Source organism: Corallococcus sp. CA041A, assembly GCF_003612075.1.
Lineage (GTDB): Bacteria > Myxococcota > Myxococcia > Myxococcales > Myxococcaceae > Corallococcus > Corallococcus exiguus.
Map to the genome: position 1 here is coordinate 1 of NZ_RAWF01000050.1, position 41,750 is coordinate 41,750.

Consider the following 41,750-nt stretch of genomic DNA (forward strand, 5'->3'; position numbering starts at 1 on the left):
GGGCTGGGGGAATCCCCGTGGCCTCGGGAGTCGGCGGCGCCTTCGTGTGCGCCAGCCGTCCGAGGATGTCCGCCTGCAGCAGGTCATGGAGCCGCACGCCGCACGGCTCGCAGGAGGCCAGGTGCGCGCGGAAGTCCTCGTGGTGTTCGAGGGGCAGCTCCCCGTCCACGAAGGCGGGGAGGTGGGGGCAGTGGACGTTCATCAGCTCCCCAGCTTCCGACGGGCCTCGGCCATGTCGCGAAGCTGGTCACGCAGCTTCAGCCGCGCGTGGTAGAGCCACGTGCCCACCGTGCCCACGGGCGCCCCGAGCCGGCGGCCGATCTCCGCGTGGCGCAGCCCCTCCGAGTGCAGCTCGAAGGTGCGGCGCAGGTTGAAGGGCAGCGCCGAGACGGCCTTGCGCAGCTCCGGCTCGGTGATGAACTCCCACAGCTCCTGGTCCCGGGACTCCGGCTCCTCGAAGAGCTTGTGCACGTTGCCCAGGTTGATGGCGGTGGTGGCTTCCGTGCGCGAGCGGCGGCACTGGTCGAGGAAGCGGTTGTGCAGCACCCGCACCAGCCACGCGCGGCGCGCCGGCTCCGCCCAGCCGCGCAAGGTGTCCCACTTCAGCAGGGCCCGCAGCAGGACGTCCTGGAGCAGGTCGTCGCAAACAGTGGCATTCCCCCCGCAGATGTTCCGGGCGACCGCCATCAGGATGGGCTGATGACGGACCGCGAAATCGGCGTACTCCATGTCTGAAGTGTCGAGTTCTTCTCTCACGTGAAGCCCCCAGTGCCGGTACTTAAAAGAAAACGTGATAGGTTTGATTCCTTTAAAACCTTGTTAAAGCCTTACGGATGGGGGGCGTTGGCTGACAACGCTTGTGTCCCGGAGGGGTTTTTCTGGATCGCACCGCGCGTATGGGCGTGGGGGATGAAAGCCATTCCGTTTGTCTGGGGTGCATTTGACTGCGTGGCGTAGGGTCCGGAGCCATGGCGCGACCCGCGAAGACACCGAAGCCCGTGGAGCTGGGAGACATCGACCTGCCAGAGGGGGTGCTGCTCATCCTGGATCCAGGCCTGGGGCGCTTCTGGCGGCATGACTCGGAGCCGGCGTCGCCTCGGAAGAAGGCCCCGGCGGAGCACGACCTGCGCATCACCGGGCCGGACGCGGAAGCAGCGGGCCAGGCCTACGACCGTGAATTCGACCCGCGCTTCCTCTTCGACAGGAAGGACCCGGCGGACGCCGCGGCGCACTTCGAGGGGTTCGCCCGGGAGCAAGGCTTTGATGCGCGCGCGGAGGTGTTGTCAGCGCGGATTCCCCACACGGAGCGGGCCCGGCTGGCGTTGGAGCATGGAAAGGGATTGGGGGTTGTGAAGTACAACGGCCTGTGGGCTGTGGTCGTGGGAGGCCTGCCCTCAAGTCGTGGGTTGAAAGTGATTGGAATGCCCATGCCGCCGGGAGAGTTCGGCGGGCGTTGGCGGTCCATCGACATCGTCGTGGACGGGGAGGCGGAGGCGGCCCGGTCGGAGCAGGTGTCCGGGGTGATGGTGGACCACGGTCAATTGCTGTTCGCCGGGTTGGGCCCGATGGGACGGTTCCGCATGTGGGAGCCGGAGGACGGGCTGGCGGACTATGTGTTTCACGGCAGGGACGCGCCGAAGCTCGCGAAGGAGCTGGGCGCGAGCGACCTGGGCGACGGGCTGTATGGGTGGAAGGACCTGCCCATGGACCGGGTGGGGGAGAAGGCCACGCCGCTGCAGGAGCGCCTCGAGAAGGACGGGCTCGCGGTGGGGGTGGACTACCGGCCGCACTGCAACCTGGAGAAGTTGAACGCCGGGCTGCGTGAGAGCGAGGAGGACACGGCCTCGCTGGTGTTGGACGGCGCGCGCGTGGTGGGATGTGGGAACCGCTGGGGAGACGGCATCTTCACGGTGAGCCGGCACCTGGACGCGAAGGGGCGGACGGTGCGCGTCCGGGTGGAGCTGGGCACGGAGGAGCGGCAGAAGCTGCTGCGAGGCATCCGGCTGCGTCAGCGCAAGGCGCTGGTCACGCGCTTCATCACGGAGAACGGGGAACCCATCCGCTTCGCGGAGCGCTCGAAGCCCGCGGCGGAGGAGGACAGCGGCTGGCTCTTCACCTCGGGCCTGGAGACCGAGGAGTACATGGAGGAGAGCGGCAACGCGGTCATCGTCCCGCTGCGCTCGTTGCTGGGCCGGGACAAGGAATTGGACGCCATCCTGGACGCGCCGGTCGGCGCGGTGTTCCGGCGCGAGGGGAACGGGTTCGTTCCGGAGGAGTGAGCCGCCATCGAAAGATCCGCTGATTCCGTCTGAATCCCCGCTCTGCCATTCCGAGCGGGGCGGGCGCATCTTGCGGTCATGACCCACGAACATTCCGCACATGCGCCGGTCCATGGCTTTGGAGCCGACCGCGCGGCCCATTACGACGCCCAGGCGGCGGTGAGCCTCGCTGGCTACCAGGCGGCATATGAGCTGGGCGTCAGCGCCCTGGCTGCCCGATTGGACGGCCAGGAAACGGCGTCACTGCTCCACGTGGGCCTGGGCACGGGCGCGGAGCTGGTGCCCTATCTCCGCTTCAACGTGCCGGGCTGGCACTTCACGGGCGTGGAGCCCTCCGGCCCGATGCTGGAAGTCGCACGCAAGCGCCTGGAGGCGGAGGGGCTGCTGTCGCGCACGCACCTGCACGAAGGCGAGCTGCGGACGCTGCCGCAAGGTCCCCCGTTCGACGGCGCGCAGTTGATGGGCGTGCTGCACCACGTGGAGGGAGAAGAGGCCCGCGTCGAATTGCTGCGAGAGGTGACACGGAGGCTCAAGCCGGGAGCGCCGCTGGTGTTGGGCTGCCGCATCGGCCAGGACCCCGAGCTGACGAACGTCGAGTTCCGGCGGCTGCGGACGTACGGAGTGCCGCTGGAGAAGCTGGAGGCCCGGCGTCAGGCCATGGCGAAGATGCAGCCCATCGAGTCCGATGCGGCGCTGTTCGCGATGTTCGCGCAGGCGGGACTGGTGGCGCCGAAGCCGCTCTTCGTCTCGCTCCAGTACAAGGTCTTCCTGGCGCGCTTCGAGCCCTGAGCGCGGCTTGGACCCCCGAGAGGCCGATGCTATGTCCCAGGTTGTATGCGAATCGCTCTACCTGGGACGTGGGCGTTGCTCGGGACGCTGCTCGCCGGCGCGGCCGTGGCGGAGGAGCACGAGCACGCCGTCATCCGGACGCTCGTCCTCCCTGAGCAGCCCGAGGCCGCGCCCCAGCGCATCTACGTGAAGGGGCAGGTCGTGACGGTCCTCCGCTTCGAGCAGGACCTCTCGCCGCTCCGGGCACGGTTGGTGGGCGGAGAGGGGCGGTTCGAACCGGTGGGCGTCGTGGGCCGGAAGGTGGTGCTGGAGCCCCGGCGCGACCTGGCACCGGAGGAAGGCTTCTCCCTGCTCGTCACGTTGTCGGATGCGCGAGAGGTCCCCTTCCTCCTCCGTCCTCCGGGACGGCGCGAGCATGGAAGCGCGGACCAGCAGCTCAACGTCTACAAGGACCGGGATGGCTACGAGGCCATGGCTTCGGCGCTGGTGGACTCGGAGAAGGAGAACAAGACCCTTCGCGCGGAGAACGAGCGGCTCCACAAGGAGGAGGTTTCCGAGGACCACGCGTTGGCGGCCCTGCTGACCACGGGCGCGGTGGCACAGACGCCTTTCGGCGTCGCGGATCATTTCTCCGGCACGGATGGCGACACGACACTGGATGGCACGGTCTACCGGGGCACGGGCAAGGCTGCGGTCGTGTTCAAGGTGAAGAACCTGTCTGCTCGCCGCCCGTGGAGCATGAGCTCCGTACGGCTCGTGGGCAGGTCGGACACTCGCGAGCGGCCGCTGGCGGTCCGGTCATCCTCAGCGGTGATTGAACCTGGGACCTCGGGTGTCATCGGGCTCGTGGTGGACGGGAGCGCGTTCGTGGACAGTGGGACGCTGACGTCCCTGTTCCTGGAATTGTACCGGCACGATGGGCTGCGGCAGGCGGTTGTTGAGTTGAGCCCGAGCTTGCTCGGGAAGTAGGAACAGCCGCATGACCTCGCGTCGATACGTGCTCGTGGCCTGGATGGGCCTGTTGGCCCTGCATCCGGGTTGTGCGACGACTCTGGGCGACGTCCGCCTTCGTGCGGATGGAACGCCCATGTCGGAGAAGTGCCCTGAGAAGTCGCTGGAGGTGATGCGGTACCTGCAGCTCTACGTGGGTGAAGCCGCATGGGTCCAACTGGATGCGAACCAGAGCCGGGCAGAGCACATCACGCTGCACGACGGGCCCATCGAGAGCGTGTTGGACGAGGACATCGGAACGCTGGAGGCGCCCATGCGCCTCTACGGACGTGTCTGGACGGGCGGAGAACAGCCGGTCATCCGGTACTACGAAGCCCAGTTCCTGAAGGGAAAGGACCGCGTGCCCATCTGCGCGGTGGCGAGGCTCGGCTTCGGGCAACTGCGCAAGCGACCCGAGTCCAAGCCAGGAACCGCGATCCTCAACTCCCCGCGCGCGGGCGTATACATCGTGGACGAGTTCCGCTGAGGCGTAGGCCGACAGGGATTCGAGGTCGCATCAGAATTCCGAGGCCTCCGCCCGCCGCCAACCGCGCGGAATCCCTGAGCGGCCCTCCTGGTCCATGCCTTGCTGCGGGCAGGAGGCTGAACGACTCCAAGGAGCCACGATGCGCTGGATGCGGATGCTGGGCGGTTGTCTGACGGTGATGGCCCTCGCGGCCTGTGGGTCGGACGGCGAGGGAGGGCAGGGGAGGCTGAAGCTGCGGGAAGGACAGTCGCTGGACCTGGCGCAGGAGTGCGGAGTGGACCTGCCCCAGTGTCCCCAGGGCCTGTCCTGCCTCGTGCTCAAGCTGGACGGCGTGTCCAAGGCGCGCTGCGTGGATGATTCAAAGGTCTGCACCGAGTTCGTGTCCTGCACGGGCGGCACCCAGTGCGCCATCCTGGACTCATATCCCGGCCAGGTCGCCTGCTCGGGCAAGTGCACCTCGGACTGTGATTCGTCCGTGTCCCATTCGCCGTAACGGGACCGCGAATCACGGCGACAAGAGTCGGGGCCTGATTGCGTATGCCCCGAACTCTGTCGCATCTGTCGCGAGCTCACGGACCTCAGGCAGTTCATGGGCGGACTGCTCGTACTCCTCGAAGCTCTGGTCCAGTCGGTCGAGCGTGAGTTCCACGAGTGCGGTGATGTCGCCATCGTGGGACGCATCCAGTGCCGCGTAGTACCGCGTTCGGTCATCGACGAGCAGGGCGATGGCTGGATAGTGCTCCAGCATCAGCAACAGGTTGGCGAGCAGCCTCCCTGTCCTCCCGTTCCCATCCACGAAGGGGTGGATCGCCTCGAACCACGCATGCGCGATGGCGCAGACGACCACCGGATGCTCGTTCTTGGCCCCCGCCAGCCACTCACCGAACGCTCGCATCTCCTCGGGCACCTGGACCGCTTCTGGAGGCGGATGCTTCGTGCCTCCGATCCGTACGTTGATGCTCCGGTAGGCACCGGCGTTCTCGGGATCGATTGCGCGCAGGACAATGCCGTGTATCCCGCGCACGTCCTGCTCACCCAGCACGGTCTCCCTGCTGGCCAACCTCTCAACGAAGTCGAGCGCGTGCGCGAGGTTGACCGCTTCGAAGTGATCCTTCAGCGACTTGCCCGCGATGGTGATGCCGTCATCCACCACCGCGCGAGTCTCCGGCAGGGTCAGCCGGTTCCCCTCAATCGCATTCGAGTTGTACGTGTGGTGGATCCGGAACCAGTGCCGCAGGCTCTGCACCGCGGCAGGCGGCATCGTGGCAGCGCGCAACCGGCGCATGCGCTCGGTCGCCTGCTGAAGCCTGGGTTCGATGCTTTCGCTCCACCGGTACGGATGCACGCCAACCACCTCCTCTCCCCACTGTAACGCCGTCGCCCCCTTTCACCTCGCAGGGGTGCACGGAGCCGGTTCGTGCACATTGCAACCCGGCCAGGAGGCCAGCTCCCGCAACCCCTCGGAACGCCTGGGCCTGACGGAGGTCCGCTCCGGTACGGCGGATGCTCATGCTCCTGGGGCCATGAGCTTCGAATACGCCGCAGGGACCGCGCTCGCGGTCCTCCTCTCCGTCTACCTCGTCTACGCCCTGCTCCGGCCCGAGCGCTTCTAGGAGCCCGCCATGACCCTCATAGGCTGGCTCCAGACCCTGCTGTTCTTCGCGCTCGTCCTCGCGCTCACGAAGCCCGTGGGCCTCTACCTCTTCCGCGTCTTCGAGGCCGACACCCAACCCCTGCCTCGCGTGCTCGGTCCCATCGAGCGCGCCCTGCTGCGCCTGTGCGGCGTGAAGCGCGACCAGGAGCAGACGTGGGTCCAGTACACCGCCGCCCTGCTCGCCTTCAGCGCCGTGGGCCTCGTCGTCCTCTACGCGCTCCAGCGGCTCCAGCACGTGCTCCCGCTCAACCCCCAGGGCCTGCCCGCCGTGGGCCCGGCGCTCGCCTTCAACACCGCCGCCAGCTTCGTGGCCAACACCAACTGGCAGTCGTACGCCGGTGAATCCACGATGAGCTACGCCACCCAGATGCTGGGGCTGACGTGGCAGAACTTCGTCTCCGCCGCCACGGGCCTGGGCGTCGCGCTCGCCCTCGCGCGAGGCCTCACCCGCCGCCCCGGCCCCGAAGGCCGCAAGACCCTGGGCAACTTCTGGGTGGACCTGGTGCGCGGCACGCTCTACGTGCTCCTGCCCCTGAGCTTCCTCGTGGCCCTGTTCTTCGTGTCACAGGGCGTGCTCCAGAACCTCGCGCCATACCCCGAGCACACCACCGTGGAGGGCGTGAGGCAGACGCTCGCCTTCGGGCCCGTGGCCTCGCAGGAGGCCATCAAGATGCTGGGCACCAACGGCGGTGGCTTCTTCAACGCCAACAGCGCCCACCCCTTCGAAAACCCCACGCCGCTCACCAACCTCATCCAATTGCTGCTCATCTTCGTGTTGCCCGCGGGCCTCACGTACACCTACGGCAAGATGACCGGCGACACGAAGCAGGGCTGGGTCCTCTTCGCGGCCATGTCCGTCCTCTTCCTCGTGGGCGCCGCCGCCAGCTACGCCGCCGAATCCCAACCCAACCCCGCGCTCGCCTCCGCGAACGTCGTCCAGGCCGGGAACCTGGAGGGCAAGGAGACGCGCTTCGGCGTCGCGGCCTCCACGCTGTTCGCCACCGTCACCACCGACGCGTCATGCGGCGCGGTCAATTCCATGCATGACAGCTTCACGCCGCTGGGCGGGCTGGTGCCCATGGTCAACATGCAACTGGGCGAGGTCATCTTTGGCGGTGTCGGCGCGGGCCTCTACGGCATCCTCGTGATGGCGGTGCTCGCGGTCTTCATCGCGGGCCTGATGGTGGGCCGGACGCCGGAGTTCCTCGGCAAGAAGATCGAAGCGCGAGAGATGACGCTCGCGATGCTGTACGTGCTCGTCTTCCCGCTGGTCATCCTGGGCCTGTCCGCCGTGGGCGCGGTGCTCCCGCAGGGCACGTCGTCCCTCAACAACGCGGGGCCGCACGGCCTGTCCGAAATCCTCTACGCGTTCACCAGTGGCGTGGCGAACAACGGCAGCGCCTTCGCCGGCCTCAACGCCAACACGCCGTTCTGGAACATCAGCCTGGGCGTGTCGATGCTCGCGGGCCGCTTCCTGATGATGGTGCCGGTGCTGGCACTGGCGGGCTCGCTCGTGGCCAAGAAGGCCGTGGCCCCGGGGCCCGGCACCTTCCCCACGGACGGCGTCCTCTTCACCGGCCTGCTCGTGAGCGTCGTCGTCGTCGTGGGCGCGCTGACGTTCTTCCCCGCGCTGTCCCTGGGCCCCATCGTCGAGCACTTCCTCGGCGCGGCCGGAAAGGTGTTCTGACCATGGCCCCCGCAAGCAAGCAGGCCTCGCTGTTGGACCCCGCGCTGCTCAAGCCCGCGGTGTGGGAGAGCCTCAAGAAGCTCCACCCGCGCGACGTGGCCCGGAACCCGGTGATGTTCGTGGTGTGGGCCGGAAGCCTGCTCACCACGGTGTTCGTCCTCAAGGACCTGACGGTCTCTGGGGAACCCACCGCGCCCATGTGGTTCACCGTGTCCGTGATGCTGTGGCTGTGGTTCACGGTCCTCTTCGCCAACTTCGCCGAAGCCGTGGCGGAGGGCCGAGGCAAGGCCCAGGCGAGCGCCCTGCGCCGCATGCGTCAGGACACCCAGGCCCGCCGCCTCACCCACGATGGCCGGGAGGAACGCGTCGGAGCCCCCGCCCTGCGCAAGGGCGACCGCGTGGTGTGCGAAGCCGGAGACGTCATCCCCGGCGATGGCGAGGTGCTGGAGGGCATCGCCAGCGTGGACGAGTCCGCGGTCACCGGCGAGTCCGCCCCCGTCATCCGCGAGTCCGGAGGCGACCGTTCCGCCGTCACCGGAGGCACGAAGGTGCTGTCCGACCGCATCGTCATCCGCATCAGCGTGGATCCGGGAGAGTCGTTCCTCGACCGGATGATCGGCCTGGTGGAAGGCGCGGCCCGCAAGAAGACGCCCAATGAAATCGCGCTGCACATCCTGCTGGTGGGCCTCACGCTGGTGTTCCTGATGGCGTGCGTGACGCTGGTGCCGCTGGCGCTCTACTCGGGCGTGCCGCTGTCCGGCACGGCGGTGGTGGCGCTGCTGGTGTGCCTCATCCCCACGACCATCGGCGGCCTCCTGAGCGCCATCGGCATCGCCGGCATGGACCGGCTCCTGCGCAAGAACGTGCTCGCGCTCAGCGGGCGAGCGGTGGAGGCGGCGGGGGACGTGGACACGCTGCTGCTCGACAAGACGGGCACCATCACCCTGGGCAACCGCATGGCCACGGAGCTGCTGCCCATGCCGGGCGTGCGCGCGGAGGAACTGGCGGAGGCCGCGCAGCTCGCGAGCCTCGCGGACGAAACGCCAGAGGGGCGCTCCGTCGTCACGCTGGTCAAGGACACGTACAAGATGCGTCCGCGCGAGCTGCGAGCGCATCAGGCCACCTTCGTCCCCTTCACCGCGCAGACGCGCATGAGCGGCTGCGACCTGGTGGACCCGCACCCGCGCAGCATCCGCAAGGGCGCGGTGGACGCCATCGTCCGCTACACGCAGGCGCAGGGTGGCACCGTGCCGGAGGAGCTGACCCAGGTCTCGGGTCGCATCGGTGACGCAGGAGGCACGCCGCTCGCGGTGGCGGACGGCGCTCGGGTGCTGGGCATCATCCATCTGAAGGACGTGGTGAAGGGCGGCATCAAGGAGCGCTTCGACCGCTTCCGCGCCATGGGCATCCGCACGGTGATGATCACCGGCGACAACCCGCGCACCGCGGCGGCCATCGCGAGAGAGGCCGGCGTGGACGACTTCCTGGCGGAGGCCACCCCGGAGGCGAAGCTCGCGCTCATTCGAGCGGAGCAGGGCAAGGGCAAGCTCGTGGCGATGACGGGTGACGGCACCAACGACGCGCCCGCGCTGGCCCAGGCGGACGTGGGCGTGGCGATGAACACCGGCACCCAGGCCGCCAAGGAGGCCGGCAACATGGTGGACCTGGACTCCAACCCCACCAAGCTCCTGGAGGTGGTGGAGGTAGGCAAGCAGTTGCTGATGACGCGAGGCACGCTGACCACGTTCTCCATCGCCAACGACGTCGCGAAGTACTTCGCCATCCTCCCGGCGCTGTTCATGGGCGTCTTCCCGCAGATTGCCCCGCTCAACGTGATGGGGCTGACGTCGCCGTTCAGCGCCATCCTGTCCGCCGTCATCTTCAACGCGCTCATCATCGTGGCGCTCATCCCGCTGGCGCTGAAGGGCGTGCGCTACCGCCCGCTGGGCGCGGCGGCCCTCCTGCGCCGCAGCCTGCTCCTCTACGGCGTGGGCGGCGTCATCGTCCCGTTCGTGGGCATCAAGGTCATCGACGTGGTGCTCACCACCGTGGGCCTGGCCTGAGCACACAAGAAAGGAACATCCATGGTCTCCGCGCTCCTCACCGCCCTGCGCGTCAGCGCCGTCACGCTGGCCCTCACGGGCGTGCTGTACCCCCTGACCGTCACTGGCGTGGCGCAGGTGCTGTTCCCGAGTGAAGCCAACGGGTCGTTGGTGAAGGACGACCACGGCCGGGTGGTGGGCAGCGCGCTCATCGCCCAGGGCTTCACGCAACCGGGCTACTTCCAGCCGCGTCCCTCCGCCGCCGGCACGGGCTGGGACGCGACGGCCTCCAGCGGAAGCAACCTGGGCCCCACGTCCCAGAAGCTCCGCGACCGAGCAGTGGCGGAGGCGGACCGGCTGCGCCGAGAGAACCCCGAGGCCGAAGGCCCGGTGCCCGGCGAGCTGGTGACAGCGTCCGCGTCCGGGTTGGATCCGCAGGTGTCGCCGGAGGCGGCGCTGTGGCAGGTTCCCCGCGTGGCGCGAGCGCGAGGCGTGGACCCGGCGCGCGTGCGGGCGTTGGTGATGTCCCGGGTGGAAGGACGAACGTTCGGCGTGCTGGGAGAACCCCGGGTGAACGTGCTCACGTTGAACCTCGCGATGGACCGTCAGTTCGGCGGACCCGCGCCCACGGCCTCCCGGTGAGGAGAAGGCAGTCATGACGACGCGGCGTCCTCGCGCGGAGGACTTCCTGGAGCTGGTGGAGCGCGGCCGGCGCGGCCGGCTGAAGCTCTACATCGGCTTCGCGGCGGGCGTGGGCAAGACGTTCCGCATGCTGGAGGAAGCGCACGCGCTGAAGGCGCGCGGCGTGGACGTGGTGCTGGGCTTTGTCGAGACCCACGGTCGTCCCGAGACGGAGGCGTTGGTCGAGGGCCTGGAGGTCGTGCCGCGCCAGCGCATCACGTACCGGGACGTCACTGTGGAGGAGCTGGACCTGGACGCCATCCTCGCGCGCAAGCCGCAGGTGGCCATCGTGGACGAGCTGGCCCACACCAACGCGCCCGTGTGCCGTCACCGCAAGCGCTACCAGGACGTGCAGGAGCTGCTGGCCGCGGGCATCAACGTGATTGGTGCCTTCAACGTGCAGCACCTGGAGAGCCTCAACGACCTGGTGGAGCGCAACACCGGAGTCACCGTGCGGGAGACGCTGCCGGACAGCTTCCTCAAGACGGCGGACCAGGTGGTGAACCTGGACCTCGCGGTGGAGGACCTGCACGAACGGCTCAAGGCGGGGAAGATCTACGCGCCGGACAAGGTGCCGCACGCGCTGGAGCGCTTCTTCACCGGAGACAACCTCTCCACGCTGCGCGAGCTGGCCCTGCGCGAAGTGGCGGAGAGCCTGGACCGGGCCACCACGGGCAGGCAGGCCCTGGCAGGCGAGGACCCGTCCCAGAAGGGCGGCGCGTGGGGCCGGGTGCTGGTGGCCCTCTCCAGCCATCCGCCGCGCGCGGCGACGCTGTTGCGACGGGGTTCACGCATGGCGGGCCGGCTCAACACGGACTGGTTCGTGGTGTACGTGGAGACGCCGCGCGAGGCGCCGAACCTCATCGACGCGGAGGCGCAGCGGCACCTGCTGACGAACATCGAGAAGGCGAAGGAGCTGGGCGCGGAGGTGGTGCGCCTGCGCTCCAGTGACCCGGTGGCGGCGTTGCTGGACTTCGCCCGCTCGCACGGCGTGGGGCACATCATCATCGGCCGTTCGAACCAGGCGAAGTGGCGCCAGCGGTTGGGGATGACCGCGGACGCGCGCCTCTTGCGGGAAGGGGAGGGCTTCGACATCCACGTCGTGTCCTTCGAATCCCACGAGGAGAAGCGCCCATGACGCTGCGCTCGCGGCTGCTGCTGGCCCAGGTGCCACTGGTGCTGGCGTTGCTCTTCCTGGGCGCCACGGCCGTCATCACCCTGGCGCGAGTGGGCCGCTCCGGTCAGGAGGTGCTGGAGGACAACTACCGCAGCGTGCTCGCCACCCAGCGCATCACGGAGCAGCTGGAGCGCATGGACAGCGCGGCGCTGTTCATCATCGCGGGCGAGCGCGAGCGGGGCATGACCCAGCAGGCCTCGCAGCGCCCACCGCTGGAGCTGGAGCTGGGCATCCAGCAGGGCAACATCACCGAACCCGGCGAAGCGGAGGCCACGCAGCGGCTGCGCACCGCGTGGACGAAGTACCGCGAGGAGTTCGACGTCTTCCTCCAGGCACGTGGCCCGGAGGCCGCGCGCACGAGCTACTTCGAATCGCTCTCACCGGCCTTCCAGGAGGCGAAGGCCGCGGCGGCGTCCGTCCTCGCGCTGAACCAGGACGCGATGGTGCGCAAGAACGACCGGCTGCGCCAGCAGAGCGAGCAGGTGAACACGTTGATGGCGCTGGCGGTGGTGGCGGCGCTGGGCTTCGGCCTGTTCTTCACCACGTCGCTGGTGCAGCGAGCGCTCCGTCCGGTGTCCGTGCTGTCGCAAGCGGTGCGCCGCCTGGGGCAGGGCGACGTGGAGGCGCGAGCGGTGGTGGAGGGGCGCGACGAAATCGCCGGGCTCGCGCGGGACTTCAACACCATGGCGGAGCGGCTGGCGCAGTACCGCAAGAGCAGCCTGGGCGAACTGCTCCAGGCGCAGGCGGTGTCGCAGGCGGCCATCGACAGTCTGCCCGACCCCGTGCTGGTGCTGGGCGCGGAAGGCGGGCTGCTCAACGTGAACGCCGCGGCGGAGGACGTGCTGCGCCTGCGGCTGGACGAGGGCGGGGACGCGCTGGGCCGGGTGGAACCCGAGGTGCGCGCCGTGCTGGAGCGGGTGCGAGCGCACGTCGTGGGAGGAAGGGGCGCGTACCAGCCCCGGGGCTACGAGGAGGCGGTGCGAGTGGAGTCGTCTCCAGAGGGCGTCCGGTGGCTCCTGCCGAGAGGCAGCCCGGTGCACGGAGAGACCGGGGAAGTGGTGGGCGCCACGCTCATCCTCCAGGACGTGACGCGGCTGCGGCGCTTCGACGAATTGAAGAACGACCTGGTGGCCACGGTGGCGCACGAGTTCCGCACGCCGCTCACGTCGCTGCGCATGGCCATCCACCTGGTGGCCGAAGGTGTCGTGGGGCAGGTGACCGAGAAGCAGGCGGACCTGCTCTTCGCGGCGCGCGAGGACTGCGAGCGGTTGCAGGGCATCGTGGACGACCTGCTGGACCTGTCGCGCATCCAGTCCGGGCAGCTCCAACTGGACGTGCGGGAGGTGCGCACGGAGGAGTTGGTGGAGCAGGCGCTGGCCGCACAGCGCACGCTGGCGGAGGACCGGGGCGTGCGCCTGTCGCAATCCCTGTCACCGGACGTGGAGACGGTGCGGGTGGATCCAGACCGGCTGCACCTGGTGCTGGGAAACCTGGTGGGCAACGGCGTGAAGCACACGCCGCACGACGGCGAGGTGTCCGTGCACGTGTCGCGCGAAGGCACCCTCGTGCGCTTCGAGGTTGAGGACACCGGCGAGGGCATCCCCGCCCAGGAGCAGGCGCGCATCTTCGAGAAGTTCTACCGCGCCCCGGGCGCACCGGCGGGAGGCGCGGGCCTGGGGCTGTCCATCGCACGCGACATCGTCCAGGCCCACGGCGGCGAGCTGGGCGTGGTGAGCACCCCGGGCCAGGGCAGCACCTTCTGGTTCACGCTGCCACAGCCTGAACAGGGCTGAAGCCCGCGGTCACATCGGCGCGGACGTCTCCAGCTGGCGCATCGCTTCCTTCCGCGCGTCGGACGCGGAGCGGACGATTTCAGCGCTCGACTGGCCGAACGCGTCCGCGTCCATCTTGCGCAGTCGGGGCACCACCTCGCGCTCCTCCTCCGCCATGTGTTGCGCGGCCACTGCCTCCAGTTGCCGCACCGTGGCCTCGCGGCGGCGCGGGTCGTGGCGGACGCGCAACAGTTCGGAGATCAGCTGGGTCATCTCCCCGTGCTCCTCCACCGCGAAGTCGATGCGCGGCCCTTCGACGACGGTCCGCGCGACGGGATACACCCAGCGCTCCTCGAGGGTGCTGTGCAGGGTGAGCGTTTCGGCCAGGCGCAGGCTCAGCTCCGGCTTCTCTTCGTCCGGCGCATGGTGCCAGGCCTCGAAGAGGGCCTCTGCGTCGCGGTGCTGCTGGATGAGCACGTCGATGAGGTTCATGACGGGCCAGGGTTCGCATGAGCGCGCAAGGGCGCAATCCACTCTCCAGGATGAGCGCCCCTGTACGCCCCGGCCGCCAGTGCCGGACTGCATGCACTGGCGCACAGGCCGCCTGCGTCACGTCTCCGATTCGTACTTTTTGCGCTTGCGCCACAGCGTGGACGCGTCGATGCCGAGCAGCCGGGCTGCTTCATCCAGCGTCGGCACGGACGCCATCACCCGCAGGATGTGTTCGCGCTCCACCGCTTCCAGCGTGTGCGGCCCGCCCAGCGTCACCCCAGGCCCCACCGCGGACGCGATGCGCTCCGGGAACGCCTGCGGCTCCACGACGCCTGACGCGCCCACGATGAGCGCCCGCTCCAGCGCGTTGCGCAGCTCACGCACGTTGCCCGGCCAGGGGTAGGCCCGCAGCATCGCCTCCGTGGCGGGCGACAGCTCCGGGGCCGGACGCTGCGCGGCCTTCGCGAAGAAGGCGATGAAGCGGCGGGCCAGCGGGAGCAGGTCCTCCGGCCGCTCACGCAGGGACGGGAGCTTCACCTCCAGGACGTTCAACCGGTACATCAGGTCCTCGCGGAAGCGTCCCTCCGCCACGTCCTTCTCCAGGTCGCGGTGCGTGGCCGCCACCACGCGCACGTCCGCCTTGCGCGTGCGTCCCTCGCCCAGCCGTTCGAACTGCTTCTCCTGCAGGAAGCGCAACAGCTGCGCCTGGAGCGAGGGGCTCATCTCCGCCACTTCATCCAGGAAGAGCGTGCCCCCTTCCGCCTGCTCCACGCGCCCCGGCTGGTCCTTCACCGCGCCCGTGAAGGCGCCGCGCGCGTGGCCGAACAGCTCGCTCGCCAGCAGTTGTTCGGACAGGGTGGGGCAGTTGATGGTGACGAAGGGCCGCTTGCGCCGGGCGCTCATCGAATGCAGCGCCCGCGCGAGCACCCCCTTGCCCGTGCCGCTCTCCCCGCGCAGCAGCACGGATGCGTCGGACGTGGCCGCGCGCTGGATGAAGCCAATGGCCGCGTGCATGGCCGGCGACGCCGTCTCCAGCGTGGCCTCCGGCACCGCCTGCGCCAGCTGTCCCTCCAGGTCCCCCAGCTGAGAAGTCAGCTCACGCTGCGCCTTCGCGCGCTCCAGGACGTGGCGGATCTGCGCGGGGGTGAACGGCTTGGGCAGGTAGTCGCGCGCGCCGCGCTTCACCGCCTCCACGGCCGTGTCGAACGTCGCGTAGGCGGTGATGAGGATGACGTCCAGCGCGGGGGATTCGGCGAGCAGGCGGGGCAGCAGCTCCAGTCCGGACGCGTTGCCCAGCCGCAGGTCCACGAACGCCAGGTCCGCCGGGCCTTGAGCGAGCGCCGCGAGCGCGGCCTCTGGCGTGGCGGCCTCGCGCACCTCGCAGCCCAGGCCTTCCAGGCACACCCGCAGGGTGTGGCGGATGTTTCGCTCGTCGTCCACCACGAGCACCCGCATGGGGCGCTCCGTCGCCTCGGTACTGGCACGCACTTCCATGGGCACAGTCTAAGAGCACGCCGTGTGCCGGGCCCGTCTGTCGGATGCCGGGCGGCGCAAGCCCTGGGGGCGCACTGCATCCGGCACGATGTGCCCCGGGTGGCGGTTGCAAGGTGCAACGCGGAACGGGCTGGTGTCTGCTGCGGCGTGGCCGTGCGGCTGGCACGCGCCATGGATGGAAGGGAGCCCATGAGCAACGAAGGGACGCCTCCGGACGAGGGGGGCGAGGAGAAGAACATCTTCGCGAAGGAGCTGGTCCCACCGCCCAGCATCTGGCTGCGCAAGGGCACCTGGCTGGCCCTCGTCTTCATATCGATGGTGGGCGTCTTCATCTGGCTCCAGGGCGGGGAGGACCGCGCGCTGGACGCCATGTCCCCCTCGCAGCGCGAGGCCCTCTTCTCGGACACCCGCGACGAGTTCCGCCTGCTCTGCCTGGCGGATGGCGGCGCCTCGCGCTGGCCCAAGAAGTGCGCGAATCACGCGGCGTTCCTCGTCCGCTTCTCCGAGTGCGACGACACCTGCCGCCGCGAGGTGGAGCCCTTCCTCCCACATCCCACCCGCTGAGCGCCGCCGAGCAGCCGGGCCAGGGCCTGTGTGGACGCACCCAGGCCACCGTCACCGGCAGTGAAGCCCATGCCGGACGGCTGGAATGATCGCGCCAGGGTGCCTTCCGGGCCCCCTTTGTGGACGTGAGGCGTCCTCCACCGAGTGTCCCACCTGACAGGATGAAGTGTCCCGTATGACCCTGCGGGGCAATGCAGACCCGTTTGCAGGATATTTCAAGGGACGCGGGCTTGAGTCGGGGGGAGAGGTGTTGTCTATCCTACGAGTCCTGACGGAGCCCCGGTCCTCGGGGGAGCCCATTGGGGCCGCGGAAGGATGAGCGACAATGAGCTGGCGCAGCAGGCCCGGCGCGGGAGTACGGCCGCGCTTCATCGGGATGGGTGACATGGGCCCGCGAGGGGGTGCGTGATGGCGATGAGGCTCAAGCAGAAGATGATGGTGCTGCCGACGGTGGCGGCGGTGTTCCTGGTGGCCATCGTGGCGGTGACGGTGGTGCTGGGCGCGCGCACGCGGAGTGCCTCGGAGCGCATTGGTTCCAGCCTGGCGCCGTCGGTGAGCCAGGCGCAGACGTCCCGCGCCGGGTTCGCCGCGTTGCACCAGGACGTGGGCGACGCGGTGGCGCTGCACGCGGTGAAGCAGGAGACGCTGGACGCGCAGGTGACGGAGCTCCAGAAGGGGCTCACTGCGCTGCGAGCGTTTCCGGACGTGGATGGCCCGAAGGTGGAGGCGCTGCAGGGGGCCTTCACGCGCTACTGGCAGGAGGCGTCGCAGGTGGTGGCGCTGGCGGCGCGCAATGACGCGGCCGCGGAAGCCGCGCTCGCGAAGCTGGAGCCCGCGTACCGGACGATGCACACCGGCCTGGAGTCCGTGACGGCGCAGCAGGAGGCGTCGCAGCGAGAGACCTTCATGGAGGTGTCGTCGCTGCACGGCATGACGCTGACGTGGGTGCTGGTGTTGGCTGTGACGTGCATCGTGGCGCTCGCGGTGGCCACGGTGTGGCTGCTGCGCGAGGTGACGACGCCCCTGGCGCGGCTGACGGCGACGGCGACACGCATCGTGCGGGAAGGCGACCTGTCGCTGGCCATCGACACGAGCGCGCAGGATGAAGTGGGTGAGCTGGCGCGCAGCATCCAGACGCTGATGACGCGGCTGGTTTCGGTGCCCAACACGCTGCGCGCGGTGGTGACGGAGCTGACGGCGGCGGCGTCGCGGCTGAACGCGGCGAGCCACGAGCAGCTCAACTTCCTGACCAGTCAGTCGCGCAGCCTGACGGAGGCCAGCTCCACCATCGCGGAGATCGCCCAGACGTCCGGCATGGCGGCCAGCCGCGCGGAGATGGTGTTGAAGGTGGCGGCGCAGGCGGACGCGTACAGCGCCTCCGGGCAGGTGTCCATCGAGCGCAGCGCGGAAGGGTTGCAGCAGATCCGCGCGCGGGTGGGCGCGCTGGTGGGGAGCATTGGCGTGCTGTCCGAGCAGGCGGTGCACGCGGGTGAAATCATCGGCAGCGTGAAGGACCTGGCGGACCAGTCGAACGTGCTCGCGTTGAACGCGGCCATCGAGGCGGCGCGGGCCGGCGAGGAAGGCCGTGGCTTCGCGGTGGTGGCCAAGGAGATGCGGGCGCTGAGCAGCCAGTCGCTGCAGAGCACACAGCGCATCGGGAAGATCCTCCTGGAGATCAACCAGGCCATCCGCGAGACGGTGGGCATCGCGGAGGAGGACAGCCAGAAGATGGAGGAGGGCATCGAGCAGGTGCTCTCGTCCGCCACGACGCTGAAGGACATCACCCAGGTGGTGCAGGAGAGCAGCCAGGCGGCGCGGCAGATCGTCGCCTCGGTGACGCAGCAGAACGCGGGCATCACGCAGATGACCGAAGTGGTGACGCAGCTGTCGGAGATGATGAGCGACGTGGTGATGGCCACGAGCAACGCCGAGCAGGCGGTGGGGCAGATCAACACCTCCCTGGGCAAGCTCCAGGAGCTGTCCACCACCTTCCGCGTCTAGCCGTCCAAGACAGCGTCAAGCAGGGCCCACGGGCCGCTCCGGAAACACCGGGGCGGCCTGTTGTGCGTCAGACGCCCTTGAGGATGATCCGCTTGTCGCCGAAGACGGCGGAGACTTCGATTTCTCCGCCCATGGCCTCCACGGCGCGCCGGAGTGTGGAGAGCCGGTGATCGTCCCGGGCTTCGGTCTGGGAGAGCTGACCCTGGGAGATGCCCATCCGTTCAGCGAGCTGCGTCTGCGTCATCCCCGCGAACTCGCGCACCTCCCGCAGACTCATCTCCAGGAGTTCCTTCCGGACGCGCTCATCCTGTTCCTTGAGTTGCGCTGGCGTGAACTTCTCCCGGCGCATCCCCTTCCAGCTGTGGAGCTTCATGACTCCGTCTCCTCGCGCTCGTTCTTCGAATCGTCATGAAGTCCGGCGGCCCTCTCCCAGAGGTAGCGCAGCCAGATCTTCTCCGCCTGGGGGATCATTCTCTCGTAGAAGCGCTTGTCTCCGGTCTTGTCGCCCCCCAGGAGCAGGACCACGTTGCGCGCAGGATCGAAGGCGTAGAAGACCCGGAGGGGATGCCCTCCGGACTGGATGCGGAGCTCCCGGAGCGGTTGGGAAGTGCCCTTGATCTGGCTGCTGTATGGGAACCCAAGTGTGACCCCCTTCGCGGCCAGAAGCTCCACCCCGTGGTCCACGGACCGCGCCGTCTCTTCGTCGAGAGCAAGGAACCAGTCCCGGAACTCATCGGTTCCGAAGACTTCAATCCCATGAGACGGAATATCATTCCTGGATGATATTCCGTCAAGATGATGGGGGGACGGCTTTGTGCGCTTGGAATGGGGCAGGGTCGCGTGCTCCCGTCGAGAGAAGACGGGAGACGCTAGGCCCTACCTCTGACGTCACTCGCCCTGCATCAGGCCCGTGATGCTGCCGTCCGGATGGACCGTGACACGGCGGGCGGCGGGCTCACGCGGCAGGCCCGGCATGGTGAGCAGCTCTCCAGTCAGCGCCACCAGGAAGCCTGCTCCCGCGGACAGGCGCACCTCGCGCACCGTCAACGTGAAGCCCCGGGGCCGGCCTGTCTTCGCCGGGTCGTCCGACAGGGACAGGTGCGTCTTCGCCATGCACACCGGCAGCCCCGCGCCTCCCAGCGCCCGCGCAGTCTCCAGGTCCTTGCGCGCCCCTGGCGTGAAGGCCACGTCGTCGGCTCCGTACACCGTGCGCGCGATGGCGCGAATCTTCTCCTCCGGCGTCTGCTCCAACTCGTAGAGGAAGCGCGGCTTCGGCGGCGCCGCGTCCGTCGCGTCCAGCATCGCCAGCACCGTGTCCGCCAGCTCCAGCGAACCCTCGCCGCCCTTGCCGAACCCGTCGCATACGGCAATGCCCACGCCCCTCGCCTTCGCGAACGCGCGCACTTCGTCCAGCTCGGCTTCCGTGTCCTGCGGGAACCGGTTCACGCACAACACCGCCGGCAGGCCGAACGCCGCCACCGACTCCAGGTGCTTCTCCAGGTGCCCGAAGCCCTTCAAGAGCGCCTCGCGGTCCGGCTCCGCCACCTGCGCGGCCGCCGCGCCGCCGTGGTGCTTCAGCGCCCGCAGCGTCACCACCAGCATCACGCCCCGAGGCCACACGCCCGCGCTCCGGCACTTGATGTCCAGGAACTTCTCCGCGCCCAGGTCGAAGCCGAAGCCCGCCTCCGTCACCACCTCGTCCGCGTACGCGAGCGCCAGCCGCGTGCCCACCACCGACGAACACCCGTGCGCGATGTTGCCGAACGGCCCCGCGTGCACGATGGCCGGCCCGCCCTCGCGCGTCTGGGCCAGGTTCGGCATCAGCGCGTCCTTCAGCAGCGCCACCATGGACGCCGCCGCGTTCACGTCGTTCGCGCGCACCGGCGAGCCGTCCGGCGCCTGCCCCACCACGATGCGCCCCAGCCGCGCCTCCAGGTCCTTCAGGTTCTCCGCCAGCGCCAGGATGGCCATCACCTCGCTGGCGGCCGTGATGTCGAAGGACGTCTCGCGCGGCACGCCGTGCGCCTTGCCGCCCAGCCCCACGATGACGTTGCGCAGGAACCGGTCGTTCATGTCCATCGCGCGGCGCCAGCGCACCCGCGTGCCCTCCATCACCACCGGGTGGCCGTAGTACACGGCGTTGTCCACCAGCGCGGACAGCAGGTTGTGCGCGCTGGTGATGGCGTGCAGGTCGCCGGTGAAGTGCAGGTTGATGTCCGCCGCCGGCTCCAGGCTCGCCTGCCCACCGCCGGTGCCGCCGCCCTTCACGCCGAAGACAGGCCCCAGGGACGGCTCGCGCAGCGCCGCCACCGCCTTGCGGCCCCGCTTGCGCAGGCCCATGGCCAGCGCCACCGACATGGTCGTCTTGCCCTCGCCCGGGGGCGTGGGATTGATGGCCGACACCAGCACCATTCGGCCCTGGCGCGAGCCGCGGCCCAGGGCGTCCAGCGACACCTTGGCGCGGTCTCGGCCCCAGGGGAGGACGTCTTCCGGCGCGAGACCCAGCTCGGCGCCGACTTCAGTGATGGGACGGAGCGTCATGGCGGGGGACTCTCCGCGTCCCGCCGGAGGAGGTCAACGCTCGCGACACGGGGGCAGGCAGGCGCGCCTCGCAGGACGGTTCCCCGGGAGGCAGGCGGGGTGGGAGGATGCAGGAGCAGGGCGGAGCCCGGGGGCGCGATGGAATACGCGGCCGGGAGTTCCGTCAGGGAGAGCATCATGAACCGCATTCTCGGCATCGCATCGGTGGGGATGGCTTCGCTGGCACTCGGAGTGGCCCTGTGGGGGCCCGGGAAGTCGGAGGCCCCTGTCGTCCAGGAGGCGCCCCGCGTGCAGGACTCGACGGCGGACGTCCGGGCGCTCCAGAACCGCGTGAAGGCGCTGGAGGAGACGGTGCAGTTGCTGTCCCGGCGGATGCTGGCCTTCGAGCAGGGCGGCGGCACGGCCTCGGCCGGCACGGGCGGTCCTCCGCCCGCGGGCCTGGAGGCGGAGGTCGCGAAGCTGCGCGAGCAGATGCGCGGCGTGATGGTGGGCGAGGCGCTGACCAACGACAGCGCGAAGCAGTCGCTGAAGGAGCTGATGCGCACGGTGCAGGACGAGCAGCGCACCGAGCAGCGCCAGCAGTGGCAGCAGCAGGTGGACCAGATGCGCGTGCAGGCGGAGACCGAGCGCTCCGACCGCATCAAGACCTTCATCAGCAACGCGCGGCTCAACTACAGCCAGGAGCAGGCGCTGACGAAGGCGATGCAGGCCGAGGACACGAAGCGCCAGGAGCTGGCGTCGGCGATGTCGGGAGGCCGGCCGGGCCGTGACATGCGTCAGCAGATGCGCGACCTGCGCACGCAGACCGACGCGGAGATGCAGAAGGTGCTCAGCGCGGAGCAGATGACGCAGTACCAGCAGATGCGCCGCGACGACATGAATCCGCGCGGCGCTGGCGGCCCCCGGGGCGGTCCCATCGGCGGTGGCTGGGAGGGGAACGGCGCCGGCGGGCGGTAGTCGCTCAGGCCCGCAGGACGTCTTCCAGGTCGAAGGCGTCCGCCAGGGCCACCGACGGGGTGCACAGCAGCACGGGGACCCGAGAGGACGCCGCGCGAGCGGCCTGGACCCGGTCCCAGACGGCATTCGCGGGCAGGTCCACGTCCCGTTCCTCCAGGAAGAGGAACGGGACGTCCGCGTCAAAGGACTCCGCGGGCTGGACACGGAAGCCGCGCAGGAAGCCGTTCATCGCCCGCGACGCCCGGTCGGCAATCTCTCCCAGCCACGCCGCTTCCCCTTCACCCAGGGAAGTTGTGGGCCCGGGAGGAAACGTGGAGAGCACGGCCTCGTCGCGAGGCGAGCCAGGCTCCACGAAGGGGATCGATATCCCCGCGAGCAGGGACAGTTCCTCCTGGACGACGCGCCACCGGCCATCCGGGAAGCGCCGCAGCGTCACGGTGTAGTCGTCGTCATCCATGCCCAGCACCAGCGTCACGGGGCCGTCCACCGCGTCCAGCACCTGCGTCTGTTGAAGCCGGCCGTGAGCCAGTTCGCGCAGTAGCGTGAAGAAGGCCACCAGGCCGCGCGTGGCCGAGCCCTCCGGATCCACAATCACGGTCAGCCGCCGGGGGCGCGGCACGACGTCGCGAAGCGAGCGCAGTCCCTCGGCCTGGATGCGCGTGAGCCGGTTGGACATGGCCGCGAGCCTACGCCAGACACCGGAAACACGAACGCCGCGAAGCTCCCGAAGGAACCTCGCGGCGCGAGTGATGCCTGGAACCGAGCGGCGCCTACTTCCCGCCGAAGATGCCCTTGAGGCGCTTCTTCGCCTCTTCCTCGGCGCGCTGCCTGGCCTTCTCCTGCTCGATGCGGGCCTGCTCCTCCAGCTTCTTCTTCTCCTCGTTGGCGCGCGCCTCCAGCTCCTGACGCTTCGCCTCCGCTTCGGCCTTCGCCTTGTCCTGGCCTCCCGTGAGGATGTCCTCCACGGCCTTGCCCTTCTCACCCAGCAGGCCGCCCAGCGCGGCCCCTCCGGCCAGCTTCAGGATGGTCGTCGCCGCCGGCTTCACGTCGATGCCCGTCACCTCCGGGCTCCACGCCTTGCCTGAAATCTTCAGCCCCACCGGGATGGCTTCCGTCGGCGTCACCTTTCCCACCGTCAGCGTCTTGATGGTCGCGGGCGTCAGCGACACGCCGCCCGTCAGGTCCAGCGTGCCGTCCAGCCCGATGCCGCCGTCGAAGCTCATCGCCGCTTCCGGCCGCGTCCAGGTGATGGGCTTGCTCAGCTGCGCCACGCCGTTCTTGATGGTCACGCTGAAGGGCAGGTCCCCGCCCAGCGACGTCACATCGCCGCTCTTGAGCGCCTTCGCGAAGGGCAGCGCCTTGGCCAGCGGCCCCGTGACGGACGACACCAGGTCCTTGCCCAGGAACGTGCCCTCCAGCAGGTTGCCGTTGATGCCGCCCAGCAGCGTCTGCTGCAGCTTGTCCGGCGTGTAGCCCACGCCCTGCACGTCCACGTTGCCGTTGAACTTGCCCGTCAGCACCTGCTTCGGCGTGCGCGCCGCCAGCGCCTGCGCGACCTCCAGGCCCTGCACCTGCACCTTCGCGGTGAAGGGCCGGGCCTCCGGCGCGGGCCCCAGGCGGATGGTCGTCCCGTCCGCCACCACCTTGCCGCCGTAGATGCCCGTCGAGAACTTCTCCACGGTGATGAGGTCGTCCACCATCTTCACCACGCCCGTCACGTTGGACAGGTCCATCGCCGTGTAGCGCAGCGACGCGATGGCGAACTGGATGTCACCCCGGTAGCCGTTGAAGCGACTGGCCTCTCCCGGCGGCGGCTCCGGCGGAGGCTTTCCGCCCGTGCGCGCCAGCACCTGCTCCTCGCTCATCAACAACTTCTCCGCATCCAGCCGCGCGGCCTTCACGTCCGCCTTGAACGTCGTCGTCGCCTTCTTGCCCGTGCCCGCGAGCGCCACCGTGGCGGTGCCCGTCACCGTGTCCTCCAGCGCGCCCAGGCTCATGCTGGTGACGTTCACCGTCATCCCGCTGCCCGTCTTCGCCGGCGCGTACGTGCCCGCCGCCGCGACCTCCAGCCGCTGCCCCGGCGCCTTGTTCACCAGCAGGCCCGGCCGCATGTCCACGCCGTTGAGGTCCGCCTTCGCGTCGAAGCGCAGCGCGCCGCCGCTCGCCGCCGCGCCCGTCACCTTCGCGTTCAGCTTCATCGCGCCGCCGGCGTCCTTCGTCAGCTGATCCGGCACCCGCAGCCGCACCGGCGTCAGGTCCACCGCGATGTTGATGGCCTGCGCCTCCTGCGTGCCGCTGCCGCGCACGTCCAGGCCAATGGGGCCGGCGATCATGCCGTTGAGCTGCTTGCGCAGCGGCGGGTAGTACTCGGCGAGCACGGCCGGGTCCAGGTTGCGGCCCACCAGCTCAAGGCCCTCCACCGCGGGCTTGTCCGTGAGCAGCCCCTTCACCTTGCCCTTGCCCGTGATGGCCGCGGGGCCCAGGTTCAGGTTCAGCTTGTCCAGCGCCAGGTCACCGGTGGCCATGTCGCCCGTCACGTCCGTGTCGAGCACCACGTCCAGCGCCTTGCCGCCCTCCGAGCCCGCGAACTTCAAGCCCAGCGCCTTGATGACGCCCACCAGCTTCGTGGGGCCCTTGCCGCCGGGCACCGCGCCGCCCAGGTCCGCCTTCCAGTCCGCGTCCAGCGTGCCCGCCTGCAGCCCCACGTCCGGGGGCAGGAACGGCCCCAGCGGCGACAGGTCGATGTGCTCCGCCTTCAGCGTCACCTGCTCTGGCGTGGGGATGAGCGTCGCCGGCAGCGGGGCCGCGGCGAGCGTCATCTTCAAGTTCTGCTTGTCCGCGAGCACCGCGGCCGCCAGGTCCACCTTCAGCGGCTGGCCCACGCGCAGGTCCTTCACCTCGATGTCCAGGTCCTTCACCGCCAGCTCGCGCGCCTGCGCGCCGCCCGCGCGGTCCACGAAGCGGATGGTGCCGTCGGTGAGCGCCGCGCGCTCCACGTGCACGCCCGACAGGTCCGTGGGCTGCGTCTCCTCCTCGGGCGTCTCCTCCTTCGGCTGCTGCGCGGCCAGCTTCTCCTGGAGGCGCTGCACGTTGGTGGTGCCGTCCGCCAGGCGGAGGACGTTCACGGTGAGCCCGGACACCTCCGCGTCCTGCACGCGGATGTCCTTGCCCTTCGAGGTGAGCAGCGGCATCGCCGCCACGCTCACCGTCACGTCCTTCACCTCCGCGAGCGGCAGGTCCTCGCCCTCGGCGGCGCCCACGCTGACGTTCTGGATGTGAGCGCCCACGTAGGGAAAGAGTTTCGTGGAGACGTCGCCAATCTCGATGGGGCGCCCCAGCTTCTGCGAGTACGTCGCGGCCTGGTCGCGCGCCGTCTTCAGCAGGATGGCGTCCAGACGCCACAGCACCACCGCCACGATGGCGATCAGGAGGACGAGGATGCCTCCCAGCACATACGGCCAACGCTTCTTCTTCACAGCCGCCACGGTTCCTCCTCCGTCGGGAGAGCGGTCGAACGCTTAGCGCAGCGCCAAGAGCGCCGCACCTCCCATGCACGAAAGGAGGTTGCCAGCGTGACGATCAACAGCCGGGGGAAAGTCATACTCCTGTCGACCCTTGCATCTAGGCACGACGCTCCCTCCGAGGAAGGGGCCTCATGCTTTGAGGACGCAAGAGTTCGGAGCTTTCAAGGAATCATGGGGTAGGTCGGGCGGCGCCTAAAGGTCGATGACCTCCGGCTCCATCCCGGACGCGGGCGGCGTGTCGCCCTGGCCCTCCAGCAGGAAGCCCCAGGGCGCGTACACGTTCCCGCCGGTGAACGCGTCCACGTAGAGCACCACTGGCGTGTCCAGGCCGTCGTACGTGACCTCGAAGATGGACAGCTGGCCCTTCCCCTGGCCCTGTCCATCCACCTGGGTGAACTCGCAGCAGTCCCCCATGCGGCGCCACGCCACCGGCTGGCCCTCCGGCCCGCGCAAGAGCTTGAAGTACGCCATCACGCCCTTGTCGCCCCAGCCCACCCGCACCGGGTTCTCCGGCCGGGTGCCGTAGGTCAGCGGATCCGGCCGCTTCGGCAGCAGGGGCGCGGTGCGGTGCATCACCTCCTGCATGGACGTGCCCGGGGAAGCGCACGCCGTCAGGAGCAACACCGCGGCGGGGATGCATCGGAACAGGGACATCGGGACCTCCAGCTCGGCCTGGGAAACGCCCCAAGCTGGCGTCCGCCCCGGTTGCCGCGCATCCCCATCCCCCGCACGGACCGTCCTCCGGGAAACGCACCCCCGAGCCCAGCGCACACGCGCAAGGTCCGGGGGGGAAGGACGGCCAGGCTGCGCTTCTTCAGCTCAGCGACTTCAGGTCCAGGCCCAGCTCGTGGCGGTAGCGCTCGAAGCATCGCGCGCCCGCCGTCAGTCGCAAGAGCGCCCCTTCCGCCAGGGGCCTCGCGCACGCGGGGTTCGCCTCCACCAGCGGACGCAGCACTTCCTTGTTCCAGGTCTCGGAGTGCTTCACATCCAGCGTGGAGTGCAGCGCGTAATAGCGCCGCACGCGCATGTCGAACCCCAGCCGCTTGAGGCCCTCGTTGACGCACGCGGTGCGGCCCGGCGCCGTCTCCTCCACGATGCCCAGCGCGCCCACCGCGTGGTACGTGTAGCGGCGGTTGAACGCGAACGCGCAGAGCAGGTTCGCCAGCGCGTGCGCTTCCCACACGGTGTCATCGTCCGTGGGCTTCAACCCCAGCTTCCGCGCCATCTCCGCGAGCATCGGTCCGTGCATCGCATCCTCGCGCCCTCGGCCCATCTCATCCCAGTAGTTGCGCGCCAGCTCCAGCTTCGCCCGCGTGGGCAGCTGCAACTGCGTCAGCGCCACCAGGTCGTCGAAGCCCGCCTCTCCCGCGACCTCCTGCGTGAGGAACCAGTCCATCTGTTCACGCGTCGCCTGCGTGGCGAGCCACGGGAACAGCGGATCATGCTGTCCGGGTCCGGACTCCTTCAGATCCTCGAACCACGCGATGAACCCGTCCGCGTCCTCCGGTGCCTCGGCGGCCCATGCCGCCACGCGCTGTCGCTCCGCCTCTACGTACTCACCTTCGAGCAACCGCAACTGCGTCTCCTCCTGCACGGCTGCCCGCCAGCTCTCGGTGGGAAACCCTGGAGCCAGTCGCGCGTGGTTGAAGCGCAAGAGGGTCCGGTGAAGCCGTTCGGACAGGCGTGCGTCCTCCGTCCCCGCTTCCCCAGCCACCTCGCCAAGCCCGCTCATGGTGCGCACCCTCTCTACACATACCGGAAGGCGGGAGTGCCTTCCGGTCACATGTATGGGGATGACCTTGCACACCGGCCACATCGCTCCCGCCACCTTCGCCGTCAGTCAGGTGCGTTGCGAGAAGGACCACGTCCGCTCGCGCGACTGCGCGTATCAGGTCGCATGGAACATCAATCCGCATATGAAGCCCGGCGCCGTCGCATTGCGGCGCGCGTGCACGCAGCACCGCGAGTTCCTGCGTGCCCTGCGTGAAGCAGGCGCGGGCTTCTTCGAACTGCCCTTCGTCCACGGCGCGTTCGACTCCGTGTTCGCCAAGGACAACGCGGTGCTCGTCTCCCAGGAAGGCGAGCTGCGGGCCCTCCTGGCCACCATGCGCCACGGTCAGCGCCGTGGTGAACAACTCGCACGGGCCCGGTGGCTGTCCGCGCGCGGCTTCGACGTCATCGAGCCGCCGCGCGTGCACATCGAAGGGGGTGATGTGGCCATGCTGCCCGTGGGCCGGGGTGCCCTCCTGGGCTGGGGCATGCGCTCCACGCAGCGCGCCGCGGGCGTGCTGGAGGCGTTCCTCTCCGCGCCCGTCACGCCGCTGGAGCTGTGCGACCCGTACCTCTACCACCTGGACACCGCGCTCACCGTCCTGTCCGACGGCACCGCGCTGGTGTGTCCGGAGGCCTTCACGCCGGAGTCGCTGCGCATGCTGGAGCGCGCGGAGGGCATCCAGCAGGTGATTCCCATCGCGCGGGAGGACGCGCTCGCGTTCGGGCTCAATCTGGTGGAGGTGGGCAACACCGTCATCGTCGGCGCGCGCGTGCCTCGCGTGGAGGCGGTGCTGCGCGGCCTGGGGCGCCGGCCCGTCAGCGTGCGGTTGGATCAGTTCCACCTGGCCGGCGGCAGCGCGGCGTGCCTCGTGGCGCGCGTGCACACCCTGCCGCCCCTGTCCGCCCGGCGCTTTCGCGAGGAGCAGGAGCAGGACCTGGCCCAGCAGCTCTCCGCGTGACCTGCGCCAAAACGAAGACCTCCCCGGGCGACGAAGCGCGCGGGGAGGTCCGGGGTGAAGCGGGGAGGAAGCCTCAGGACTGTTCGCTGGTGACTTCCGGCGCGCTCAGCCCTTCGGCCTGCTGGAAGCGGCGCGGGTGACCGTCGCCACGGGTGCCGCCGGAGAGCTTGTCCACCCAGGGGTACTTCACAGCCTCTTCGGCCGTGTAGCCCAGGTTGAAGACGGTGGCGCTCTTGGGCTTGTCGGAGGCCTTCTCGTACAGCGTGCCGAACACGCGGTCCCAGAAGTAGTTCGTGATGCCGTAGTTGCCCTGCTCGTTGTGGAAGTGGTGGGACATGTGCAGGCGCTTGATGTCCTTCAGCCACTTCTGCTGCGGGGCGTAGTTGAGGTGCTGAATGCAGTGGCAGAACTCGTAGAAGCACGTGGTCACCATGCCCCAGCCCAGCGCCGCCGCCGCGCCGGACCGGCCGCCGATGAGGTAGCCGATGGGCGTGAGCACCAGCGCGATGGTGGGCAGCGTGGTGTGCAGCGCGCCGAAGAGCACGCGCAGGTCGTGCGGGTCCTGGTGGTGGTCGAAGTGGATGCGCTTCCAGGTCACCGCCGTCGCCGCGGACTTGTAGAGAAAGCGGCCGTGCAGGATGTACCGGTGGATGAGGTACCAGCCGAACGGGTACGCCACCGTGGCCAGCAACACCGCCGCGCCCATGCGCACCGGCGCGTCGAACCACTTCACCGACAGCACGATGCAGGTGATGCCGATGAGGATGTAGGCGACGACGGCGTAGTAGGTGAAGAACGAGTAGACCAGGTCGCGCAGCGACATCCGGTCCAGGTTGTGCTTCCGGTTCAGGAAAGAGACCGCCACGGGGATTCCCTCACTATCCGCTCCGCCGCGGGTCCCGGGCTGCCGGGTGCGCGTGGCGCGAAGGCTTGCACGCATCCCGGCCCTTGGGGTGATGCGGTGGTTCCTGAGCTATCAGTCAAGAGGCCCCTTGGCCCAGGAACGATGAGGGCTCTCTTAGCGCCTTCCTGGAGGCGTTGAGAAGCTCCACTGTTGCCGCGCCCGCACATTGTCCGTCTGCCCGCCCTCCGTCCGACCCGAAGGCAGGCTTCCATGTGGGAAGTCCACACCCCACCTTTCCGCCCACAGGCGCGAGCGATCGCGCGAGGGGGCAGACAGATGGCGCGCAAGGCACAGGGACAACAGGGCAGTGGGACCCAGGCGGGGGAACGCCCCGCGCGGCGGAAGACGGCCACCCGGAAGACGGCGGGCGGCGCCCCCAGCGAGGGCCGCCTGGAGCTGCGCCGCGACGTCGCGGAGTACCGGGCCGCCGCGGAGGCTCAGGCCGAAATCGTGCGCGAGCGCATCAACGCCGCGCTGGAGGTCAGCCGCCGCACGCGCGAGGAGATTGAGGAGCGCATCGCCAGCGAGCTGCACGCGCCCCGCGTCGCCGCGAAGAAGGCCGCCGCACCGGCTCGCAAGCGCACCCGCGCCTCCACGCGCGCGTCGGCGAAGTAGGGCGCGGCCCCACAGGCCCCCAAGGCCCGGTCTTCAGGAGCGGAGCGCCGGAGCCCGCGCGGGCTGCGCCGCTCCCTCCGGGCCGGAGGACTCCAGGTCCAGCGCGGAGAGCTTCTCCGCCAGCGCCTGGACCCGGTCGCCGCCGCCGTCCAGGGGGGACGCGGCGCGCGCACCGATGAAGCACACGCGGGCCCGCTCCAGCAGGGCCACCTGTGCGTGCAGCTGCGCGAAGAGGCGCTCCTGTCTGCGCGACAGCGCGTCCAGGTGGTTGAGCTCCTCACCCAGCGACGCGGCGGCGCGCTCCAACTGGCGCCGGGCCACGCCGTCCTGCGCGTCCTGGGCGCGCTTCTTCAACTCCTGCACCTGCGAGTCCACGCTCCCCTGGGACGCGGAGGACAGCTGCGTCTCCAATTCGGTGTGGGACTCGGCCAGGGTGAAGACGTCCCGGGCCAGCTTTCCGAGCACGGCCTGGAGCTTCTCCAGCCCCGGGCCCCGGGCCAGCTTGTGCGCCTCGTCCTGGCACTGACGGTAGAGCGTGAGCGCCCGGGCCACCAGTCCGCGCACCTCACCGGAGAGCGTGGCCTCCAGGCGCATGCCCCGGGTGGCCACCGCGTCCAGGTCCATGGCCAGGTTCGCCGGCAGCGTGCCGATGCTCCAGAACAGCGCCACCACGGCGTAGTCCACCATCAGTGGGAAGTAGCCCCACGCCGGGAGGAAGCGCGCGTCGAGCACCTGGTGCACGTACAGGCCCAGCGCGGTGGTGACGGCCGCGGCCCCGGCGCACAGCGCGACCTGGAGCGGCGTGCCCAGGCTGTCGCGCCCGTTGCCTCGCCACGCCAGCAGCCCCGCGGCGATGGCTCCCGCCACCGCGTGTGTCCAGGGCGACCCGAGCCCCAGCACATAGGGCACGGCGGGCAGCAGCACCATCCCCGCGCGCACCAGGAGGTTCTCCGCCGCCTTCGGCTTCACCGCGGTGATGGCCGCCGCCATCAGCGCGAAGTAGCCCGGCTCCACCGGCACGCGCAGCACCTGCCGCGCCACGCCGGCCACCAGCGCCATGGCCCCGGCGCCCACGAGCGCGTAGAGGCAGCGCGACTCGAAGTCCTCCCGCCGGATGAGTTGGATGGAGAGGGACATGGCGCACCGGGCTCCGTACGACGGGGGGACTAGTAGCTGTTGCTCTGCCCGAAGTTCTTCATCGTCTTCTTCTTGAGGTCGAGCGCCTCGCGGCGGACGTCGGAGTCACTCTGGGCACTGCCATAGGCTGCCTGGGTCTTGTCCACGTCCGCAAGCTCTCCTGCGAGCGCGGACGCCGAAGCGCCGAACAGTTTACGCGCGTTGGTCAGGAAGCTGAGCGCGCTCTCCCGGTTGCCGCTCTGCATCTGCTCCGCGGCCGCCTGGAGCTGCTGGGTACCCAACGCACGGATGGCATGGACGCGCACATCGCGGTCCAGGTTCGCGTGCACCACCTGGACGTCGTTCGTCACCTTCGCGCCCAGGGCCACCGTCACCTGCGACGGCAGGTCCGCCGCCACGTCCACGTACGACACGGAGGCGTCCAGCACGTTCATGTCCGCCGCGTTCGTGGGCGCGTCCAGCGTCAGCTTCACCACCACGCGCGCGGACTGGCCGCCCGTCAAATCGTAGAGGGGGATGCGCACGACGTTGCCGTCGCGGGTGGACGGCAGGCCCATCACCTCCACGCCGCTCACGCCGGGCGGCAGGGTCAGCGTCATGCTCACGTTGCGCGCGACGGTGCTGGCGGCCTGCTCCAGCTCACGGGTGAAGATGGCGGCCAGCTCCGAGGAGTCGCTGACGAAGCCGGAGAAGCCGCCGCCGCGCTCGGCCATGCCGCGCATCAGCGTGTCGTTGAAGCCGCTGCCCACGCCCAGCGCGCTCACGGTGATGCCCGTATCGCGCAGCTTGCCCACCTCGGAGAAAAGGCCCGCGTTGGACGTCACGCCCTCGGTGGGCTCGCCGTCGCTCAGCAGGATGGTGCGCGTCACCCGGTACTGCCTGGCGTACGCACGCACCGCTTCCGCGCCCGCCACCAGTCCGCCGCTCATGTGCGTGCCGCCATTCACCTGGATGGCGTCGATGGTGCTCAACAGCTCGCGGCGCGTGGTGTTGTTGATCTCCACGCTGGGCACCACCTTCACGTCGGAGCCGTAGTGCACCAGCGCCAACCGGTCCCCGTCGCGCAGCTGCCGCACCAGCTCCTGCGCGGCGCGCTTCGCGTCCGTCAGCTTGGCGCCATCCATGGAGCCGGAGCGGTCCACCACCAGCGACAGGTTCACCGGCACGCGCTGAACCTTCTCCGGCATGCGCGCCGACAGCTCGAACACGGCGAAGGCCTCACCCGGGCCCGTCTTCACGTACGCGCCGGACAGCTTGCCCGTGAGCTCCACCGGACCGGCCTTGCCGGACGCGGGCTGGCCCAGGACGACGGGCAGCACGCCCTGGATGGGCGCCTCATCCGGCTGAATCACGGTGTGGGTCTGGTCCACGGGGCTGGTGGCCACGGTCGGGGAGCGGAGCGGGGTCCGGCGCAGGTGTCCGTTGGGGAGCCGCTCTTCGACGACCGGCGGGTGCGAGGAGGTCTTCGCGAAGAACGAGCGCGCGTCGAGCGCGAGCGCGCCCACGAACAGCAGGCCAGCGAGAGTCAGCAACAGTTTGGTGCGGTTCATGCGCGGCGGACCTTCCCCCAAGGGGTGCGAGCGGACGAGCACACGCTCGCAGACCCGTCACGCGGGCGCATCGGTCAGTGGGAGGACCCTCCTCCCGATGACCGATGGGGCCCCGTGTCGGCGTTCCCCGGCGTCAGGCCGCGTCAGGCGGCCCGTGGCGCACCAGCTCCTCAACGGCGCCTCGCACGCGCGCCTCGTCGAAGGGCTTCTCCAGGAGCGGGTTGGGGATGTGCTCCAGGAAATCGCGCGCGCCCGCGGTGAAGGCGCCGCCGGACACGAAGACGAAGCGGCGCTCCAGGCCCGGGTGGTCGCGCCGCACGGCTTCGTACACGTCGCGGCCGGCGAGGTCCGGCATCATCACGTCGCACAGCACCGCGTCGAAGCCCGGCGCCTGCGACATGCGCTCCAGCGCCTGGCGGCCGCTCGTGGCCACCTCCACGTCATGGCCGCGCAACAGCCGCTGCAGCACGCGGCCCACCGCGGGCTCGTCGTCCACCACCAGCACGCGGCCTCGCGGCACCACGGGCGCGGCGGGCAGCGGGGCTTCCGGCGGACGGACGACCGGTTCGGGCCGGGGCGCGGGCAGCACCACGCGGAACGTGCTGCCCTTGCCCACGGTGGAGTCCACCTGGATGTCGCCGCCCAGCCCCGTGATGATGCCGTGGCAGATGGACAGCCCCAGGCCGGTGCCCACGCCCACGGGCTTGGTGGTGAAGAACGGGTCGAAGATGCGCCCCATCACCTCCGGCGGGATGCCGATGCCCGTGTCGCGCACCTCCACCACCACCTGCCCGCCGGACACGCGCGTGGCGAGCACCACCTCGTGTTCATGCGCGGAGCCCTCCGGAATCGCCTGCGCCGCGTTCACCACCAGGTTGAGGAACACCTGGCAGAGGCGGCCCTCGTTGCCCATCACCTCCGGCACGGTGCCGTACTCCCGGCGCAGCCGCGCGCGGTGCCGGATTTCATTGGCGGCCATCATCACCACCGAGTCCAGCACCGCGTGCACGTCCACCGGAGTCATGCGCTCTTCATCCGGCCGCGAGAACGTCTTCAGCTGGCGGACAATCTGGCGCACGCGCTCGGCGCCCTCGCACGCCTCGCCCAGCACCTCCTGCCACTCCGCCACGTCCGGCGGGCGCACGCCGCGCACGCCGGGTCCGGGGGACAGGTGGTGGCGGAACTCGTCCGACAGGAAGCCCAGGTTGGAGACCACGAAGGCCAGCGGGTTGTTGATTTCGTGCGCGATGCCCGCCGCGAGCGTGCCCACCGACGCCAGCCGGTCCGCCAGCGTCAGCCGCGCCTTCAACTGGCGCTGCTCCGTCACGTCGCGCGCGATGGACACCACCGCGGGCTGACCGTCGAAGCGCAGGGGCAGCGAGGCCAGCTCCACCACGCGCGTGCGCCCGTCGCGCAGCACCAGGCGCCGCTCGCTGGTGAGCGGCGCGCTGTCCACGGACGCCACGCCGGTGCCCGGCACGTCCGCCAGGAACTCCGACAGCCGGCGGCCCACCAGCTCCTCCGCGCGCGCGAAGCCCAGCGTGGTGACGAGCACCGCGTTGGCGTAGACGATGTGGCCGTCGCGCTCGATGGCCGCCGGGTCGGGGAAGCCCTCCATCAGCGCGCGCAGGCTGGCCTCGGAGCGCTTCAGCGCCTCCTCCACCTCCCGCCGCTCCGTGATGTCGCGCGCCAGGCCCTCCACCGCCACCACGCGGCCCGCGGTGTCCGTCACCGGCGCCACCACGTGCTCCAGCCACAGGAGGCTGCCGTCAGGGCGCAGGAAGCGCAGCTCCACCGTCCCGCCGTCCAGGGACTGGGGCGACTCCAGCACGCGCTCCAGCGCGGCCCGGTCATCCGGGTGCACCTGCCGGTACCACAGCTCCGGATCCGTGTAGTGCGCCTCCGGCCCCAGGCCCAGCTTGGCGTGCGCCACGCGGCTGACGTACGCGAAGCCGCGCGGCGCTTCCCTCCGGTACAGGTACAGCACGTCGGACGCGTTCTCCGCGAGTTGGCGGAAGCGGTGCTCGTGCTCGCGCAGCGCCCGTTCGGACGCGCGGCGCTCCAGCGACACGGAGATGGCGCCGCTGGCCGCGGACAGCAGGTCCACCTCCAGGCGGTCCCACTCGCGCGCCTCGAAGCAGTTGTCGAAGCCCACGAAGCCCACCAACCGGCCCTGCACGCGCAGGGGCAGCACCAGCAGCGTGAGGATGCCCTGCGGCTCCAGGAGGTCCCGCTCGACGGAGGGGAAGGTGGCCACGCGGCCGGTGACGACCTCGCCGCGCTCCAGCACGGTCGCCCAGCGCCCCAGGATGGGCCGCATGGGCAGGTCCTGGAGCATCGGGTTGTCGATCTCCGCCGTGACACCGGGCGCGCACCACTCGGCGCGCTGACTGCACATGAGGGTGCCCTGCGCGTTGGTGTACGTCTCGAAGACGTAGACGCGGCTGGCGCCGGAGGCCTGTCCCAGCGGTGCGAGCGCCGGGCTGTACAGGTCGCCGCCCTCCGGCACCGACAGCAGGCGCTGCTGCATGTCCACCAGGGCGGTGAGGTAGCGCTCGCGCCGGGCGAGCGCGTCGCTCGTGCGCTTGCGCTCGGTGATGTCGTTGAGCGTGCCCGCCATGCCCAGCAGCGTGCCGTCCTCGTCGACCGTCACCCGCGCGAAGACGTCCACCCAGCGGAAGCCGCCGTCGCGCGTGAGGTAGCGCACCTCGTGCTGGACGAACTCGCGCTCGCGCGTGAGCAGGGTCTTGCACACCTCCAGCGTGCGCTCCCGGTCGTCCGGGTGCACGAAGTCCAGCGCGGAGCGGCCCAGGCTCTCCTCCACGGGAAAGCCTGTCACCTCGGTCCACGCGGGATTGAGGAAGACCCACGTGCGCGCCGTGTCCGTCTGGAACACGACCTCCTGGAGCGTGTCGATGACCTGACGGAAGCGGCGCTCGGTGGGGGTGGTGCCGTCAGGCCGGGTGAACGGCATCTGCATGCGGAGGACTCACGGTGGAAGAACTTGGCCGTGCGGGCGGAACATCCGCGACGCGCACGTAGACAGTCGAACGATTGAGGATCGCCGTCATGCAGGCAAGGGGGCCCGCGGGAAGAGCGTGAGGATGGGAAGCATTCCCTGTCCTTGAGGATGGAGTGGGCTGCGGGTCCTGTCTTCCTTTCTTCCCGGGAGGCGGAGATGACACCATGATGCGTGCGGAAAGCCTTGGCATGTCCGGCATCACCACTCCAGCCTCGGAGGCCCGCGTGACGGATGGGGATGGCTTGCCCCTGTCAACGCGCGTCATGGACGCCGAAGGCGTTGTGCTCGTTGAATGCACGGGCCGTGTGACTGTTTTCAACTCACAAGCCGCGGCGCACTTCGGCATTCCGGTCCCCCTCCACATCGAGCACGCCCGCCTGCCTGGGTGTGAATGGGTGCGGGACGACGGCACACCGCTGCCGCCGGGCGACTCACCGCTGGCGCGAGCGCTGGCGGGCGAGCCGGTGGACGCGTCCTTGTGGCACGTGCTCCGTCCGGATGGGACGCGCGCCGTGCTGCGCTGCAACGCGGTGCCGGTGCGGGGCGGGGACGGGCAGGTGGCCGCGGCGCTCCTGCGCACGCATGCCGTGGAGGCGGTGCCCGAGTCCCTGTTGGATGTGTCGCGCCTGCTGGCGGAGGCCGGGGCGCTCCTGGGTACGTCGGTGGCCGCGGAGGCGCAGCTGGAGCCGCTGCTCAAGCTGCTGGTGCCCGCGCTGGGAGAGGGGGCCCTGCTCGTCCTCCGGACGCCGGGCGCCGTGGGCGATGAAGTCCTGCGCGTGGCGGCGTCACTGCACGCGGACTCAGGAAGGCACGCGCTGTTGCGAGACCTGCTCACGCGCTATCCGCAGGAGTCTTCCGTGCCGGGCGGGCTGCCCCAGGTGTTCACGTCCGGGGCGGTGGGGCGTCTGCCCATCCTGTCCGAGGAGCACGTGGTGGCCATCGCGCGGGACGCGGAGCACGCGCGGCTCCTGCGCGAGGTGGGGCCGCACGGCTGCCTGAGCGTGCCGCTGGGCGCGCGCGGCAACGTGCTGGGCGCGTTGATGGTGCTGCGCTCCAACGTGCTGCGGTCCTTTGGCGCGGAGGAGGAGCACTTCCTCACGGAGCTGGCCCACCGCACCGCGCTCCATCTGGAGAACGCGCGGCTGTACCGCGAGGCACGCGAAGCGGTGCGCCAGCGCGACGAGTTCCTGGGCATCGCGAGCCACGAGCTGAAGACGCCGCTCACGCCGCTGAGTCTCAAGGTGCAGCTGCTGCAGAAGCAGGTGGTGGTGCTGGCGCGCGAGGGCAAGGACGTGCCCACCGACCGCGTCGCGGACGCGCTGGACGTGGTGCAGCGCCAGGTGCGCCGGCTGTCGGGCCTGGTGGACAACCTGCTGGACGTGTCGCGCATCACCGCGGGCCGGCTGCGGCTGGAACTGGAGGAAATGGACCTGGCGAGCGTGGCCGCCGAAATCCTCTACCGCTTCTCCGCCGCGGCGGCGCAGGCCGGCACGGAGCTGGGCCTGGAGGCGCCGGTGCCGGTGGTGGGCCGGTGGGACCGGCTGCGCCTGGAGCAGGTGGTGACGAACCTGGTGTCCAATGCGCTCAAGTACGGCGCGGGCCAGCCCGTCATCGTGAGCGTGGAGGCGCAAGGCACGCTGGCGCGGCTCGCCGTGAAGGACCACGGCATCGGCATCGCGCCGGACGACCTGGCGCGCATCTTCGAGCGCTTCGAGCGCGCGGTGAGCGACCGGCACTACGGCGGTCTGGGCCTGGGGCTCTACATCACGCGCCAGATTGTCGAAGCGTTCGGCGGCAAGGTGAGCGCCGTGAGCACGCCGGGGGAGGGGGCCACGTTCCTCCTGGAGCTGCCCCGGGGCGACATCCCGGAGGAGTGGCTCGTCGCGCACGCGGCGCCGGGGCCCACCCAGGGCGGGTAGGCGCCGGGTAGGCCCGCGTCACTTTCAGCTCAGGCGACCTCCAGCACCGTCCACTCGCGCACCTCGCCCGCGAGCGTCACCTCCACGGTGTCGCCAGCCTTCTTTCCCAGCAGGGCGCGGCCCACGGGGGAGCTGGGGGTGATGACGGAGAGGAAGCCGTCGCCGCCGGGGCCGGTGAGCTCGGTGCCCGCGCCAGCGGGGAGCACGAAGAAGGTGCGCTCGGCGAAGCCGTCCTCGTCCTCGGTGCTGCAGTCCACCAGGGCGCCCAGGCCCACGGGCCCCTGGCGCGAGAAGCGGGGCAGCTCCTTCTGGCCGAAGGCGGTGAGGGCCTGGATCTCTTCTTGGAGGCGGCGGGCGCGCTGGGCCTGGCCGGTGGCGAGGCTGCCGTACTCGATGGCGGCGCGGCCGTCCTCCTTCTTCTCGGACTCCGTGGCGAGGCTGCGGGCGGCCTCGCGGGCATCGGCCTCCGCGCGGTGGGCCAGCCGGTCGCTCTGTTGGAGTCGCTCGGACAGTTGCTGGAGCAGGGTGAGCTTGTCGAGTCGCATGGGTATCGATACAGGACTGTAGCGCCCGGTGCGGCGGCCTCCAGTTTTCAGCCCGGAGGGGCCCCGGGCTTTGGTTGAATGGGGCGCATGACGCCTCAGGAACGCTCTCAGAAGGCCCACGAACTCGTCGCCCAGGGCGCGGTGCTGCTGGATGTGCGCACCCCGGAGGAGTTCCAGCAGGGACACCCGGACGCCGCCCGCAACATCCCCGTGCAGGTGCTGGCCCAGCGCCTCTCCGAGGTCGGCCCGGTGGGCACGCCCGTGGTGGTGTACTGCGCGGCGGGAGGCCGCAGCGCGGTGGCCGCGGAGCTCCTGCGCAAGGGTGGCTTCCCGGACGTGTTCGACCTGGGCTCCGTGAAGAACTGGTAGGCGCGCCCGGGCGCCATGCGGACCCGCACCGCCGGCTTCCTCCTTGTCGCCCTGTCCGGCGCCTCCTTTGGCGCGTTGGGCCTGTTCGCGCGCCTGGCCTACGCGGCGGGCACGGACATGCCCACGCTGCTCTTCCTGCGCTTCACGCTGGCAGGGCTGGTGCTCGCGGGCGTGATGGTCGCGAAGGGCGGAAGGTGGCCCCGGGGCCGCCTCCTGTGGGGCCTGGTGGCGCTGGGCGCGGTGGGCTACTTCACGGAAGGCAGCGTCTACTTCATCGCGCTCCAGCACGCGTCCGCCGGGCTGGTGGCGCTGCTGCTCTACCTCTTCCCCGCGCTGGTGGCCCTCATCCAGGTGGCCCTGGGACGCGAGCACCTGAGCCGCCGCCGCTGGTTGGCGGTGGGGCTGGCCCTGTGCGGGACGGCGCTCACGGTGGACCCCGGCCCGGACGCGAAGCCGTTGGGCATCGGGCTGGGCGTGCTGTCGGCGGTCATCTACGCGCTCTACGTCCTGTCCAGCGCGCGGATCGCGGGGCCGGCGGGGCCGCTCGCGGCGAGCACCGTCGTCCCGCTGTCGGCGGGGGCTGCCTTCGGGGCGCTGATGCTGGTGAAGGGCCCGTCCTTTCCCCAGACGCCGGGAGGCTGGGCCGCGGTGGCGGGGCTGGCGCTGCTGTCCACGGTGGTGGCCATGCTGACGTTCTTCGCGGGCCTCAAGCGCATTGGCCCGGTGAACACGTCGCTCCTGTCCACGCTGGAGCCGGTGATGGCGGTGGTGCTGGGCGCCATCTTCCTGGGCGAGCGCCTGTCCGTGCGGCAGGGACTGGGAGGCCTGCTCATCCTGGTGGCGGTGGTGGTGCTGGCCCGGAGCGACTCCAGCCGCCCGGCGGAACCCGGGACGGCCGGAGCCTGAGTCGCGCGAGCGGCTACAGGCACTCGAGGAACTGCTGCACGTCGTTCACGAAGCGCTGCGGGCGCTCGGCGTGCGGCGCGTGGCCGGTCTCCGGGTAGAGCAGGTACTTGGCGCCGCGGATGGCGCGGGCCAGGGCGCGCTGCTCCGCCACGGAGAAGAAGCCGTCGTGGTCCCCGCCGATGATCAGCGTGGGCACGCGGATGCGGCCCAGGCGCGAGGAGTGGTCCTCCGCGATGAGCCCATCCAGCGCGTCCTGCCACACGCGCGCGGGCAGCTTGGAGCTCTCCGAGACGAGCGTGTTCAGGTACGACGCCGGAATGGGCGCGTAGAAGGTGCTGGCCTGGAACTCATGGATGAAGGCGGGATCCACGGGGTCGGTCAGCGTGTCCACGATCTCCTTGAGGCCCAGGGCCACTTCATTGCCCGCCACGGTGGGCGCGGAGCCCACGAGCACCAGCCCCTTCACGCGGTTGGGGAAGTCCAGCGCCACCTGCTGCGCGATGAAGCTGCCCATGGAGTGGCCCACGAGCACGGCGCGCGAGACGCGCATCGCGTCCAGGAACGCCACCACGTCCTTCGCGAAGGCCTGCTGCGTGTAGCAACACGCCGGGCGGGACGAGTCGCCATGACCGCGCTGGTCCAGCGCGTAGATGTGGAAGTCGCGCGAGAAGCGCGGCAGGTCCAGGTCCCAGGTGTGATGCGAGTCCGTATAGCCGTGCAGCAGGACGACGACGGGTCCGTCCTGGCGGCCCTGCTCCACGTAGCGGAGCGTGACGCCGGTGGACAGCCGCACGGAGCCCTCACGGGGATTGGAGCCACCGTGACGGTCGGAGTCCTCCAGGGCGGCCGGAGCACTCACGAGGTCGGGTGCGGAATCCGACGCGACATCGGGTCCACAGCCAGCGAACAGCAGCACTGCGAGGAGGGGGCGAAGGGCGCGCAACATGCGTCAGGGCCTCACGGGATGGGATGCGGCGGGTAGGTCCGCCGCGAGGATTCACGCCATCCTAAAGTGACCTCTGACATCCCTTGTGTGAATCCATCCTGGCAGGTCGGAAGTGACCTGCCAGGGAGGGTCGCAAGAGCCCCTTGTCCCGAGCTACGGACAGTCGCCCCGGAAGCCGTCGCAGTCCACGAAGCCGTTGACTCCGCCGCGATAGATGCAGGCGACCTCTCCATGACAGGCGAGCGTGCTGCCGTCACCGCAGACGATCTCCACATCGCAAGGGCCCGGTTCCCACCCCGTGGCCCAGGCCACCACGGGAACCAGCACGCCCAGGGCCACGACCACGCACGACACCCATGCCATCCACTTCATGGAGACACTCCTCGCCCACGGGGCGCTGGATAGGTTTCCATGAAAGTCTGGGCTGGCGGTTCCAGCCGCGTCAAACCCTGCTCAGGGCCGCCGTGCGAAGATGAACTCGCCCACACCGCCCAGGCGCTGCTCGCGCCGGAGGATGTGGAAGCCCGTGGTCTCCACCAGGCGGAAGGTGTCGCGGTTGAGGCGGCAGCCGCCGGTCAGCTTGCGCCACGCGGGCGTCAGCAGGTCCTGCGCGGTGGCCACGGCCAGATTCGGCGCCCGCACGTGCTCCAGCAGGCGCAGCTCGCCGCCCGGCTTGAGCACCCGCATCACCTCCGAGAGCGCCGTGCCCGGCGCGTCCACGCAGCAGAACACCAGGCTGGACACCACCGCGTCGAACGAGCCGTCCGTGAACGGCAGCGCCTGCGCATCCGCCTGGAGCAGCGCCACGCCGCTGCGCCGTGCCCGCGCGCGCACCAGCGCTCCCAGGTCCACGTCCACCGCGGTCACCGACGTCACGGAGTCCGGGTAGCCCGGCAGCGCCAGGCCCGTGCCCGCGCCCACCTCCAGCACCTTGCCGGACAGCCCTTCCACCAGCTGCCGCCGGGCGGCGTTCAAGCCCACCCAGCCCAGCGGCGCCATCAACGCGTCGTACGCCAGTGCCTTCACGCGGTACCCCCCCCTGCTGCGAGACGATGCGAAACGTGGACGCGCTACCGCGCTGTCTCCACCCGGCCCTGCGGCGCGGGCGGCTTCTGCGAGGATGCGCTCGGCGCCTGCTTGCGCAACAGGCCCCACAGTCCGTACGCCACCAGCAGCAGGCTGCCGTACTGCGCCGGCGTCAGGCCGAAGTAGCGTGCGTCCACGTACGACAGGTCCGTGGCCCGCAGGAAGTCCAGGCTGAAGCGGGACGCCGCGTACAGGAGCGCCAGCAGCGGCAACAGCCGCCCCTTCATCTTCGGCATGTCGCGCAGCGCGTACAGCAGGCCGGTGATCGCGAAGAGCACGATGGCGTCGTAGAAGCCCAGGTCGTGCCGGTTGCCGTTGGGGAACTGCACCGCCAGGAAGAAGTCCGTCAGCTTTCCCGGGTGGTCGTGCACCGCGAAGCACCCCAACCGCGCCACCGCCCAGCCCGGCGCCACGCCCAGCGCGAAGCTGTCCGCGTAGTCGTTGAAGCGCAGCTTCTTCACCCGGAAGAACACCACCGCCGCCAGGATGCCGCCCAGCAGGCCGCCGAAGGACGACAGGCCATCCCAGAACCGGAAGATCTGGAACGGGCTCTTGGACATCTCCTCCGGGTGGTAGAAGAACAGGTGCACCCAGTGGCCGAAGAGCATTCCGGCCGCCACCCCCCACATCGCGAAGTCCGCCAGCGGGTTCGGGTCCAGCCCCTCGCGCTCCGCCTGCTTCGTCAGCAGCCGGGCAGCCAGGAGGATGCCCGCCGCCACGAAGACGTTGAAGGGGTTCAGTTCCAGGGGCCCCAGCTTGAACGAGGGGGCGTGCCAATAGGGAATCAAGGGGGCTCCAGAAAGGCCAGGGATCCGCGCGGACGTACTCCGGGCGGATGGAAGCCGAACAATCGGCGCATCCCGGGCTTCCCTCCACCTCTTTTTCCAC

The 41,750-nt window shown here is 70.0% G+C and carries 40 protein-coding genes; 19 read left to right on the forward strand and 21 right to left on the reverse strand.

Features of this window, described 5'->3' with window-relative positions; all coding sequences use genetic code 11:
* Positions 1 to 202: anti-sigma factor (locus tag D7V77_RS11495; RefSeq protein ID WP_147452044.1), on the reverse strand; the 202-nt coding region annotated here is incomplete at its 3' end.
* Positions 202 to 729, reverse strand: coding sequence for an RNA polymerase sigma factor (locus tag D7V77_RS11500; RefSeq protein WP_217275954.1), 528 nt, complete (start codon positions 727 to 729; stop codon positions 202 to 204). The genes D7V77_RS11495 and D7V77_RS11500, both read right to left, overlap by 1 nt.
* 239 nt (positions 730 to 968) lie before the next feature.
* Here D7V77_RS11500 and D7V77_RS11505 point away from each other — a divergent pair, with 239 nt between their 5' ends.
* From D7V77_RS11505 to D7V77_RS11525, 5 genes are all read left to right on the forward strand, one after another.
* Positions 969 to 2,279 (forward strand): DUF2185 domain-containing protein, encoded by a 1,311-nt coding sequence (locus D7V77_RS11505; protein WP_120576316.1) that lies wholly within the window; start codon positions 969 to 971, stop codon positions 2,277 to 2,279.
* Between the two features lie 78 nt (positions 2,280 to 2,357).
* Complete coding sequence (locus D7V77_RS11510) at positions 2,358 to 3,068, forward strand: methyltransferase (RefSeq protein WP_120576317.1); 711 nt, start codon at positions 2,358 to 2,360, stop codon at positions 3,066 to 3,068.
* A gap of 45 nt (positions 3,069 to 3,113) precedes the next feature.
* Positions 3,114 to 4,037 carry a DUF2381 family protein gene (locus D7V77_RS11515; protein WP_120576318.1) on the forward strand — a complete coding sequence of 308 codons (924 nt, stop codon included), beginning with the start codon at positions 3,114 to 3,116 and terminating at the stop codon, positions 4,035 to 4,037.
* A 10-nt stretch (positions 4,038 to 4,047) separates the two neighbouring features.
* The gene (locus D7V77_RS11520; protein ID WP_120576319.1) at positions 4,048 to 4,545 is read left to right on the forward strand and encodes a hypothetical protein; all 498 of its coding nucleotides are present in this window, start codon (positions 4,048 to 4,050) and stop codon (positions 4,543 to 4,545) included.
* Between the two features lie 139 nt (positions 4,546 to 4,684).
* Positions 4,685 to 5,038, forward strand: a complete 354-nt coding sequence (locus D7V77_RS11525) for a hypothetical protein (RefSeq protein WP_120576320.1) — start codon at positions 4,685 to 4,687, stop codon at positions 5,036 to 5,038.
* Positions 5,039 to 5,050: 12 nt separating this feature from the next.
* Here D7V77_RS11525 and D7V77_RS11530 read toward each other — a convergent pair whose 3' ends face one another.
* Positions 5,051 to 5,890 carry a Fic family protein gene (locus tag D7V77_RS11530; RefSeq protein ID WP_120576321.1) on the reverse strand — a complete coding sequence of 280 codons (840 nt, stop codon included), beginning with the start codon at positions 5,888 to 5,890 and terminating at the stop codon, positions 5,051 to 5,053.
* A 178-nt stretch (positions 5,891 to 6,068) separates the two neighbouring features.
* Here D7V77_RS11530 and kdpF point away from each other — a divergent pair, with 178 nt between their 5' ends.
* From kdpF to D7V77_RS11560, 6 genes are read left to right on the forward strand one after another with little or no spacing between them, the layout of a single operon-like run.
* Complete coding sequence (gene kdpF, locus D7V77_RS11535; RefSeq protein WP_120576322.1) at positions 6,069 to 6,158, forward strand: K(+)-transporting ATPase subunit F; 90 nt, start codon at positions 6,069 to 6,071, stop codon at positions 6,156 to 6,158.
* 9 nt (positions 6,159 to 6,167) lie between these two features.
* Positions 6,168 to 7,886, forward strand: coding sequence for a potassium-transporting ATPase subunit KdpA (gene kdpA, locus D7V77_RS11540; RefSeq protein ID WP_120576323.1), 1,719 nt, complete (start codon positions 6,168 to 6,170; stop codon positions 7,884 to 7,886).
* A gap of 2 nt (positions 7,887 to 7,888) precedes the next feature.
* Entirely contained in the window at positions 7,889 to 9,949 is a 2,061-nt protein-coding gene (gene kdpB / locus D7V77_RS11545) for a potassium-transporting ATPase subunit KdpB (protein ID WP_120576324.1), read from the forward strand.
* A 21-nt stretch (positions 9,950 to 9,970) separates the two neighbouring features.
* Positions 9,971 to 10,570, forward strand: coding sequence for a potassium-transporting ATPase subunit KdpC (gene kdpC, locus D7V77_RS11550; RefSeq protein WP_120576325.1), 600 nt, complete (start codon positions 9,971 to 9,973; stop codon positions 10,568 to 10,570).
* A 13-nt stretch (positions 10,571 to 10,583) separates the two neighbouring features.
* Positions 10,584 to 11,747 (forward strand): sensor protein KdpD, encoded by a 1,164-nt coding sequence (locus D7V77_RS11555; RefSeq protein WP_120576326.1) that lies wholly within the window; start codon positions 10,584 to 10,586, stop codon positions 11,745 to 11,747.
* Positions 11,744 to 13,579 carry an ATP-binding protein gene (locus D7V77_RS11560; protein WP_120576327.1) on the forward strand — a complete coding sequence of 612 codons (1,836 nt, stop codon included), beginning with the start codon at positions 11,744 to 11,746 and terminating at the stop codon, positions 13,577 to 13,579. Before D7V77_RS11555 ends, D7V77_RS11560 begins: the two co-directional genes overlap by 4 nt.
* A 9-nt stretch (positions 13,580 to 13,588) precedes the next feature.
* Here D7V77_RS11560 and D7V77_RS11565 read toward each other — a convergent pair whose 3' ends face one another.
* Complete coding sequence (locus tag D7V77_RS11565) at positions 13,589 to 14,050, reverse strand: hemerythrin domain-containing protein (RefSeq protein ID WP_120576328.1); 462 nt, start codon at positions 14,048 to 14,050, stop codon at positions 13,589 to 13,591.
* A gap of 117 nt (positions 14,051 to 14,167) precedes the next feature.
* Positions 14,168 to 15,505, reverse strand: a complete 1,338-nt coding sequence (locus D7V77_RS11570) for a sigma-54 dependent transcriptional regulator (protein ID WP_120576329.1) — start codon at positions 15,503 to 15,505, stop codon at positions 14,168 to 14,170.
* A gap of 228 nt (positions 15,506 to 15,733) precedes the next feature.
* On the opposite strand from D7V77_RS11570, the gene D7V77_RS11575 reads away from it, so the two are divergent.
* Both D7V77_RS11575 and D7V77_RS11580 read left to right on the forward strand, forming a co-directional pair.
* Complete coding sequence (locus D7V77_RS11575) at positions 15,734 to 16,108, forward strand: hypothetical protein (RefSeq protein WP_120576330.1); 375 nt, start codon at positions 15,734 to 15,736, stop codon at positions 16,106 to 16,108.
* Positions 16,109 to 16,516: 408 nt separating this feature from the next.
* Positions 16,517 to 18,109 (forward strand): methyl-accepting chemotaxis protein, encoded by a 1,593-nt coding sequence (locus tag D7V77_RS11580; protein WP_120576331.1) that lies wholly within the window; start codon positions 16,517 to 16,519, stop codon positions 18,107 to 18,109.
* A gap of 67 nt (positions 18,110 to 18,176) precedes the next feature.
* Here D7V77_RS11580 and D7V77_RS11585 read toward each other — a convergent pair whose 3' ends face one another.
* The 3 genes from D7V77_RS11585 to D7V77_RS11595 are packed head-to-tail and all read right to left on the reverse strand — an operon-like array spanning position 18,177 to position 20,650.
* The gene (locus D7V77_RS11585; protein ID WP_233591760.1) at positions 18,177 to 18,482 is read right to left on the reverse strand and encodes a helix-turn-helix domain-containing protein; all 306 of its coding nucleotides are present in this window, start codon (positions 18,480 to 18,482) and stop codon (positions 18,177 to 18,179) included.
* On the reverse strand, positions 18,479 to 18,943 hold the full coding sequence (locus D7V77_RS11590) for a type II toxin-antitoxin system RelE/ParE family toxin (RefSeq protein ID WP_217279137.1): 465 nt from the start codon (positions 18,941 to 18,943) through the stop codon (positions 18,479 to 18,481). The genes D7V77_RS11585 and D7V77_RS11590 overlap by 4 nt, the downstream gene beginning before the upstream one ends.
* 54 nt (positions 18,944 to 18,997) lie before the next feature.
* Positions 18,998 to 20,650 carry a formate--tetrahydrofolate ligase gene (locus D7V77_RS11595; RefSeq protein ID WP_120576333.1) on the reverse strand — a complete coding sequence of 551 codons (1,653 nt, stop codon included), beginning with the start codon at positions 20,648 to 20,650 and terminating at the stop codon, positions 18,998 to 19,000.
* A 177-nt stretch (positions 20,651 to 20,827) separates the two neighbouring features.
* On the opposite strand from D7V77_RS11595, the gene D7V77_RS11600 reads away from it, so the two are divergent.
* Positions 20,828 to 21,607, forward strand: coding sequence for a hypothetical protein (locus D7V77_RS11600; protein ID WP_126934234.1), 780 nt, complete (start codon positions 20,828 to 20,830; stop codon positions 21,605 to 21,607).
* 4 nt (positions 21,608 to 21,611) lie between these two features.
* Here D7V77_RS11600 and D7V77_RS11605 read toward each other — a convergent pair whose 3' ends face one another.
* From D7V77_RS11605 to D7V77_RS11620, 4 genes are all read right to left on the reverse strand, one after another.
* Positions 21,612 to 22,283 (reverse strand): hypothetical protein, encoded by a 672-nt coding sequence (locus tag D7V77_RS11605; RefSeq protein ID WP_120576335.1) that lies wholly within the window; start codon positions 22,281 to 22,283, stop codon positions 21,612 to 21,614.
* Between the two features lie 94 nt (positions 22,284 to 22,377).
* Positions 22,378 to 25,092, reverse strand: coding sequence for an AsmA family protein (locus D7V77_RS11610; protein ID WP_120576336.1), 2,715 nt, complete (start codon positions 25,090 to 25,092; stop codon positions 22,378 to 22,380).
* A gap of 231 nt (positions 25,093 to 25,323) precedes the next feature.
* On the reverse strand, positions 25,324 to 25,785 hold the full coding sequence (locus D7V77_RS11615; protein ID WP_120576337.1) for a fibril protein: 462 nt from the start codon (positions 25,783 to 25,785) through the stop codon (positions 25,324 to 25,326).
* 160 nt (positions 25,786 to 25,945) lie between these two features.
* Positions 25,946 to 26,863: an iron-containing redox enzyme family protein gene (locus D7V77_RS11620; protein WP_120576349.1), complete on the reverse strand. Its 918-nt coding sequence runs from the start codon at positions 26,861 to 26,863 to the stop codon at positions 25,946 to 25,948.
* A gap of 61 nt (positions 26,864 to 26,924) precedes the next feature.
* On the opposite strand from D7V77_RS11620, the gene D7V77_RS11625 reads away from it, so the two are divergent.
* Positions 26,925 to 27,863, forward strand: coding sequence for a dimethylarginine dimethylaminohydrolase family protein (locus D7V77_RS11625; RefSeq protein ID WP_120576338.1), 939 nt, complete (start codon positions 26,925 to 26,927; stop codon positions 27,861 to 27,863).
* A 73-nt stretch (positions 27,864 to 27,936) separates the two neighbouring features.
* Here D7V77_RS11625 and D7V77_RS11630 read toward each other — a convergent pair whose 3' ends face one another.
* Positions 27,937 to 28,686, reverse strand: coding sequence for a sterol desaturase family protein (locus tag D7V77_RS11630; protein WP_120576350.1), 750 nt, complete (start codon positions 28,684 to 28,686; stop codon positions 27,937 to 27,939).
* Positions 28,687 to 29,043: 357 nt separating this feature from the next.
* On the opposite strand from D7V77_RS11630, the gene D7V77_RS11635 reads away from it, so the two are divergent.
* Positions 29,044 to 29,382, forward strand: coding sequence for a hypothetical protein (locus tag D7V77_RS11635; RefSeq protein ID WP_233596824.1), 339 nt, complete (start codon positions 29,044 to 29,046; stop codon positions 29,380 to 29,382).
* Between the two features lie 33 nt (positions 29,383 to 29,415).
* Here the strand turns inward: D7V77_RS11635 and D7V77_RS11640 are convergent, their stop codons facing one another.
* The 3 genes from D7V77_RS11640 to D7V77_RS11650 all read right to left on the reverse strand — a co-directional run bounded on the left by D7V77_RS11640 (position 29,416) and on the right by D7V77_RS11650 (position 35,049).
* Positions 29,416 to 30,519, reverse strand: coding sequence for a hypothetical protein (locus tag D7V77_RS11640; RefSeq protein WP_120576339.1), 1,104 nt, complete (start codon positions 30,517 to 30,519; stop codon positions 29,416 to 29,418).
* 29 nt (positions 30,520 to 30,548) lie between these two features.
* Positions 30,549 to 32,069 (reverse strand): VWA domain-containing protein, encoded by a 1,521-nt coding sequence (locus D7V77_RS11645; protein WP_120576340.1) that lies wholly within the window; start codon positions 32,067 to 32,069, stop codon positions 30,549 to 30,551.
* 133 nt (positions 32,070 to 32,202) lie between these two features.
* Positions 32,203 to 35,049, reverse strand: a complete 2,847-nt coding sequence (locus D7V77_RS11650; RefSeq protein ID WP_120576341.1) for a PAS domain S-box protein — start codon at positions 35,047 to 35,049, stop codon at positions 32,203 to 32,205.
* Between the two features lie 206 nt (positions 35,050 to 35,255).
* Here D7V77_RS11650 and D7V77_RS11655 point away from each other — a divergent pair, with 206 nt between their 5' ends.
* Entirely contained in the window at positions 35,256 to 37,010 is a 1,755-nt protein-coding gene (locus D7V77_RS11655; protein ID WP_120576342.1) for a HAMP domain-containing sensor histidine kinase, read from the forward strand.
* 29 nt (positions 37,011 to 37,039) lie between these two features.
* Here the strand turns inward: D7V77_RS11655 and D7V77_RS11660 are convergent, their stop codons facing one another.
* The gene (locus D7V77_RS11660) at positions 37,040 to 37,555 is read right to left on the reverse strand and encodes a GreA/GreB family elongation factor (protein ID WP_120576343.1); all 516 of its coding nucleotides are present in this window, start codon (positions 37,553 to 37,555) and stop codon (positions 37,040 to 37,042) included.
* An 87-nt stretch (positions 37,556 to 37,642) separates the two neighbouring features.
* Between D7V77_RS11660 and D7V77_RS11665 the strand changes: the two genes are divergently transcribed.
* Positions 37,643 to 37,924 (forward strand): rhodanese-like domain-containing protein, encoded by a 282-nt coding sequence (locus D7V77_RS11665; RefSeq protein WP_014400616.1) that lies wholly within the window; start codon positions 37,643 to 37,645, stop codon positions 37,922 to 37,924.
* A gap of 15 nt (positions 37,925 to 37,939) precedes the next feature.
* On the forward strand, positions 37,940 to 38,830 hold the full coding sequence (locus tag D7V77_RS11670) for a DMT family transporter (RefSeq protein WP_120576344.1): 891 nt from the start codon (positions 37,940 to 37,942) through the stop codon (positions 38,828 to 38,830).
* A 13-nt stretch (positions 38,831 to 38,843) separates the two neighbouring features.
* On the opposite strand, the gene D7V77_RS11675 is transcribed toward D7V77_RS11670, so the two are convergent.
* The 4 genes from D7V77_RS11675 to D7V77_RS11690 all read right to left on the reverse strand — a co-directional run bounded on the left by D7V77_RS11675 (position 38,844) and on the right by D7V77_RS11690 (position 41,650).
* Complete coding sequence (locus D7V77_RS11675) at positions 38,844 to 39,689, reverse strand: alpha/beta fold hydrolase (protein ID WP_233596839.1); 846 nt, start codon at positions 39,687 to 39,689, stop codon at positions 38,844 to 38,846.
* 240 nt (positions 39,690 to 39,929) lie between these two features.
* Positions 39,930 to 40,148, reverse strand: a complete 219-nt coding sequence (locus D7V77_RS11680; RefSeq protein WP_120576346.1) for a hypothetical protein — start codon at positions 40,146 to 40,148, stop codon at positions 39,930 to 39,932.
* A gap of 81 nt (positions 40,149 to 40,229) precedes the next feature.
* A complete protein-coding gene (locus D7V77_RS11685) occupies positions 40,230 to 40,802 on the reverse strand; it encodes a class I SAM-dependent methyltransferase (RefSeq protein ID WP_120576347.1) in 573 nt (190 codons plus the stop codon).
* 44 nt (positions 40,803 to 40,846) lie between these two features.
* Positions 40,847 to 41,650: a prolipoprotein diacylglyceryl transferase gene (locus D7V77_RS11690; RefSeq protein WP_120576348.1), complete on the reverse strand. Its 804-nt coding sequence runs from the start codon at positions 41,648 to 41,650 to the stop codon at positions 40,847 to 40,849.
* Positions 41,651 to 41,750: the final 100 nt, after the last annotated feature.

Excerpts from the sequence above, each read along its gene's own strand:
- D7V77_RS11520 (WP_120576319.1), top strand. The coding sequence starts at position 4,048 with ATGACCTCGCGTCGATACGTGCTCGTGGCCTGGATGGGCCTGTTGGCC.
- D7V77_RS11565 (WP_120576328.1), bottom strand. The coding sequence starts at position 14,050 with ATGAACCTCATCGACGTGCTCATCCAGCAGCACCGCGACGCAGAGGCC.
- D7V77_RS11595 (WP_120576333.1), bottom strand. The coding sequence starts at position 20,650 with ATGACGCTCCGTCCCATCACTGAAGTCGGCGCCGAGCTGGGTCTCGCG.
- D7V77_RS11525 (WP_120576320.1), top strand. The coding sequence starts at position 4,685 with ATGCGCTGGATGCGGATGCTGGGCGGTTGTCTGACGGTGATGGCCCTC.
- D7V77_RS11655 (WP_120576342.1), top strand. The coding sequence starts at position 35,256 with ATGATGCGTGCGGAAAGCCTTGGCATGTCCGGCATCACCACTCCAGCC.
- D7V77_RS11510 (WP_120576317.1), top strand. The coding sequence starts at position 2,358 with ATGACCCACGAACATTCCGCACATGCGCCGGTCCATGGCTTTGGAGCC.
- D7V77_RS11615 (WP_120576337.1), bottom strand. The coding sequence starts at position 25,785 with ATGTCCCTGTTCCGATGCATCCCCGCCGCGGTGTTGCTCCTGACGGCG.
- kdpB (WP_120576324.1), top strand. The coding sequence starts at position 7,889 with ATGGCCCCCGCAAGCAAGCAGGCCTCGCTGTTGGACCCCGCGCTGCTC.
- D7V77_RS11670 (WP_120576344.1), top strand. The coding sequence starts at position 37,940 with ATGCGGACCCGCACCGCCGGCTTCCTCCTTGTCGCCCTGTCCGGCGCC.
- D7V77_RS11625 (WP_120576338.1), top strand. The coding sequence starts at position 26,925 with ATGACCTTGCACACCGGCCACATCGCTCCCGCCACCTTCGCCGTCAGT.
- D7V77_RS11660 (WP_120576343.1), bottom strand. The coding sequence starts at position 37,555 with ATGCGACTCGACAAGCTCACCCTGCTCCAGCAACTGTCCGAGCGACTC.
- kdpA (WP_120576323.1), top strand. The coding sequence starts at position 6,168 with ATGACCCTCATAGGCTGGCTCCAGACCCTGCTGTTCTTCGCGCTCGTC.
- D7V77_RS11630 (WP_120576350.1), bottom strand. The coding sequence starts at position 28,686 with ATGTCGCTGCGCGACCTGGTCTACTCGTTCTTCACCTACTACGCCGTC.
- D7V77_RS11650 (WP_120576341.1), bottom strand. The coding sequence starts at position 35,049 with ATGCAGATGCCGTTCACCCGGCCTGACGGCACCACCCCCACCGAGCGC.
- D7V77_RS11600 (WP_126934234.1), top strand. The coding sequence starts at position 20,828 with ATGAACCGCATTCTCGGCATCGCATCGGTGGGGATGGCTTCGCTGGCA.
- D7V77_RS11575 (WP_120576330.1), top strand. The coding sequence starts at position 15,734 with ATGAGCAACGAAGGGACGCCTCCGGACGAGGGGGGCGAGGAGAAGAAC.
- D7V77_RS11560 (WP_120576327.1), top strand. The coding sequence starts at position 11,744 with ATGACGCTGCGCTCGCGGCTGCTGCTGGCCCAGGTGCCACTGGTGCTG.
- D7V77_RS11635 (WP_233596824.1), top strand. The coding sequence starts at position 29,044 with ATGGCGCGCAAGGCACAGGGACAACAGGGCAGTGGGACCCAGGCGGGG.
- D7V77_RS11640 (WP_120576339.1), bottom strand. The coding sequence starts at position 30,519 with ATGTCCCTCTCCATCCAACTCATCCGGCGGGAGGACTTCGAGTCGCGC.
- D7V77_RS11555 (WP_120576326.1), top strand. The coding sequence starts at position 10,584 with ATGACGACGCGGCGTCCTCGCGCGGAGGACTTCCTGGAGCTGGTGGAG.
- D7V77_RS11515 (WP_120576318.1), top strand. The coding sequence starts at position 3,114 with ATGCGAATCGCTCTACCTGGGACGTGGGCGTTGCTCGGGACGCTGCTC.
- D7V77_RS11645 (WP_120576340.1), bottom strand. The coding sequence starts at position 32,069 with ATGAACCGCACCAAACTGTTGCTGACTCTCGCTGGCCTGCTGTTCGTG.
- D7V77_RS11665 (WP_014400616.1), top strand. The coding sequence starts at position 37,643 with ATGACGCCTCAGGAACGCTCTCAGAAGGCCCACGAACTCGTCGCCCAG.
- kdpF (WP_120576322.1), top strand. The coding sequence starts at position 6,069 with ATGAGCTTCGAATACGCCGCAGGGACCGCGCTCGCGGTCCTCCTCTCC.
- D7V77_RS11605 (WP_120576335.1), bottom strand. The coding sequence starts at position 22,283 with ATGTCCAACCGGCTCACGCGCATCCAGGCCGAGGGACTGCGCTCGCTT.
- D7V77_RS11580 (WP_120576331.1), top strand. The coding sequence starts at position 16,517 with ATGGCGATGAGGCTCAAGCAGAAGATGATGGTGCTGCCGACGGTGGCG.
- D7V77_RS11500 (WP_217275954.1), bottom strand. The coding sequence starts at position 729 with ATGGAGTACGCCGATTTCGCGGTCCGTCATCAGCCCATCCTGATGGCG.
- D7V77_RS11680 (WP_120576346.1), bottom strand. The coding sequence starts at position 40,148 with ATGAAGTGGATGGCATGGGTGTCGTGCGTGGTCGTGGCCCTGGGCGTG.
- D7V77_RS11570 (WP_120576329.1), bottom strand. The coding sequence starts at position 15,505 with ATGCGGGTGCTCGTGGTGGACGACGAGCGAAACATCCGCCACACCCTG.
- D7V77_RS11585 (WP_233591760.1), bottom strand. The coding sequence starts at position 18,482 with ATGAAGCTCCACAGCTGGAAGGGGATGCGCCGGGAGAAGTTCACGCCA.
- D7V77_RS11620 (WP_120576349.1), bottom strand. The coding sequence starts at position 26,863 with ATGAGCGGGCTTGGCGAGGTGGCTGGGGAAGCGGGGACGGAGGACGCA.
- D7V77_RS11505 (WP_120576316.1), top strand. The coding sequence starts at position 969 with ATGGCGCGACCCGCGAAGACACCGAAGCCCGTGGAGCTGGGAGACATC.
- kdpC (WP_120576325.1), top strand. The coding sequence starts at position 9,971 with ATGGTCTCCGCGCTCCTCACCGCCCTGCGCGTCAGCGCCGTCACGCTG.